Annotated in this window: 45 protein-coding genes and 3 pseudogenes (1 of these 48 running past the window's edge); 22 read left to right on the top strand and 26 right to left on the bottom strand. The window is 73.2% G+C overall.

Annotated elements, in window-relative coordinates; all coding sequences use genetic code 11:
• From IH61_RS0111705 to IH61_RS46915, 3 genes and pseudogenes are all read right to left on the bottom strand, one after another.
• Positions 1-696: pseudogene (locus IH61_RS0111705) on the bottom strand (hypothetical protein); the annotation flags it as partial.
• 147 nt (positions 697-843) lie between these two features.
• A complete protein-coding gene (locus IH61_RS0111700) occupies positions 844-1,164 on the bottom strand; it encodes a hypothetical protein (RefSeq protein ID WP_031068507.1) in 321 nt (106 codons plus the stop codon).
• Positions 1,165-1,169: 5 nt separating this feature from the next.
• A complete protein-coding gene (locus tag IH61_RS46915) occupies positions 1,170-1,319 on the bottom strand; it encodes a hypothetical protein (protein ID WP_158844910.1) in 150 nt (49 codons plus the stop codon).
• Between the two features lie 354 nt (positions 1,320-1,673).
• Between IH61_RS46915 and IH61_RS0111690 the strand changes: the two genes are divergently transcribed.
• Positions 1,674-2,645 carry a LuxR C-terminal-related transcriptional regulator gene (locus tag IH61_RS0111690; RefSeq protein ID WP_031068505.1) on the top strand — a complete coding sequence of 324 codons (972 nt, stop codon included), beginning with the start codon at positions 1,674-1,676 and terminating at the stop codon, positions 2,643-2,645.
• A gap of 269 nt (positions 2,646-2,914) precedes the next feature.
• Here IH61_RS0111690 and IH61_RS0111680 read toward each other — a convergent pair whose 3' ends face one another.
• The 4 genes from IH61_RS0111680 to IH61_RS0111665 all read right to left on the bottom strand — a co-directional run bounded on the left by IH61_RS0111680 (position 2,915) and on the right by IH61_RS0111665 (position 7,104).
• On the bottom strand, positions 2,915-3,805 hold the full coding sequence (locus IH61_RS0111680; RefSeq protein ID WP_031068501.1) for a hypothetical protein: 891 nt from the start codon (positions 3,803-3,805) through the stop codon (positions 2,915-2,917).
• 111 nt (positions 3,806-3,916) lie between these two features.
• The gene (locus IH61_RS0111675; RefSeq protein ID WP_031068499.1) at positions 3,917-4,315 is read right to left on the bottom strand and encodes a hypothetical protein; all 399 of its coding nucleotides are present in this window, start codon (positions 4,313-4,315) and stop codon (positions 3,917-3,919) included.
• Positions 4,316-4,566: 251 nt separating this feature from the next.
• Positions 4,567-5,985 carry a serine/threonine-protein kinase gene (locus IH61_RS42820; RefSeq protein ID WP_051836859.1) on the bottom strand — a complete coding sequence of 473 codons (1,419 nt, stop codon included), beginning with the start codon at positions 5,983-5,985 and terminating at the stop codon, positions 4,567-4,569.
• Positions 5,986-6,006: 21 nt separating this feature from the next.
• Positions 6,007-7,104, bottom strand: a complete 1,098-nt coding sequence (locus IH61_RS0111665; protein WP_234327139.1) for an AI-2E family transporter — start codon at positions 7,102-7,104, stop codon at positions 6,007-6,009.
• Positions 7,105-7,696: 592 nt separating this feature from the next.
• Between IH61_RS0111665 and IH61_RS0111655 the strand changes: the two genes are divergently transcribed.
• From IH61_RS0111655 to IH61_RS48435, 3 genes are all read left to right on the top strand, one after another.
• Positions 7,697-8,143, top strand: coding sequence for an ATP-binding protein (locus tag IH61_RS0111655; RefSeq protein WP_031068496.1), 447 nt, complete (start codon positions 7,697-7,699; stop codon positions 8,141-8,143).
• A 417-nt stretch (positions 8,144-8,560) separates the two neighbouring features.
• On the top strand, positions 8,561-8,755 hold the full coding sequence (locus IH61_RS0111650) for a sigma-70 family RNA polymerase sigma factor (RefSeq protein WP_031068495.1): 195 nt from the start codon (positions 8,561-8,563) through the stop codon (positions 8,753-8,755).
• A 186-nt stretch (positions 8,756-8,941) separates the two neighbouring features.
• Positions 8,942-9,406 carry a hypothetical protein gene (locus IH61_RS48435; protein ID WP_234327138.1) on the top strand — a complete coding sequence of 155 codons (465 nt, stop codon included), beginning with the start codon at positions 8,942-8,944 and terminating at the stop codon, positions 9,404-9,406.
• 149 nt (positions 9,407-9,555) lie between these two features.
• Here the strand turns inward: IH61_RS48435 and IH61_RS0111635 are convergent, their stop codons facing one another.
• From IH61_RS0111635 to IH61_RS0111610, 6 genes are all read right to left on the bottom strand, one after another.
• Complete coding sequence (locus IH61_RS0111635; RefSeq protein ID WP_051836857.1) at positions 9,556-10,224, bottom strand: phosphoribosyltransferase; 669 nt, start codon at positions 10,222-10,224, stop codon at positions 9,556-9,558.
• Positions 10,225-10,454: 230 nt separating this feature from the next.
• Complete coding sequence (locus tag IH61_RS0111630) at positions 10,455-11,345, bottom strand: Rieske 2Fe-2S domain-containing protein (protein ID WP_051836856.1); 891 nt, start codon at positions 11,343-11,345, stop codon at positions 10,455-10,457.
• A gap of 132 nt (positions 11,346-11,477) precedes the next feature.
• On the bottom strand, positions 11,478-11,885 hold the full coding sequence (locus IH61_RS0111625; protein ID WP_031068488.1) for a nuclear transport factor 2 family protein: 408 nt from the start codon (positions 11,883-11,885) through the stop codon (positions 11,478-11,480).
• A 156-nt stretch (positions 11,886-12,041) separates the two neighbouring features.
• Positions 12,042-13,616 carry a sialidase family protein gene (locus IH61_RS0111620; protein WP_063763185.1) on the bottom strand — a complete coding sequence of 525 codons (1,575 nt, stop codon included), beginning with the start codon at positions 13,614-13,616 and terminating at the stop codon, positions 12,042-12,044.
• 39 nt (positions 13,617-13,655) lie between these two features.
• Complete coding sequence (locus IH61_RS0111615; protein ID WP_031068484.1) at positions 13,656-15,485, bottom strand: sialidase family protein; 1,830 nt, start codon at positions 15,483-15,485, stop codon at positions 13,656-13,658.
• 354 nt (positions 15,486-15,839) lie between these two features.
• Complete coding sequence (locus IH61_RS0111610; protein ID WP_031068483.1) at positions 15,840-16,148, bottom strand: hypothetical protein; 309 nt, start codon at positions 16,146-16,148, stop codon at positions 15,840-15,842.
• A 122-nt stretch (positions 16,149-16,270) separates the two neighbouring features.
• On the opposite strand from IH61_RS0111610, the gene IH61_RS0111605 reads away from it, so the two are divergent.
• Together IH61_RS0111605 and IH61_RS0111600 are read left to right on the top strand one after the other, a co-directional pair.
• Positions 16,271-16,858, top strand: a complete 588-nt coding sequence (locus IH61_RS0111605) for a TetR family transcriptional regulator (RefSeq protein ID WP_031068481.1) — start codon at positions 16,271-16,273, stop codon at positions 16,856-16,858.
• Between the two features lie 80 nt (positions 16,859-16,938).
• On the top strand, positions 16,939-17,961 hold the full coding sequence (locus tag IH61_RS0111600) for a hypothetical protein (RefSeq protein ID WP_031068479.1): 1,023 nt from the start codon (positions 16,939-16,941) through the stop codon (positions 17,959-17,961).
• Between the two features lie 37 nt (positions 17,962-17,998).
• On the opposite strand, the gene IH61_RS0111595 is transcribed toward IH61_RS0111600, so the two are convergent.
• The 3 genes and pseudogenes from IH61_RS0111595 to IH61_RS0111585 form a co-directional block, all read right to left on the bottom strand.
• Positions 17,999-18,661, bottom strand: coding sequence for a DUF3626 domain-containing protein (locus tag IH61_RS0111595; protein WP_078911019.1), 663 nt, complete (start codon positions 18,659-18,661; stop codon positions 17,999-18,001).
• A gap of 109 nt (positions 18,662-18,770) precedes the next feature.
• Positions 18,771-19,004, bottom strand: a pseudogene (locus tag IH61_RS45815) (DUF3626 domain-containing protein); the annotation flags it as partial.
• Between the two features lie 23 nt (positions 19,005-19,027).
• A complete protein-coding gene (locus IH61_RS0111585; RefSeq protein ID WP_199823298.1) occupies positions 19,028-19,954 on the bottom strand; it encodes a MerR family transcriptional regulator in 927 nt (308 codons plus the stop codon).
• A gap of 71 nt (positions 19,955-20,025) precedes the next feature.
• Here IH61_RS0111585 and IH61_RS0111580 point away from each other — a divergent pair, with 71 nt between their 5' ends.
• The 4 genes from IH61_RS0111580 to IH61_RS0111565 all read left to right on the top strand — a co-directional run bounded on the left by IH61_RS0111580 (position 20,026) and on the right by IH61_RS0111565 (position 25,697).
• The gene (locus IH61_RS0111580; protein WP_031068471.1) at positions 20,026-20,772 is read left to right on the top strand and encodes a maleylpyruvate isomerase family mycothiol-dependent enzyme; all 747 of its coding nucleotides are present in this window, start codon (positions 20,026-20,028) and stop codon (positions 20,770-20,772) included.
• 624 nt (positions 20,773-21,396) lie between these two features.
• Positions 21,397-23,604 (top strand): MMPL family transporter, encoded by a 2,208-nt coding sequence (locus IH61_RS0111575; RefSeq protein WP_078911018.1) that lies wholly within the window; start codon positions 21,397-21,399, stop codon positions 23,602-23,604.
• Positions 23,605-24,285: a response regulator transcription factor gene (locus tag IH61_RS0111570; RefSeq protein WP_031068467.1), complete on the top strand. Its 681-nt coding sequence runs from the start codon at positions 23,605-23,607 to the stop codon at positions 24,283-24,285.
• Positions 24,282-25,697 carry a sensor histidine kinase gene (locus IH61_RS0111565; protein ID WP_051836853.1) on the top strand — a complete coding sequence of 472 codons (1,416 nt, stop codon included), beginning with the start codon at positions 24,282-24,284 and terminating at the stop codon, positions 25,695-25,697. Before IH61_RS0111570 ends, IH61_RS0111565 begins: the two co-directional genes overlap by 4 nt.
• Before the next feature lie 183 nt (positions 25,698-25,880).
• Here the strand turns inward: IH61_RS0111565 and IH61_RS0111560 are convergent, their stop codons facing one another.
• The gene (locus IH61_RS0111560) at positions 25,881-26,912 is read right to left on the bottom strand and encodes an NAD-dependent epimerase/dehydratase family protein (protein WP_031068463.1); all 1,032 of its coding nucleotides are present in this window, start codon (positions 26,910-26,912) and stop codon (positions 25,881-25,883) included.
• Between the two features lie 56 nt (positions 26,913-26,968).
• Here IH61_RS0111560 and IH61_RS0111555 point away from each other — a divergent pair, with 56 nt between their 5' ends.
• Positions 26,969-27,436 (top strand): MarR family winged helix-turn-helix transcriptional regulator, encoded by a 468-nt coding sequence (locus IH61_RS0111555; protein WP_051836852.1) that lies wholly within the window; start codon positions 26,969-26,971, stop codon positions 27,434-27,436.
• An 84-nt stretch (positions 27,437-27,520) separates the two neighbouring features.
• On the opposite strand, the gene IH61_RS46910 is transcribed toward IH61_RS0111555, so the two are convergent.
• The gene (locus IH61_RS46910) at positions 27,521-27,793 is read right to left on the bottom strand and encodes a hypothetical protein (protein ID WP_158844907.1); all 273 of its coding nucleotides are present in this window, start codon (positions 27,791-27,793) and stop codon (positions 27,521-27,523) included.
• The gene (locus tag IH61_RS0111550) at positions 27,768-28,439 is read right to left on the bottom strand and encodes a hypothetical protein (protein WP_031068458.1); all 672 of its coding nucleotides are present in this window, start codon (positions 28,437-28,439) and stop codon (positions 27,768-27,770) included. Before IH61_RS0111550 ends, IH61_RS46910 begins: the two co-directional genes overlap by 26 nt.
• Before the next feature lie 109 nt (positions 28,440-28,548).
• Here IH61_RS0111550 and IH61_RS0111545 point away from each other — a divergent pair, with 109 nt between their 5' ends.
• The 5 genes and pseudogenes from IH61_RS0111545 to IH61_RS47720 all read left to right on the top strand — a co-directional run bounded on the left by IH61_RS0111545 (position 28,549) and on the right by IH61_RS47720 (position 30,476).
• Positions 28,549-28,983 (top strand): Hsp20/alpha crystallin family protein, encoded by a 435-nt coding sequence (locus tag IH61_RS0111545; RefSeq protein WP_031068456.1) that lies wholly within the window; start codon positions 28,549-28,551, stop codon positions 28,981-28,983.
• Positions 28,984-29,105: 122 nt separating this feature from the next.
• Positions 29,106-29,537, top strand: a complete 432-nt coding sequence (locus IH61_RS42815) for an STAS domain-containing protein (RefSeq protein ID WP_051836851.1) — start codon at positions 29,106-29,108, stop codon at positions 29,535-29,537.
• Positions 29,534-29,934: pseudogene (locus tag IH61_RS43930) on the top strand (DUF2267 domain-containing protein). Before IH61_RS42815 ends, IH61_RS43930 begins: the two are co-directional and overlap by 4 nt.
• 132 nt (positions 29,935-30,066) lie before the next feature.
• The gene (locus tag IH61_RS0111530) at positions 30,067-30,270 is read left to right on the top strand and encodes a CsbD family protein (protein ID WP_031068452.1); all 204 of its coding nucleotides are present in this window, start codon (positions 30,067-30,069) and stop codon (positions 30,268-30,270) included.
• A 41-nt stretch (positions 30,271-30,311) separates the two neighbouring features.
• Positions 30,312-30,476, top strand: a complete 165-nt coding sequence (locus IH61_RS47720; protein ID WP_199823297.1) for a hypothetical protein — start codon at positions 30,312-30,314, stop codon at positions 30,474-30,476.
• A 154-nt stretch (positions 30,477-30,630) separates the two neighbouring features.
• Here the strand turns inward: IH61_RS47720 and IH61_RS0111520 are convergent, their stop codons facing one another.
• Positions 30,631-31,014: a hypothetical protein gene (locus IH61_RS0111520; RefSeq protein WP_031068450.1), complete on the bottom strand. Its 384-nt coding sequence runs from the start codon at positions 31,012-31,014 to the stop codon at positions 30,631-30,633.
• Positions 31,015-31,190: 176 nt separating this feature from the next.
• Here IH61_RS0111520 and IH61_RS0111515 point away from each other — a divergent pair, with 176 nt between their 5' ends.
• The 6 genes from IH61_RS0111515 (at position 31,191) to IH61_RS40755 (ending at position 35,646) form a co-directional block, all read left to right on the top strand.
• On the top strand, positions 31,191-31,388 hold the full coding sequence (locus tag IH61_RS0111515; protein WP_031068449.1) for a hypothetical protein: 198 nt from the start codon (positions 31,191-31,193) through the stop codon (positions 31,386-31,388).
• A 148-nt stretch (positions 31,389-31,536) separates the two neighbouring features.
• On the top strand, positions 31,537-31,752 hold the full coding sequence (locus IH61_RS0111510) for a hypothetical protein (protein WP_031068447.1): 216 nt from the start codon (positions 31,537-31,539) through the stop codon (positions 31,750-31,752).
• A gap of 502 nt (positions 31,753-32,254) precedes the next feature.
• Positions 32,255-32,560 (top strand): MerR family transcriptional regulator, encoded by a 306-nt coding sequence (locus tag IH61_RS0111505; RefSeq protein WP_031068445.1) that lies wholly within the window; start codon positions 32,255-32,257, stop codon positions 32,558-32,560.
• A gap of 426 nt (positions 32,561-32,986) precedes the next feature.
• Complete coding sequence (locus IH61_RS0111500) at positions 32,987-33,190, top strand: cold-shock protein (protein WP_031068443.1); 204 nt, start codon at positions 32,987-32,989, stop codon at positions 33,188-33,190.
• Between the two features lie 367 nt (positions 33,191-33,557).
• Complete coding sequence (locus IH61_RS0111495; protein ID WP_031068441.1) at positions 33,558-35,126, top strand: DEAD/DEAH box helicase; 1,569 nt, start codon at positions 33,558-33,560, stop codon at positions 35,124-35,126.
• Positions 35,127-35,265: 139 nt separating this feature from the next.
• Positions 35,266-35,646 (top strand): CBS domain-containing protein, encoded by a 381-nt coding sequence (locus tag IH61_RS40755; protein ID WP_031068439.1) that lies wholly within the window; start codon positions 35,266-35,268, stop codon positions 35,644-35,646.
• Positions 35,647-35,739: 93 nt separating this feature from the next.
• Here IH61_RS40755 and IH61_RS0111485 read toward each other — a convergent pair whose 3' ends face one another.
• The 6 genes from IH61_RS0111485 to IH61_RS0111460 all read right to left on the bottom strand — a co-directional run.
• The gene (locus tag IH61_RS0111485; protein ID WP_031068437.1) at positions 35,740-36,894 is read right to left on the bottom strand and encodes an acyl-CoA dehydrogenase family protein; all 1,155 of its coding nucleotides are present in this window, start codon (positions 36,892-36,894) and stop codon (positions 35,740-35,742) included.
• A complete protein-coding gene (locus tag IH61_RS0111480; RefSeq protein WP_234327137.1) occupies positions 36,891-37,616 on the bottom strand; it encodes an aspartate/glutamate racemase family protein in 726 nt (241 codons plus the stop codon). Before IH61_RS0111480 ends, IH61_RS0111485 begins: the two co-directional genes overlap by 4 nt.
• 2 nt (positions 37,617-37,618) lie before the next feature.
• Positions 37,619-39,889 (bottom strand): condensation domain-containing protein, encoded by a 2,271-nt coding sequence (locus IH61_RS0111475; RefSeq protein WP_031068433.1) that lies wholly within the window; start codon positions 39,887-39,889, stop codon positions 37,619-37,621.
• Positions 39,886-41,772: a non-ribosomal peptide synthetase gene (locus IH61_RS0111470; protein ID WP_031068431.1), complete on the bottom strand. Its 1,887-nt coding sequence runs from the start codon at positions 41,770-41,772 to the stop codon at positions 39,886-39,888. Before IH61_RS0111470 ends, IH61_RS0111475 begins: the two co-directional genes overlap by 4 nt.
• 110 nt (positions 41,773-41,882) lie before the next feature.
• On the bottom strand, positions 41,883-43,757 hold the full coding sequence (gene asnB / locus IH61_RS0111465) for an asparagine synthase (glutamine-hydrolyzing) (protein WP_031068429.1): 1,875 nt from the start codon (positions 43,755-43,757) through the stop codon (positions 41,883-41,885).
• Positions 43,757-47,029, bottom strand: partial view of a non-ribosomal peptide synthetase gene (locus IH61_RS0111460; protein ID WP_037972348.1) — the 3' portion only. The gene runs 678 nt beyond the window's last position; the window shows 3,273 of its 3,951 coding nt (coding positions 679-3,951); its start codon lies off the right edge, out of view — the gene reads right to left on this strand; its stop codon occupies positions 43,757-43,759. Before IH61_RS0111460 ends, asnB begins: the two co-directional genes overlap by 1 nt.

Genomic DNA, 47,029 nt, shown 5'->3' with positions numbered 1-47,029 from the left:
GCCGGGCTGGCCGAAGGAGACCGAGGTCGTACCGCCGGAGGCGTTGCGCAGCCCCCAGTTCCCGTTGCGGAACACCCCCACCTTCGTCGAATTGGCCGAGGGGACGCTGCCGTCGACGATCTTGTTGTAGCGGTACGCATTGAAGCCGCGGGTGCTCATCTCGGAGCGGCCCATGGTGCGGGCACGGGTCGGGCCGGAGCGGCTCCACTCCTCGATGATGTTGGCATTGTTGTGGGAGCTGTCGGCCCAACCAGTGAACAGCGCGGTGTGGGTGGAGATGTTGTTCAGGGCGTCGCCGGGCTGGAGGCTGTCGATGTCGATGGGGGTGGAGACGCCCGGCAGGTACCCGGTGGTGAGGCTGCTCGGCAGCTGCCAGGCCATCGACACCAGGCCGGAGCAGTCCTGGCGGTAGCGCCCGCCGGTCTCGGCGTCGGCCCACCAACCGTACGGGCTGTTCAGGCCGTTGGGGCTGTACGGGACGGCCTTGTTCACCCAGTCCTGGGCACGGGCCACGGCCTGACCGCGGGTCACCGGGCCGCCAGGGGCGGCGCCGTTGCCCAGGGTGCCCGTCGAGGTGACCTGCGCCGAGTCCGTGACCACGGTGTCGGCGTGGGCGGGAAGGGCGGTCAGGAGGGCGGAGGCGGTAGCGGCGGTCAGGGCGACGGAGAGGCCGCGGGCGACGGTGCGACGGGACATGGTTGGGCTCCTTCTGGGTGTCAGGATGGTGGCTGAGCAGGATGGTTCGACGATTCGGAGCGGGCACGCCGATAGTGCGAGCGGCTGCAGGTCGTGGCTGCGGCAGGTGAAGGCGTCGGCGGAGCGGCGAGGTGACGGGCGCGGCTCTCAGCCGGCGCTGCTGTCCTCGGGTGCCGGGAGCGGCTCCGGCGGCAGGTAGTGCCGGTTGAGCCGGGGAGAGGTCCGATGGCTGCGCACGATCAGGTCGTGGGCGCGCTGGAGCGCGGCGGGCGCATCGGGGGAGTCGGGGGTGCGTAGGTAGAGCAGGAGGTCGACCCGGTCGGGTTCGGGACGGGCGTTGACGTGCTCGAGTCCGTCGCCGGGAAGTGCGTGGGCCCACAGGGCGTCTACGATCTCTGCCCCGGCGGTCGGCTCGTGGACGTGGTGCCCGGGCTGCCGTGGGATCAGGGAGGTGTAGACGATGTCCAAGTCGCTCAGCTGCCCCAGGTGAGGCTGTCCTGGGTCACCGCCGGGGTGGGGGCGCCGACCGGGTCGGCGGCGGTGGCGGCGGAGGGCGCGAGGACGATCCCGGTGAGGGCAACAGTGGCGACCGCGGCGGCCTGGGCGAGGCGGGTGCGAAGCATGGTGGGAGTTCCCTCCGATGGGAGTGATGCGGCTCGTTCAGGACGGGCGGAGCGCCCCGCGGTTGGCGCTTCGTCCGGCTGCCGTCCGGGGTGTTTCCCTGGCGGCGATGAATAGCTTCGTCGGTCGCCGACCCCGCCGGAAGGTGTTCGGGCTGTCGCCTACCGGACTGTCCGGAGTCCGACACGTAAGCCATGTGCATGACAGGTCATTCGCGTGACCTGCGTTGCAGGCCACGCGCAAAAGGCGCAGGTCAGCCCATAGGGGGATAGGTGGTTCTTGCTCGAAGAATCGGAGATCTGTTTGGATGAGGACGTTCAGATGGGTGCCCCACGGGGCCACTTGGGGGGAAACGAATGCTCGAGGTGCTGGGACTGACCACCTCGGCCGCAGCGGTGTACCAGGCCATGCTCGACCACCCCTCCTACGGCGTGGACGAGATTGCCGACCACTGCGGCCTGACCTCCGTAGAGGTACACGACCAGTTCGACGAGTTGAGTCGGCTCACCCTGCTCCGCGTCTCCGTAGACCGCCCCGGGCTGATGAGGGCGGTGAGTCCCGAGATCGGACTGGCCGGGGTCCTCGCCGTGCAGGAGGCCGAACTGGCTGCTCGTCAGGCCAAGTTGGCGGCCTCGCGCGCGGCTGTCACGCAGATGGTGGCCGCCCGCGCCGAGCACCGCGCCGGCCACGGCGAACGGCTGCTCGGGATGGATGCGATCCAGGGCCGCCTCGAGCGGATGGGGCACGAGGCCACCACCGAGGTCCTCAGCAGCCAGCCAGGATGCCAGCGCCCGGAGGACCTCGACGCCGGCCGCCCCGCCGATGCGGAGGCTCTCGGCAGGGGCATCACCATGCGCACGCTCTACCAGGACGCCACCCGCAGCCAGCCCCACGTCGGGGCCTACGCCCACTGGCTCCTCGGCCGGGGCAGCGAGGTCCGCACCGCGCCCACGATCCCCCAGCGCATGGTCGTGGTCGACCGGACCCAGGCGCTCGTGCCGATCGACCCCGCGGACAATCGCAAGGGCGCCCTGTACATCACCGAACCGGGCATCCTCGCTGCCCTGCTCGACTTCTACGAGCAGGCGTGGAACACGGCCGTCCCCCTCGGTGCCGCCCAGCCCGAGGACCCCCGGACGGGCCTTACCGCGACCGAGCGCGAACTCCTGCGCCTGCTGAGCTCCGGCCTGACCGACGACGCCGTCGGCCAGCGCCTGGGCGTCTCCTCGCGTACGGTCGGCCGCCACATGTCCTCGATCATGGAGCGGCTCGGTGCCAGCAGCCGCTTCGAGGCGGGCATCAAGGCCGCCCACCGGGGGTGGCTCTGACGCCGGGGTGGGCCGTTACGGGCGGAGGCGGCCGGTGGTCTCGTGCCAGGCGTAGGAGCTGGCCGTCGCGGTCATGAGGGCCTGGACGTAGGCCCTGGCCTGGGAGACCAGGGGCTCGCCGATGGTGTGCCCTCCCGTGGTTGAGCGTCCGATCGATTCACAACTGCCTTGGCGCGGGCGGGTGATCCGCACGACGACGTGAGCCCCGCCCGGGTGGGCGGGGCTCACGGAGCTGCGGTCGACGCGCTGCGGTCACGGCGTATCGAGGGTCAGGGCGTGGGGAACGCGATCTGGAGGCCGTAGCGCTCCTCGAACTCGTGGATCTTCTTGGGCAGGGAGCTGCTCAGCGCGGCGAGTTCGGCCGCGTGCCCGGCGCGGAAGTCGTCCCGCTGCTTCGCGCGGATCGGCTCCCGGACGGCCTCCACCGGTGCCATGCAGGCGGCGTAGATCTCGCCGAGGTGCGCGGTGGCGGTGGTGTCGCCGTCCTGGGTGAGCTGGTCGACCTGGGCGAAGACGGCGTCCTCGTCCTTGGCCTTCACGCCGTGCTCGGCCAGGCAGGAGTTGAAGCGCTGGTAGGCGGCCTGGACGTCGGGGGTGTGCCGGAGGGAGGCCATCTGGGAGTACCACTGCGACTGCAACGGAGCGTAGAGGCCCTTCAGCTCCTGCGCGGCCTTCTTACCCTCCTGCAGGCACTGCTGCTGCTCGGCGCTCGGAGGCTTCGGGGCCCCGGCCGAACCGGTCGCGGGCTCTCCGGGGGCGAAGCCGCCGCTGAAGCCGTGCGCCTGGATGAAGGGGAGGTCGGGGATGTCCATGGTCCGGAGGAACATGCCGGGCATCGTGTCGGGCTCCGCGGTGCCCCGGGAGTGGGCGCAGGCGCGGGTGGCGGCGTTCCCGGCGAGGGTGGCGAAGGTGTCCAGGCCCTGGGACCAGCGGGTCTCCGCGCCGGTCGACGGCAGCAGCATGGGCGTGATGTCCGACGGCATCGTCCGCGTCACGGGGGTCGGCGGTACAGGCGCGGCCGAGCCCCCCGCCGCCCGTGCGGCGGGGTCGGGGTGGTCGGCCGGGCTGGAGCACGCCGTCGGACCGAGGAGCAGGAGCGTGCCCACGAGGGCCGCGATGGTGCCGGCGGACCGGCGGGGGTGCCGGGTGGGGCGTCGCATGGTGCCGTTTCTCTCGGTGGTCGGTGGTCGACGGTGACCGGGGTGCCGCCGGCAGGCGCACGGGGTGCGGTGCGCCTGCCGGCGGCGTCGGGGCCTTCGCGGCCCCCGGTGTCAGTGCTGGACGTGGACGTTGCCGGCGAGGCTCTTGTACTCGGAGACGCCGAAGGTCCGGCCGGCGGTGAGGTTGGAGATCAGGACGACCGAGCCGAGGCTGTAGTAGCCGTCGTTCAGCCAGTGGTAGCCGGAGGCCGCGGAGTGCCAGTAGCCGTTGCCGTCCTTGTACATGCCCATGTAGCCGTCGTAGCCGACGCCGCCGGCGGCACCGGCCGAGACCAGGTTGACGTCGTGGCAGTCGTCGGCGGCCTTGACGGCGGTGTCCCACACGTTCCCCTGGCCGCCAGTGGTGAGGCTGTTCTCCTGGCAGTTGATGGCGGAGGCCGACGGCGCGAGCGCGATGGTGGACGCGGCGAGCGTGGCGGCGAGGCCGAGAGCGGCCGTGATCTTCTTCATGTGGTTCGTCCCCGTGGGTCGAGTGAGCGGATGGTCCGCCCGGCCGCCGAAGCTCGTCACGACGGTGGCCGGGCCGAGCCGAGGTGCCCTTGACGGGCTTCCCGGCTCGGCCACAACCGTAGGCACGCGGCCGACCCGCTCGACGGCGTCCCACCCGGCCGAGGACCTCGCTGAGGGTGTCTCAGGTCGCTGACCTGGGCTTTGAGACGATGAGCGCGGGCGGAACTGGAGACGTCCCAGATGATGTGGAGTCAGCTGGGACGGCTGCCGGGGACCTTCCACCACAGGAGCCAGGCGCCGGTGGAGACGAACAGCATGTTGACGGCGATCTGCGCCGGGGTGTCCCCGAAGCCCAGGGTCGGGATGCCCAGCAGCTCGACCGCGACGACCTCCCGGGTCACGAAGAACAGCAGCACGTCGGCGACGAACAGCAGCACCCACGCCAGTGCCGGGTTCAGCCGGGGGCGCGGCAGGGCGTGCAGGAGGGCGATCACGACGGTGGTCACGACCGCGTACGGGACGAAGGAGGACGGCATCCGGCCCAGGTAGTTCCACGGCAGCACGGTGCCGACGATCCACAGCAGGGCCAGGCAGCCGACGAAGCGCACCAGGCGCGCCGAGGCCGGGCTCGCCGGGGGCCGGGTGGTGACGGCGGTGAGTGCCGGTACGGGCGCGGGTGTCGGTGCGTAGGAGCCGACGGCCGGTGGCTGCGCGGGCCAGGGCTGGGGCTGGGGTTGCTGCGGCTGGGGCTGCGCCACCTGGTAGTACGACGGCGGAGGCCCGAACCCGGGCGACGGCGCCTGCGCGGGCACGACCGGGGCCGCTACGGGGAGTACAGCCGGGGCCACGCCCGTACGCGCCACCGACTCCAGCGCCGCCAGCGCCTGCTCCGCCGTCAGCCGCTGCGCCGGGTCCTTGGTCAGCAGAGCGGCCAGCACCGCCCCGAGGGCGCCCGCGCGCCGCATCGGTCGCGGCGGCTGGGTGACGACGGCGATGCACAGCGCGCTGAACGTCTCCGCGTGGAAGGGCGCCTCGCCCTCCACCGCCGCGTACAGCGTCGCGCCCAGCGACCACAGGTCGTTGGCGGGCGTCGGGGGCCTGCCCTCCAACTGCTCGGGGGCCATGTACGCGGGGGTGCCGACGACGGCGCCGGTGCGGGTGAGCGCCGTGGTCGCGTCCGCCATGTGCGCGATGCCGAAGTCGGTGAGGACGACGCGCTCGTCCATCAGCAGCACGTTGTCCGGCTTGAGGTCCCGGTGGACGATCCCCGCCGCGTGGGCCTTCTGAAGGGCCTTCACCATGGCGGCGCCGATCTCGGCCACCCGCTGCACCGGCAGCGCGCCGTCGCGCTCGAGCGCGACGGCGAGCGAGGCGCCGGTGACGTACTCCATGACGATCACCGGTGCGCCCTCGTGCTCGACCACGTCGTGCACGGTGATGATGCCCGGGTGGTTGAGCCGCGCGGCGGCGAGCGCCTCGCGCAACGTGCGCTGGAGGAGCTGCTCGCGGTGCTCCTCCGTCACGCCGGAGGGCAGCAGCACCTCCTTCACGGCGACGTCCCGCCCCAGCGTTTCGTCCCGCCCCAGCCATACGCGGCCCATGCCGCCCTGCCCGATGAGGTCGAGAAGGCGGTAGCGCCCCCCGACGAGTGCCCCGTTCGCTGCTGTCACAGGTCCCTACCTTAGGGCCTGTCAGGGTGAACGGTCCCTGACAGGTGCTGACGGGCCGTGATCGCGCAGTTCCCCGAACACCGCCCAGGCCACGGACACCACCGGGACGGCCACCACCGCGCCCAGCACCCCGCCCAGGACGGCGCCGCCGATCACCGACAGCGCGACGGCCACCGGATGGAGGCGCACCGACCAGCCCAGGACCAGCGGGTGCAGCAGATGGCCCTCGACCTGGCCGATCACCACGATCAGGGCGAGCACCAGCAGCGCGACCACCGGCCCCCGCGCGGCCAGCGCCACCAGGGCGGCGACGGCCAGCGCGATCGGGGAGCCGATCAGCGGCACGAGCGCCGCCACGAACTCCAGCACGACCAGCGGGACGACGAGCGGCACCCGCAGCACGGCCAGGGCGATGCCCACCAGCACGGCGTTGGTGGCCGCCACGATCAGCACCCCACGGGTGTAGCCGGCGAAGGTGCGCCAGGCGGTGCGCCCGGCCCGGTCCCACGCGGGGCGGGCCCGGTCCGGCAGCAGGGACTCCGCCCAGCGCCACATCCGGTCGCCGGAGTGCAGGAAGAACACCGAGCAGAACACCGCGAGCGCCAGTCCGGTGAGCAGCTCGACCGCGCGACTCGCGCCGCTGAGCGCCGTGTTCAGCAGCGCCTGGCGGTGGGCGGCGACGAAGGCGGCGATCTTCGCGCGCAGGTCCGTCACCGTGCCGGGGCGCAGGTGGAAGGGGGCGCCGGTGAGCCAGTGGTCGATCCGGGCGAGGCCCCCGCGCAGTTCGGTGCCCAGCCGGCTCCACTCGTCGGCGACGGTGGTGCCGACCAGGGCCAGGACCCCGCCGACGACCACGGCGGCGAGGAGGAAGGCCAGCAATACGGCCAGCGAGCGCGGCAGCACCCGGGCGAACAGGTCGACCAGCGGGCGCAGCACGGAGGTGATCACCAGCGCCATGAACACGGCGACGACCGGCAGCTGAAGCCGCCCCAGCACCTCGACGGCCAGGTACGCGGCCACGCCGAGCAGCAGCAGCCGCCAGGTGTACCCGGCAGCGGTGCGCAGCCCGGGCGGGACCCGGTCGTCGGCCGGCGGGCCTACGGCGCGGCGGGGCCTCACGCGGGCAGGGACCCGGGCATGCACTCGGGCCGGGACCCGGGGCGAGCGGGGGCGACCGGCGCCCTTCCTTCCCACGGGGGACCTCCCTCCGGGATCGGCTCAGTCGTGCGGCTCGTGCGGCTCGTGCGGCTCGGGTTCACGGGCCGGCGGTCAGCTCCTCCCCATCTGCTTGAGCTTCTCCTGCGCGGCCTGCCGCAGATCGTCCTTCAGCTGCCCGCCGCGCTTCCGGACCTCGTCCTTGTGGTCGTCCACGGCCTTCCCGGCGGACTCCTTGGTCTCCTCACCGGCATTGTCGGATTAGTCCGCGCATCCGCTCCTCCATGCCCATGGCGCACTCTCCTATCGTCGTCGACGGGGGCGAACTCCGCCCCGCGCGGCGTGTGCCCGGGTACGGGCGTTCCATGCGGCCCGCCGCCCGGCCGCCTGTGGCCCGTCGGCCGTTCGCGCGGCGGGAGGCGCCGCGCGGCATGATGGTCGGGACGGCGAGTGCTCCGCATCCACCCCGACCGCGCGTCGGCCCTCGGCTCGGTGGACGCGCCCGGTCTGCCCAACTCGCCCAACTCGCCCGGCTCGTCCTGAACGGAGGCGCTCAGTGAACCGCGTCGGGAGCCCGCCTGCGGGCACCGGACAGACCAGGCGGCTCGCGCTGGCGGGCAGCGAGGGCGCCGTGCAGCGGTGCCGCGAGTTCAGTCGGCAGGCCCTTCAGTCCTGGGACTGGCTGCCCGCAGTCGACGAGGAGCAGCAGGCCGTCTCGGAGGACGTCCTGCTGATGGTGTCGGAACTGGTCAGCAACGCCTGCCTGCACGCCCCCGGCGGCCCGCGCGAACTGCGGTTGAACTGGGACGGCGCCCGGCTGCGGGTGGAGGTGACGGACGCCAGCCCGGTGCCGCCCCGGCTGCTCCCGTACGCGGGCCCGGCCCGTCCGGGCGGCCACGGCCTGCGGGTGGTCGACCGGCTCGCCGGGGCCTGGGGGTCGGTGCCGGAGAGGGAGGGGAAGCTGGTCTGGCTGGAGGTGCCGTCGCCGCTGGAGCGGCCCTGAGTGGTCGGCGGCGGCCTGGAACTACATTCGTAGTGCCACTACTTCCGTAGTGCGACTACCGGTGCAGTCGCACGACATCCGCATCGTCACTACTTCCGTAGTGGCACTGCAGATGTAGTGCCACTACGGAAGTAGTGCCGTGGTGCGCTCAGGCTGGTGAAGGCTCCGGCATGGGCGGCGGCGCCGGATCGGGGTCGGGGAACGGCGGTACGGGTGGCGGAATCGGCCGGGGTTCCTCGCCCGGGCGCGGTCCGGGGTTCGGGTGGGGGATCGGATCGGTGTCCGGGTCGAGGGGTGGCGGGATGGTCATGGCCTCGCTCTTCTCGGTCGTCGCGGCTGATGCGAGGTGCGCGTGTACCCCGGAGGGAGGCGTGTGAATCGGGCCCATCGGGTGAAAAGGCGAGTCGGCGCCCGCGGGTGCCGCTGCGCGAGCAGACCGTGCTCAAGCTCCGCTTCTGGGACGGCTGCACCCAGTCCGAGATCGCCGAGCGCGTCGGCGTCTCCCAGATGCACGTCTCCCGGCTGCTCACCGCCGCACTCGGCGGCCTGCGCGAGCGCCTGGAGGACCGGGGCGCCCCGGGCTGGGCCGACCGGCCCGCCGCATCCGCCTGAACTGACATCCACCGCAGGGCGATTCCGTCGCCCGTCGGTGGACACCGAGGACAACGCCCGCCTGATCGCCGTCCAGTGCGAGTAGTCCGCGCCGCGCGAGCAGGAGCCGCGCTGCGCCGCGTTACGACCCGGGCCGTCCGGGTAGGCGCCGCCAGGGGGACCTGAACATGACGGAAGGGGACACCCATGTTGCTGCTAGGACTTCTGCTGCTGGCGGCGTCCGGCGCCTTCACCGGGCTGCTGATCGCCGACAACCTCTCCGGCGGGCCCGACTACCAGGTGACGGTGCTCGGAAACGACCTGGTGACGCTGAACGGCCTCGGCATCTTCCTGGCCGGCATCGCCCTCGCCCTGCTGTTCTGCCTGGGCCTCGCCATGAGCGGCCTCGCCCGCCGCACCTCCACCGGGCGTCTCGGGCGCCACCGTGGCGCGCGGCTGCGCAGGGCCGACCGGCTCGAACGCCTCGCGCCGCCGACCGACCCCGCCGTGCCGCCGATCGAAGCCGTCACACCCCGGGCCGAACCCCTCGGACCCCGGGTGGACGCGGTGCTCCCCACCCCGGAGCAGCGCGCCGCCGAACAGGACGGCCGTGAGGGCGAGGTCCGCCGCACGCCGCGCTGGCGTAGGGGCGGGCACCTGTTCGGCCACTGAGTTCGGTCACTGAGCGAGATGCAGCCGCATGACAGGAGCGCGGACGGTCCCACCGCCGCGCTCCTCGGCGTGGCCCTGGCGGTCTTCGGACTCGTCTGCGACCTGAGGGTGCCGTAGGCGTCCCTCCCGCGTGCGCGGGTGGCCACGCCCTACCCGCTGTGGGCGCCCTCCGGGTGGCGGTTGTGGCGGCGCAGGAGGAGGACGGCCTCGCGGGTGGTGACGGTGTGGAACTCGCCGTAGAAGGGGCCGGCGGCGTGGGCGTAGTCGGGCAGGTGGAGACAGATGAGGGCGTCCACGTCGCGGCGCAGGTCGTCGGCGAGGCGGGCGTCGCAGACGGGGGCGGCGAGGAGGAGGTGGTCGGGGCGGTCGGCGAGGAGGGTGCGGACGGCGGCTTGGGCGGTGAGGGCGTCGGTGAGGCCGTCGGAGACGAGGACGGCGGTGCGGCCCTGGACGCGCAGCGGGGCGCGGTCCTCGCGGTAGAGGGCTTCGTGGCGGTGGACCTCGGCGCGTTCGTGCTTGAGGCTTGCGGCGACCTCGATCGGGGTGACGCCGAGGACCTTGAGGGCGTCGTGGTCGAACAGTGGGGGGTCGCCGTCGGCGACGGCGCCGATCGGGCGGTCGTGGCCGGGCACGCTCAACTTCCGTACCACGGTGGCGTCCAGCGGGGCGCCCAGCTCCGCGGCGACCTCGGCGGCGACGGGCAGTCCGCCGGGGGCCAGGCCGAGGACGACGACCTCGCCGTCGGTCCGGCTGCCGATGAACGGGGCGACCGCCTCGGCGAGTCGGCGTCCGGCGGTCACGCGGTCGAGGAATCTCACGGGTCCGTCCTCCTTCTCCCCGCGCCTACGGGGCGGCTTCCCCGTCCGCGCGGCCTCTAACGTCCGCCGGTGTCCGCGCGGACGGTACGGGGCGGAGGAAGGGGGCAGCGGCGCGGGCCCTGGTGGGCGTGCGGCCGCTCGTCCGGCACCGGCACCGGGAGCGGGAGCGGCGGAGCCTCCCGTGAGCGCGCACCGGACCCGGCGGCCCGAGTCCGCCGCGCCCGGGCGGCTCAGCTGACGGCCGGCAGGCGTGCCTCCAGGTGCCCGGAGAGGACCCGGGTCTCCAGCACCGGCTGCGGCGCCGTCGCCGGGCCCCGCGCCACCTCGCCGTCGCGCAGGCGGAACTCGCTGCCGTGCCAGGGGCAGCGCAGGCAGCCGTCCGCGATCGTGCCCTCGGCGAGCGGCCCGGACAGGTGGCTGCAGCGCTCCGCGAGCACGTGGAGCTGCCCGCCGCGGTTGACCACCACCACGGGCAGCTCGCCCGCCGTGCGGCGGACGGGCTCGTCGGGCGGGAAGTCCTCAACCGGGCCGAGGCCGACCCAGTCCGCCGGGGCCAGCAGCGGGACGGCCGCGGCGCGGTCGGGCCCGGCGGCCTGCCGGTAGACCAGGTGCGCGCCGAGTGTGGCGCCGACGGAGACGGCGGTGAGCCCGGCGAGGCCGAGCAGGCGCCCGCGCACGCGGCGGCCACGGCAGCGGGCCAGCAGCGAACCGCCGTAGAGCAGCACTCCGGTCGTGTTGGAGAGCGCGTGGACGAGCCCGGTGCGGCGGCGCGGCGGGTCGAGCCGGGCCCAGTCGACCCAGCCCGCCAGCGCGGCCGGTGCGGCGGTCAGCAGGCCGGCCGTTACCAGGGTGTCGGCGCTGCGGCGCCCGCCCGGGGTGGCGTCCAGCAGCTCCGCGGAGGTCCAGAAGCCGAGCGGCATCTGGACGAGCAGTGGGTGGAGCGGGTGCCCGAGCCAGACGCCGCGCAGCGCGTCGCGGTACGGCCCGAGCGGCAGGCTCTCCACGGCGGCGGCGAGGTGCGAGGCGGGGGCGTCCAGGAGGTCCCAGTGCGCCGGTGCGTCGACCGCGCGGCGCAGGCGGCGGGACCAGGGGCGGGTGTGCAGGGGGAGTGAGGTGTTCATACCTGGCGGCTTGCCGGGTCTCGGGCCCCCAAACCCGATCGGAGGCCCGGGCCTGTGTCGGCCGTCCCGGCGGGCGTCTGAGGTTCAGGTCGGCTGAGGTTCAGGCCAGCCGAGGTTCGGGCCGGCTGAGGTTCAGGCGAGCAGGGCAGGGGAGAAGTAGTCGCGCAGCTTCGCGATCAGGCCGTCGCGGGTGCGGAAGACCTGCACCAGGGAGACGACGTCCTCCCCGTCCTCGGTGTCGAACGCGGTGTCGATCTCGGCGATGAACACCTCCGGATCGGCGGTGGCGTGCAGCACGTAGGCGGACTTCTCGACGTTCGGCACCCGGCTGTCCATCGGCAGCTGCGCGTAGTGCGCCGCCATCGCCCGGCGGATCGCCTCGCGGCCCACGATCCGCCGGGGGAGCGAGGTGTCCTCCGGGAGCAGCGGCGCCTCGAACACGCCGTCCTCGGTGAAGAGTTCCGCGAAAGCGTCCGCGTCGCGCGTCAGCGGACCGGCGTGGACGTACCTCTGGAAGATCTCCTGCGCGCTCGGGGACACCGACGACCTCCTGGCTGCTGCGGGTGCGACCTTCCCATCCCATCACATCGGCCGCCGGTTCCGGAGCGGCCGACGGCGCTGTGCGCGAACGGCTGCGCACACCGGCTGCGCCGTGCCACCGGACGGGGTGGCACGGCGCAGCCGGTGTGCGGGGCGTCAGCGCCGCAGGGGCTGGGCGGTGCGCGGCCCGGCGGGGTGGCCGGCCTGCGCGGCCGGGTTTCCGGCGGCGGGGCTGCGCAGCGTGCCGGGCTGGAAGCGGCCGCTGTAGACGTCGGTGGAGTTCAGCGGGTCGGTGTTGGCCGTCACCATCACCGGGCGGATCTGGCGGCCGTCGTTGACCAGCGCCTGGTAGTCGCCGAGGAAGTGCCCGCCGGCGTAGGGCGCCTGGAGCCAGTCGAAGACCGGCGAGATCTGCCGCTCGACCGGGCTGTTCTCGCCGCCGCGCGGGAAGCTGAGCAGCCAGGCGGCGGTGGGCAGCGTGGCGGTGTCGCCTGCCGTCAGGTAGCGCAGGTCGTAGTAGCTGACGGCCACCGTTCCGTCCCGGGCCACCGTGATGGACGGGGTGAACGCCGGGGCGTTCGGGGCCTGGTTGAGCCTGGCCGGGTCGCTCCAGGTCCTCCCGCCGTCGGTGGAGTGCACCAGCTGGATCGCGTCGTAGGCGCCGCCGTTGAAGTCCGAGCCCTCGTAGGCGAGGTAGAGCTCGCCCGTCTGCGGGTCGATCGCCACGCTCGGCAGACCGGCCCCGGCGCGCAGGGACTTGGTGGCGTCGGTGGGCGCGTTCGGGTGGACCTCGGGGACGGAGGTGTCGGCGACGACCCGCACCGGCGGGCTCCAGGTGCGGCCCTGGTCGGTGGAACTGACCATGCCGTAGTGCACCTCGCTGACGGTACTGGCCGTCGCGTCGGTGTAGGTGATCCACGAGAAGAAGTCGTACAGCGTGTCCGTGCGCGGGTCGACGACGATCTGGTTGCCGATGGTCTGGGAGTTCGCCACCGTGGACGTGATCACGAACGGCGCGGCCGTGGACCAGGTGCGGCCGTGGTCGCGGGTGATGGAGATGTAGCCCGGCCCGTCGAAGGAGGGCGAGGCGCCGCCGACCTGGTCGAGGCGGTCCCAGACCTGGTAGGCGACGCCCGGGTGCACCGGGTCGGCGGTGACGGCGTTCTTGTCGTCGCCGATCGCCGGGTCGTTGTCGGTGATCAGCTCGGTGACGTGCTGCCAGCTGCGCCCGCCGTCGTACGAGGTGGCGGCGGCGACGGCGTTGCGCGGCGTGGTGGCGTCGAAGATCAGCGCGCTGGCGTAGGCGGTGCCGTCGGGGCCGAAGCTCACCCAGCCGTCCGAGGCCCGCTGGTAGGGCAGCCCGCCGGGCGTGCAGTGGGTGAACGGCAGGGCCGTCTGCGTGAAGTGGACGCCGTCCGTGGTGTAGCTCGAACTCAGGCCCCGAGCACCGCCGTTGGACCAGCGGTCCTGCTGGTAGATGGTGATCGTGTTGGCTGGGTCGAGCGGGTTGGAGGAGGCGTACGGCTCCTCCTCCGCCGACAGGTGGTTGGTGCCGGAGCCGTCGGCACTGATGTCGCAGGCGGCGTACGGGTCGCCGGGCGAGATCAGGGCGAGCGGGGCGCCCGGCTTGGCGTCGCCGGTGGCCGCGCCGGCCGGTGCGCCGGCCGCGAGGGCGGCGAGGAGGAGCGCAGCGGACGCGGTGGCGAGCGGCGCTCTGGTGCGGAACTGCACAGGACCTCCAGGGAGCGGGGATTGGGGGGTACGGGGCCCTCAGCGGCGCGGGACCGCCACGGCCGTCACCTGCTGCTGCTGGAGGTGGCCCGGGTTGGTGCCGTCGTCGTAGGTGGTCACCGAGGTGGTGTACGCGGTGGCGTCGCCGACGGCGTTGCCGAAGTAGTCGCCGATGAAGGTGTTCGAGCCCTCCACCGGGGCGTCGAGCTGGGGGTCGAAGGAGTGGGCGCTGAGGCGGAGGTTGTGGCCGATCGGGTTGAGCGCCGGGTCGTAGAACTGGGCGCTGGTGTCGGCGCAGTAGTTCGCGGCGCCGTAGGGCGCGCCGGGGTGCTTGGGGTTGGCGGTGTCGAGCGCCAGCCCGGCGGCCCGGGCCTCGGCGGTGCCGGCGGCGGGGCAGGCGAGGCGGCGGTCGTAGAAGGCGACGCTGACGGTGCCGTCCGGGCCGGTGGCCAGGTTGGGCTGGAACTCGTCGACGGCGGCGGTGTTGTCGTTGACCCGGACGGGCGTGCTCCAGCTGGCGCCGCCGTCGTAGGAGGCGGTCATCAGCACGTTGACGACGCCGGTGGCGTAGTCCTCGTACGCGACGTACAGCGGGTAGTGGCCGTTCACCGGCCGGCTGCCGAGGGCGAAGGTGTCCTCGATGCCGTCGCGGAAGGTGGTGTTGGCGTACGAGCCCGGCGGCGGGGTGATGGTGCCCGGCAGCGTCGACACCGTGGACCAGGTCCGCCCGCCGTCCCGGGAGGCGTCCAGGAGGACCGTGTCGCAGCAGAACCGGTGCGCGGGATCGGAGTTGGTGAGCGTGGTGTACACCGAGCCGTCCGGCGCGACGTGCGGCAGCAGGTAGGTGGCGCCCTGCGGGGTGCTCGGCGGCTCGGGCAGCGCCTGCGGGGCCGACCAGTCGGTGTGGGTGCCGTCCGGGCGGGCGTCGGCGTAGGAGACGTACGGCACCGCGGTCTTGCTGTGGAAGTCCACCCACATCGCGTAGACGCGGTTCAGGTGGGGGCTGGCGGGGTTGGTGTCGATCGCGATCCACTGCTTGTCGGGGCCGTTGCCGACGCTGTCGTAGGTCGCGACGTAGTCCGGGTGCCCGGCGTGGGTGCTGGTCCACCGGCTGGCGGTGGTCGCGCCGTGCGGGCGCACCGAGAGGGAGATCACCTGGGAGGGGACGGCCGGGTCGGGCTCCTGGGCGGTGCCGGGGTTGAAGTCGTGGGAGCCGTCGGGGTCGTAGGAGAACTGGTAGGGCAGGAGGAGGGAGTAGTAGTTGCCCCAGGTGTCGAAGGCGCCGACCGGGTCGGTGTTGTCCGTCCAGCCCTCGTAGCCGGGGATGTGGCCCTGCACGGGCCAGCTGCGGCCGCCGTCGAAGGACTCGAAGAAGCCCAGCAGGTGGTTGTAACCCTCGGCACTGGCAACCCACTTGGAGGCGCCGATCAGGTGGTTCGGGTCGGTCGGGTCGATCCGCAGGTCCGACTCCGAGTGCCCCTTGACCAGCATCGGCCCGGCCGCCGGATAGCCCGGGTTGCTGCCCGCCTGGCTCGGGTAGGGCCCGGCCGCGCCGGTGTCCTCGCCGGTGGTGGCGCCGGAGGCCGGGCAGGGCGTCATGCCGCTGTAGCCCTCGGCGGGCCCGCTGTTGGCGCCGTACGGCACCTCCGGGCGGTAGCAGCTGACGAGGGCCGAGGTGGCCTGCACGTTGCGGACGGCGTTGGCGGCCGGGCTCGCGGCGTACGCGTCGTCGCTCTGGGTGCCCTGCGGCAGCGCCGGGCCGGGGGCGGCCGAGGAGGAGTCGGGGGCGGCCGAGGAGGGGCCGGGGGAGAGGAGGGAGAGGCCGATCAGGGCGGGGCCGAGCAGCAGGGCGATTCTTCGAAGGCGCAAGGCGGATTCTCCCGGGGGTGTGCGACGGCCTCGGGAACGCCGTTGTTCCCGGGGCTCGATGACGGTCCGTCAGGTGAACGAAGGTGTGCCGCTGCGCGCGGTCGGGTTGGCTCGGACTCGGGGGTGATCGGCCGCGCGGCTCGCCGACCGTAGTGAGGTCGAGGTCACGTCAACAAGGGCGGTGCGCGGAAGTTGACGTGCCGTTTGCCCGGGCGTGGGGAGCGCTTGCCGTGCGGGCGGGAAATTGTCAGCGGCCCCCGGGCCCGGCTGTCTGCCAGGTGGGGGCCGCTGCGGGCGGTCGTACCGCCCGATCGTCCGGTCGGACGGTACGAACCAAGGTCGCGCCGGTCGAACTCAACGGGCCGCGGGCCGACCGCCGAGGCTCGCACGGCGGGCGATCCTCGCGTTCGCCTTGAGCAGCAGCGGCATCACCCCGTAGACGACCACCGGGACGACGACCGCGGTCATCGCCAGGGTGCGCAGTGGCACCGGCAGGCCGCTGAGGTACGGGCCGAGCAGGAGGAAGGCCGCGGTGATGCTCGGGTAGACGGCGAGCCAGGTGAGCAGTGCCCGGCGGTGCACGGAGGGCATGGCCGGGGCGGTCGGAGTGACCGGAGCAGCCGGGGTGGTGGTGGCGGGTGCGGTGATGGTGTCGGTGGACATGGCGCGTTCCTCCCCTGTGGCGGACGGCTGGAGCTCGAATCTCCAACCCGTTGGTTGGAGTTTTGCAGATGCGGCCGCGAATGTCCAACCATCCGGTTGGAAATTCGCGGTAAGCTGGCCCCATGGCCTGGGACACCGCACGCACACAGCAGCTCCTCCTCGACGCGGCCGTCGAGGAGTTCGCCGAGTTCGGCCCCGACGGCGCCCGCATCGCCCGGGTCGCCACCCGCGCCGGGGTGAACAAGGAGCGCATCTACCAGTACTTCGGCAGCAAGGAGCAGCTGTTCTCCGCCGTCCTCACCTGCGAACTCGCGAAACTGGCGGAGGCGGTGCCCCTCGTCGTCGAGGAGGCGGCCGACTTCGGCGACTACGCCGGCCGCGTCTTCGACTACCACTCCGCCCACCCGCACTTCTCCCGCCTCCTGGCCTGGGAAGGGCTCCAGCGGGGCAAGGCGACCGACGAGCTCGCGGCAGAGGCCGAACGCGCCGCGCACCTCGGGGAGAAGGTCGCCGCCGTCGCCGCCGCTCAGCGGGGCGGCGGGATCATCGACGAGGTCGACGCGGGGCGGATGATGTTCGCGATGATCAGCATGGTGAACTCCTGGATCACCCTGCCGCAGATGGCGCGCCTGCTCCTCGGCGGCTCCGCCGACCCGGCGGCCGACCGGGAGGCCCTGGCCACGCTGGTCCGCCGGATGGCGCGGCCGTGACGACAGGACGCCCGATCGACGGGCCCTGCGTCGGACCTCGAACGGCTAGTCTCTGACGATCGCACTTCTTTGGGGGGATCGTGCTGGTCGTCATCGCCTTCCTGCTGGGCTGCCTGCTCACCGCGGTGGTCCTGCGCGGGCCTGCCGGGCGGGCGGTCCGGGCGGCCGAGGCGGCCGAGGCAGCTGCCCGCGCGGCGGAACGGTCGGCGGCCGACGCGGCCTCGGCGGCCGCCTCAACGGCTGCCGACGCGGCCTCAGCCGCCTCAACGGCCGCCGAGCTCCGGTCCGGTGACATGCGGACGGCCAAGCCCGTGTCGCCGTCCCGGACCGCACGAAGCACCGACGTACGGGCGGCCCTGGCCGCCGCCGCACCGCCGCGGCCGAAGCGCTCACGGTCGGCGGCGCGGAGCACGCGCAGCGCCGCCGCCCCGCAGGACGCCGTGCCGATTCCGGAGGGCACGCGCAGCAGCGAGCCCCTCTACGGCGTGCAGGACGGCGCCAAGGAGACCGAGGAGAGTTTCGCCGTCGTCCTGCCCGAGCCCGGCGCCGCCGCCGTCGCCGAGGTCATGGTGCGGGCCTCCGAGCGGGCCTTCCTCTCGATCTCGCCGCTCACCAGCACCGCCGAGCGCACCCGGACCCACGACCGGCTCACCGGCGGGTGGGCCGTGGTCCACCGCTCCCTGGGCCTGGTCACCCGCGACGTGACGCACCTGCGGGTCAACGGCCGTGGCGGGCGCCGCGAGTGGGCCGTGCGGCTGCTGCGCCCGTCGGAGCTCGAGAGCCTCCCGCCGACGTGCACGGGAAAGGGCAGCACCGTGTTCGCCGTCCGGGACGAGGCACCGGCCGAACTGGTCGCGGAGGTCGCGTCCGACGACTGGTCGGTGACCTTCGCCTGCGGCTGCTGGGCCGTCGGGCCGTGCGACTGCCCGGTGCCGTCGCCCTGGTCCGGCTACCCGGCCCGAACGATCACCACCGGCGCCGCCACCGAGTGGCCGACGAACGTGCTCGCCGTCCCGCGCCCCGGCCTGATCGTCGTCCGGGTCGCCGCCGAGACCGACACCTGGCGCCTGCGCCTGCGCGCCGCCGGGCACGCGGACGATTGACGGCTGACGCCTGACGCCTGACGCCTGACGGCCGGCCCTACTGCGGAGGCGCCCCGAAGCGGGCCAGGTAGTGCCAGACCTTCTTGACGTCCTGCGGGTCGTGGTCGCCGCTCCGCGCGGCGTCGCCGACGATGCGCGGGTCGAGGAGCCCGTCGACGGCGATCCGCGCGCCCAGGTCCACGAACTCCTGCCCCCGGTAGTCGGGATGGCGGCGCAGCTCCTCGACGGTGAGGCGGAACCCGTCGTGCCACTCCACGGCGCAGCCGAGGCGCAGGCCGGCAGCCTCGACGGCCGTGCCTCGGTAGGAGGGGTCCAGGACCAGCGCCTCCACGTGGCGGTCGGGGCGCACGGGCCCGTGGACCTGGGCCTCGACGTAGTCGTCCAGGGCGTCCTGGTCGTCGGCGAGGGCCAGGTCGACGAGGCCCATGCGGGCGGCCACGCCGAAGTCCGTGGGCTCGAGGAAGCTGTCCGGGTAGCAGAACGTGGTCCGCTCCAGCGGCTCGGCCGTCAGCCGGAAGTGGGCGGAGCCGAAGCGCGGCGCGCCGCCGGCCGGCTTGCGGCGGTAGTTCAACGCCCCGTAGACGGGCCGCTCGTCGGCGGGCGCCTCGTCGTACGCGCCGTCGAAGATGCGGCTCTCCCAGCGCCAGGTCGTGTCTTTCGGCTCACGTCGGATGAGCGGGCGGCGTTGGGGTGCGTGCATCGGCGGTGCCGAGGAGGGAGTAGATGCGGAGCATCGGTGACCGACGAGAAGCCGTCGAGGTGCGTGCCCCGGCGGCGACCGCCCGGCGTGAGCCGAAAGACACGGCCCAACGGTCCCCGCCGGGGTGGGCGGTCAGGCCGCCGTTGCTGGTGCCCGTCACGAACTGCGAGCGGTAGACGCCGTCCTCGGCCATCGCGTCGAGGAGCGGCCGGCCGTCCGTGAGGCGGTCCGGGTGGAAGTTGAGGGTCACCCGCAGCGTCGGGTCCAGGGCGGGGCCCGAGGCCAGTTCGGCGACGTGGGCGAGTGCGCGTTCCTGCGGTGACCGGGGGGCTGTGGTGCTCATGCGCACAGTATTTCCCGCGGTGATCAGCCTGTGCACACGGATTCCTGGGAGCGTACGAGCGCGTCGGTCAACCACAGGTGGGAGGCGGCCGGTGAGGCCGGGTCGGCGCCGGCCTCGGCGGTGAGCCGCCAGTAGCGGCGCATCCGCGGGTCGCGGTCGGTGGAGACATGGGCGAGCAGGAGGCGTCGGAAGGCCGGGGTGTCGGTGGTGTTGCGGGCGGCGGCGTGGGCGGCGACGAAGCGGTCGAGCACGGGGCCCGGCGCAGGCGGCTCGCCCGCCTGCACGAGTGGGCCGGCCAGCGTGCACGCCTCGCCGATGCCGTGCAGGAGACCGGCCGGGTCGGTGACCAGTTCGGCGTTGGCGCGGGCCATGGCGCGCAGGAGGCGGACCAGTTCCCGGTCATGGGCGAGGGCGAACAGTTCGGCGTAGGCCACCACTTGGCGCGGGGAGGGGTCGGCGGGCGGCTCGGGCACGACGAGGTGGATGAAGCCGGCGAACATCGCCTCCGACGCGGGCACGACCATGGCGCGCCGCCAGAAGGCGGTCAGCGCGTCGCGGGCGACGCCGCCGTCCTGCGCGGCGGCCAGCAGATCCAACCGCGCCGCCCGCTCGCCGGGGCTCGCCTCCTCGACGGCGCGCAGCGAGGCGCGGCGCCAGGCCAGACCCGCCAACTGCACGTCGAGCGCCGCCCGTTCGTCGGCCACCGCGTCGGCCACGGACCGCTCCCCGGTGAGTACCTGCCTGATCGAGGGCAGCCCGAGGCCCAGCCCGCGCAGGCGCCTGACGAGGGCGAGCCGCTCGATCTCCGTACGGTCGAACCTGCGGTGGCCGCCGGTGCTGCGTGTCGCTTCGATGACGCCCTCGTCGCAGTAGAAGCGGACGGTCCGTACCGGCACGCCGGTCAGGCGGGCCAGCTCGCCGATTCCCAACGTCTGCTCATGCAAAGGCACTTGAACCTCCACCCGACTGGAACTCCTACCGTACGGGCGTCGGCCCGATTTTCGTGAAAGGACCTTCCGGCATGTCATCGACACTGGACGTCGCACGGCTCGTGGAGGGCCTGCGGGAGCACACCGCGGCCCTCGCCCGCGCGGTCACCGGACAGCCCCCGGCGACCCGGGTGCCCACCTGCCCGGACTGGCCGCTGCGAACGCTCGTGGGCCACGTCGGCCAGGAACACCGCTGGGCGGCCGAAATCGTGCGCGGGGGAGAGCAGTTGCCCGCCCCCGACCCGCAACTGGCCGATCCCGGCACCCCGGACGCATGGGCCGGCTGGCTCCACAAGGGCGCGGAGCAGCTGATCCACGCGATCGGCGAGGTCGGCGGAGACGCCGAGATCCGGACGTTCCTCGGCCCACGGTCGGCGGCGTTCGTCCTGCGCAGGATGGTGAGCGACACCTGCGTCCACCACTACGACGCGGCGGGCGCGTCCTTCGCGATCGCCGAGGACCTGGCGGCCGACGTGATCAGCGAGACCCTGGACCTGCTGGCCACCCCGGGCCTGGAAGCCGTCAGGCCCGGGCTCGCCGAACTGCCCGGCGCGGGCGAACGGATCGGCTTCCGCCCTGCGGAGGGAGCGGGCTGGCTGGTCACCCGCGCACCCGGGGCGGTGCGATGGGAACGCGGGCCGGTCGAGGCCGACGTGGTGGTGTCGGGCCCGGTGGCGCAGCTCATGCTGGTGCTCACCCGCCGCATCCCACCGGAGGACGCCCAGGTGACGGGCGAACGGGCCCTGCTGGACCACTGGTTGGCCCGCACCGCTCTCTAGAGCTGTGACCGGAACGAGTTCCGCCGGATCGGCCAGTGCGTCGACCTGCCCCGCGAACGGGCAGGCGCTCGGGGTCATCCGGACGATCAAGTCGGGTGGGTACGAGGACAGGGCCGGAGGGGTCCTTCGAGTCGCGGACGTGAGAGACCCGCTTGCCCACCGAGCGCCCTCTCGACGCAGTTGTCGTCTCCGCCGCTGCAGCTGGACTTCTTGAAGATCGGACGTTGGGGAGGTCGGGCAGCTTGTCGAGGACGTCGCTGCCGGCCGGCAGGGCGTTTCCGGAGCCGGTGTCGTGCAGGCACTGGAAGGTGGCGAGGTTGGGGACCCAGCGCCGGGAGTGCACGGCGGCGCCGCTCGACGGTTGCGGCCACTGGATCCAGCAGGAACGCCCCACCGAGGTCAACCGGATCCTGACCGACTCGTCCCGCAGTGGGTCAGCGCAGGTGCCGAGCCGGGTCCGTCGGGGTGCGCCACCTCAGGCGCCACCCCAGCCGCTCGCGCCGGTGGGGATCGCGGGCCGGGCGGACCGGTGGCCGCAGCACGAAAGGGTTCTGAAAGCTGCGCCTTCCTACGGTGACCGTGACCTGGAAGACGCCTACTCGGACCCATCCTCAGGGGGATCTGATGGAACGACTCGGAATGTGGGTGACCCGGCACCGCCTGGCCGTCGGACTGCTGTGGCTCGCCGTCACAGCTGTCGGCTCGGTGCTCACGCCCTCGCTGTCCGGCCGGCTGCAGTCCGGCAGCCACGTCAACGGCCCCGCCTTCACCGCCAACACCGCGATCGCCGCGCAGTACGGTGGTGCTGCCGCCGACCCCGGCGTGCTGATCCTCGACACCCCGGCCGGGCAGACCGTCGACACACCGCGGGTCAAGCAGGACCTCAGCCGGATCGACGCCGCGCTCGCCGAGGCCGCGCCGGATCTGCGCGTCGTCTCCTTCGCGGCCGACGGCGACGCCGCGCTGGTCGGCACGGACCGCACCAGCACCATCGTGCTCGCCTACCCGCCGAAGCCGAGCGACGACATCGGACCGGAGCAGGTCGATCTGCTGACCGCCGCCGCGCGGCAGGCCGCACCGGACCTGACCGTCCACGGCACCGGCTACCACGCCCTGGAAGCCGGGAACACCACGGGCGGCGGCAACTCCTCGGTGCTGAGCGAGCTGCTCATCGGGGCCGCGGGGGCACTGCTGGTCCTGGCGTGGGTGTTCGGCTCGTTCCTGGCGCTGCTGCCCCTGCTCACCGCGTTCATCAGCGTCCTGACGATGCAGGTCCTCATCTACGGCCTCACGTACCTCGTGCCGTCGTCCTCACCGCTCAACCCCTCGGTGCAGTACATCGTCGCGTTGCTGGGGCTGGGCCTGTCGATCGACTACTCGTTGCTGGTGGTCACCCGCTGGCGCGAGGAACGCAGCGCCGGGAGGTCCAACGACGAGGCGGTGCTCGCCGCGATGAAGCGGGCCGGCCACAGCGTGTGGTTCAGCGGTCTCGTCGCCTCGCTCGGGCTGTTCGCGCTGACCGTGGTCCCCAACTCGGTCGTGCGCGGGATCGGGATCTCCGGGCTGTTCATCCCGTCCACCGCGACGCTCGTCGCGCTGACCCTGCTGCCCGCGATCCTGTCCAAGGTCGGGCCGCGGACGGACCGGCCCCGCCGCGCGTCGCGCCGTACGGCGGCGAGCCGGTTCTGGACCGCCTGGTCGATCGGCGTGATCAAGCACCGGGTGCTCGCGGCGGTCGTCGGCCTGGGCCTGCTCGGGGCGCTGGCCGGCATCGCGACCACGATCGACATCGCCCAGCCGACCACCCACGCGATGGCCTCGGCCGGCAGCTACACCGACGGTCTGCACGCGCTGGAGGCCGACGGGTTCCCGTCCGGCACGCTGACCGCCGTCCCGGTCTACGTCCCGCACGCCGCCGATGCCCGGGCCGTCGTCACATCGCTGGACTCGCTGTCCAGCCTGCGCGGCGCCGCCGTGGCGGCCGGGCCGGGCTGGTCGGCGAGCGACGGCTCGGCGCTGGTCGTCGCGATCCCGCGGACCGAGATCGGAAGTTCGCACAGCGGCACCGCGCTGGCCGACGTCCGGGCGGCGGCCGGCTCGGTGGCACCCGGCGCGCTGGCCGGTGGCGACGGCGCGCAGCGGATCGACGCCACGAACGCCACGTACGGCTCGTTCCCGCTGCTGTTCGGGATCGTGGCGCTGGTGACGTTCCTGCTGCTGGCTCGCGGGATGCGGTCGCTCTTCCTGCCTGCGAAGGCGGTGCTGCTGAACATGCTCTCGGTGGCCGCGACCTACGGCATCCTGGTCCTGGTGTTCCAGCAGGGCATCGGCATGCGGGCGCTGTGGGGTACCGGCAGCTACGGCACGATCGACGCCTTCGCGCCGGTCCTGATCTTCGGATTCCTGTTCGGAGTCTCGATGGACTACGAGGTCTTCATCCTGGCCCGGGTCCGCGAGGGCTTCGAACGCACCGGGTCCACCCGCGAAGGCATCGTCGAGGGCGTCTCCCGCACCGGGCGCCTGGTGAGCTCGGCCGCCGTGATCCTGTTCTTCGCACTGGCCTCGCTGTCCACCGCCAATGACGTGACGGTGCGTGAGATCGCCGCCGGGCTGGCGTCCGGAGTGGTGCTGGACGCGATCGTGGTGCGGATGCTGCTGCTGCCCGCGCTGGTCTCGCTGTTCGGGGACCGGAACTGGTGGCTGCCGGACCGGGCCCGCCGTATCCTGCGCCTGAAGCCCGCAGCGGGCCCCGGCGCTCCCGCGGCGCGGCGCGAACCCGCGCATACCGCGCATACCGCGCACGCTGCGCACACCGTAAGGGACGCTGGATAGATGCGAGTGCTGGTGGTCGAGGACGAGCCGGACGTCGCCGAGGCCCTGGCCTGGGGCCTCTCGGCGGAGGGCTACGTCGTGGACGTCGCGGGCAACGGTGTGGACGGGCTGTGGAAGGCCGCGGAGAGCCCGCACGACGTGATCGTCCTGGACGTGATGCTGCCGGGGATGGACGGCTACCAGGTGTGCCGTGCGCTGCGCGGGCGCGGGATCTGGACCCCGATCCTGATGCTCACGGCGCTGGACGAGGACCTCGACCACGCCGAGGGCCTCGACAGCGGCGCCGACGACTACCTGCCCAAGCCGTTCTCCTATCCGGTGCTCCTCGCCCACCTGCGCTCCCTGACCCGGCGCGCACTCGGCGCCAGGCCGGCGGTGCTCACTGCCGCCGGCCTGGCGCTGGACCCCGCCGCGCGGACCGTCGCACGCGACGGCGCGCCGCTGGATCTGACGGTGCGTGAGTTCGCGGTACTGGAGTACCTGCTGCGTGCGGCAGGACGGGTCGTTTCGAAGACCGAACTGCTGGAGCACTGCTGGGACGCCCATTTCGACGGCGACCCGACGGCTGTCGAAGTGCTGGTGCACCGGCTGCGACGCAAGATCGAGACTCCTGGTGCGGCCGGCGGGTCGATCGTCGACACGGTGCGCGGTCAGGGCTACGTGATCCGGGAGCGGTCGTGACCACGGCGCAGGTCGTCGCGAGGCTTCGACCCGCGACGGTGCGCTCGCGGGTGACCGTCGCGGCAGGTCTGGCGCTGACCGCGGCCGTCACGCTCGGCCTCGTCGTCATGTATCTGCTCCAGGAGGACTCGGCACGACGCACGGTGCAGAGCGAGGTGCGCACCTACGCCGCCCAGGTCCAGCAGTCGGCCTCCGCCGACGGCACGTTCCCGAACCCGCTGCCGGCTTCCGTCCTCGACCCGGCCGCCGAGGCCCAGGTGCTGACCGCCGACGGCCGCGTCCTCGCCGCCACCCGGACCCTGGCCGCACTGCCCGCCGTCTACGACCTGCCACCCGGTTCCACGTCCCCGGTCCGTCGGAAGGCGGCCGACGGCGTCGTCCCCGGTGAGGTCACCGTCTACGGCGAGCACGTCACGGTCGGCGGACAACCGCTGTCCGTCGTCACCCTGACGCCCACTTCGCTGCTCTCCCAGGTGAACGAGACCTTCGCGCGACTGCTGGTCATCGGACTGCCGGCACTGCTCCTGCTGGCCTGCGCCACGGTCTGGCTCGTGGCCGGCCGGGCCCTGCGGCCGGTCGAGCGGATCCGCCGTGCGGTCACCGACATCACCGACCTCGCTGCGACGGACCTGACCCGACGGGTCCCGGAACCCGGCACCGACGACGAGATCGGCCACCTCGCGCAGACCATGAACGCGATGCTGGCCCGGCTGGAGGACTCCGCCTCCCGGCAGCGCCGCTTCGTCGCCGATGCCAGCCACGAACTGCGCAGCCCGCTCACCGCGATCCGCACCGGTCTGGAAGTCGGCCTCGCCCACCCGGACCGGGCCCCGTGGCCGGACATCGCCACGCGCGCGGTGAGACAGTCCACCCGCCTGGAGGCGCTGATCAGCGATCTGCTGCTGCTCGCGAGAACCGACGCCGGCAAAGCCGCCGCCCGCCGCGGACGCGTCGAACTGGCGCCGCTGCTGGCCGAGCTGACGGAGACCACCGCATCGGCCGGCGTCGCCGTCTCGCTCGAGGTGCCGCCGGGTCTGGCCGTGACCGGTGACAGCGCGGACCTGTCGCGCCTCTTCCGCAACGTCATCGACAACGCCGTCCGCCACGCGCGTACGACGGTTCGCGTCACCGCCTCCCCGAACGCCGTCGGCACCACCGCGAACGGCCTGGTCCGGATCACCGTGGCGGACGACGGCCCCGGCATCCCCGCCGAGGACCGGGACCGGGTATTCGACCGGTTCGTCCGCCTCGACGCCAGCCGTGAGCTGGTCAGCGGCTCGACCGGGCTCGGCCTGGCGATCGTCAGGGAGATCGCCTTCGCGCACCAGGGGACGGTGTCCATCGGCGCGGCGGTCGAAGGCGGCGCGCTGGTCACGGTGACGCTGCACGCCGCGGACGACGCCGTTTCATGAGCACTTCGGTGGTTGGACCAAGCCCACAAGCACGCATGAGGGCCAGGCACCGCGACAGTGCATGTGGGGCGCGAGGGTCCCGTGCCGGTGAGCGGTGGCCCTGGCCGCGGCGTACACGTCGGCTTCGGATACGCCCGGTGCGGCCGTGGCCACCATGGCATGTGCGCCGCATCGGCGGGAACGTCATGCTGCTCGCCCCTCTCGTGAGGCGGCGATGAGCGCGGTGGCGGTGTCGATGATCGTCTGTTCGGCGGGGCGGGGATGCCAGCCGAGTCGGGTGCGTGCCTTGCTGCTGTCGACGAGCCTGACGCGGCCGAGCTCGGGACGCAGCATCGCCATCTGCGGGTTGCGCCGCGCGAGCAGCTTGATGACGATGTCGGGCATCGCTCGGACGGGCACCTTGGCGGCTTCGTCCGGGAGCTTCTCGCGCAGGATGCGGGCGATGTCCCGGTACCAGAGGAAGGTGCCCGAACCGAGGAAGCGCTGCCCTGCGGCGCCCGGGCTCGTCATGGCGAGAATGTGGAGTTCGGCGACGTCGCGGACGTCGACGACGTTCCAGCCGATGTTCGGCACGGCGGGGATCTCGCGGGTGAGCAGGCGGCGGATGATCTCGACCGTTCCCGGCATGCCGGTGCCGAGCATGGGGCCCTGCATGAACGTCGGGAGGACGGCGGTCAGTTCGAGCCCGGTCGCGGCGGCGAGATCCCAGGCGTCGCGCTCGGCAAGGATCTTGGAATCGGGGTACGCGCGAACCGGAGTGCCGGACGGCGCGGTCCAGGCCGCCTCGGTCGCGGGCGTGTCCGCGTCGCCGGTGTCGGCCGTGACGCCGGACGAGGTGAACACGGCACGCCTGACCCCGGCACGCGCGGCGGCACCCAGGACGCGACGGGTGCCCTCGCGTGCGGTGGTGATGAGATCCACGCCCGAGCCGAAGGGCATGGGCGAGGCGGTGTGGAGCACGTAGTCGGCACCCGCGACCGCCTCGTCCCAGCCCTCGTCGCCCAGGAGATCGGCAGCCGCGAACTCGATGGCCCCGGCTGCCTGCTTGCCCGCCTGCTCACTCACGGCGTCGCGCACCTGCTGTGCTCTGTCGAGGCTGCGCAGGGTGGTGCGCACCAGGTAGCCGCGCCGGAGCAGGCCCGCGACCACCCAGCGGGCCAGGTAGCCGGTTCCACCTGTGACGAGCACCGTCTCGCCGGCATGGTCGTCGCCCATTTGCCTCTACAATATCATTGAGTTTCTCATTGATATTGGGAGCGTATCATGGCGGTATGACCGTGGACAGTGGCGTGGAGGTACCGGTGGCTCAGAGCGCGGACGTCGAGCGGAAGGCCGAGATCGTCCGCGCGCTCATGGAGGTGGCGAACGGCGCGGACGCGGTCGTGGCCGAGGTGCTCGGCGAGTTCGGAGTTCCGGCCTCCGTCGCCGGCACACTGTGGGCGCTCGCCCCGGGAACCGAGCCGCCGACCATGCGGGACGTGGCTGCCCGCCTGCGCTGTGACGCTTCCACGGTGAGTCTCGCCGCCGACAAGCTTCAGAGCATGGGACTCATCGCCCGCCGGCCCCATCCCACCGACGGCCGCAAGCGCACGCTCGTCCTCACCGACCGAGGACACGAACTGTGGGAGACGCTCAGAACGCGGCTGCACGCCTCCAGGCTGTTCGCCGGCCTCGACGCGCAGGAACAGGACGCCTTGCTCGCGCTGCTGACGAAGATGCGGAACCCGCAGCGCCCGTAGCCGGCGCCGTTGTCCGGGTGCCGGTCCGTCCTGGGCGGGCGCGTGGGTCGGTGCCGGGGCCCGTCCCGCCGTGTCGGGAGTTGGTCACGCCGACGGGCGTCGGGCTGCTCGGCGGGGCGCCGGTGATGGTGCGCGGCTTGGGCCAGGTTCGTGGGCCGCCTCGTGGTCGGGCCAGGCGGGGTGGGCCAGTTGGTGGCGCAGGGCGTCGAGTCGGGCCAGGTGCGTGGCCAGGGCGGCGGTGGTCTCGTCGCCCAGGGTGCGGACCCGGGTTTCGAGGTCTGCCAGCTTCTGGAGGATGGGCTGCCACCGGTCTGCGTCGGTGGTGCGGGGGTCAGGCGCGTCGTTGGTCGCTGTCATCGCGGAGTCGGTCGGTCTGGCGGGTGAGGTCGTCGAGTCGGTCGGCGAGATCGGGGTGGGCGGTGGCGAGGTGGGGGCGCATGTCGGCCAGGGGGGCTATGAGGTCGACGGGGTCGGCGGCGCCCAGGGCGGTGGTGAGCGCGGTCAGCGCGGGCTCGGCGGCCGGGGTGTGGCCGGGGGCGGCGGTGATCTGGGCGGCCAGGACGCGCAGGGCGGCGCCGTGGTCGCGGGCCCAGGCGCTGACCGCCCGGTCGGCGGCGCGGCGGTCGCGTACGGCCTTGACGCGTTCGGCTCCGGTCTCCTCGGGCGAGGTGGTGCCGGCGGGGCGCAGGCGCAGGTAGCGGTTCTCGGCGGCCTGGCGGCTGGAGACGCCCATGGGGCGGGCGAGGTCGGCCCAGGTGGCGCCGCCGGCGCGGGCGGCTTCGACCAGCGGAGCCTCCCAGCCCGCGAGCTGGGTGCGCAGCTCGCGCAGCAGGACCAGGGCGGCCAGCGCCTGCTCGGGGCCGTCCTCCACGGTGTCCTGGGTGGCGGTGGGGGGTGTGCGGGCGGTGCGGACGGCATCGTCGATGGAGGCGAGTGCCGTGGCGGCGGCAAGGAATGAGACCGGCCCGGGGCGGGCGTCGGACTTCGGCGGCTTCGTACTCACGACGTCATTCTATCGACGACACACTTCGTTTGTCATCGCATGGACGACGTGCTACAACGGTCTCAGGTGAAGCGCACTGGCACCCATCGATCAGTGGAGGTGTTTCGCAATGCTGATGCGCACTGACCCGTTCCGCGAGCTGGACCGGCTGACCCAGCAGTTCCTGAACACGACCGGCACCTGGTCGCGCCCGACGCCGATGCCGCTGGACGCCTACCGCGTCGACGACGAGTACGTGATCTGCTTCGATCTGCCCGGGGTCGACCCGGAGGCGATCGACATCGACGTCGAACGGAACATGCTGACCGTGAAGGCCGAGCGCCGCCCCCGCCACGACGGCGAGGGCGTGAAGTGGGAGCTCTCGGAGCGCCCGCTCGGCGTGTTCTCCCGGCAGGTCATGCTCTCCGACACGCTCGACCCGGAGGGGATCACCGCCGACTACCAGGCCGGCGTGCTGACCCTGAAGATCCCGGTCGCCGAGAAGGCCAAGCCCCGCAAGATCGCGATCAGCCACAGCGGCGACCGCAAGCAGATCCGGGCCTGACCGGCCGCGCCCAGAGCGTCCCGCGCCGCCCCTGCATCCCCCCGAGGGGCGGCGCCGGACACTCCCACCCCTTCCGCTGTCCCGCCCGCCGAGGCGGACGGGAGGAACTGCGAGCTCCTGCGATGACCGCCCTGGTGAGCCCGTTCACGGTCCGGGCGCGCGGCGAGATCGACCTCGACACCGCCCCGCGCCTGCGCCGCGAACTGGAACGCGCGCTCTCCGAGCACCACGTGGTGGTGCTCGACCTGTCGCAGGTCACCTTCATGGACTGCGCGGGCCTCGGCGCCCTGGTCCAGGCCCGCAACCGGGCCGACCACAGCGGCCGCCGTCTCGTGGTGCACGGCATCAGCCGCCCCGTGGCCCGCCTCCTCACGCTCGCGGGCCTCACCCGCCGCCTGGCCCCCGCCCCCGGCGCTGCCGCCGGGGGCGGGGCCGCCGGGAGAGCCCCGTCCACCCCCTACGACACCCTCCTCGGCCACCCCGCCACCCCCGGCCGACACCCTCGGCCGCAGCACCCGCGCGGCGGCCCGCCCCCGGAAGGCCATCTGCCATGACCCGCCACCGCCGCCTGATCCAGCAGCTGCGCTCTCTCGGCCGCTACCCCAGTGACGAGCAGGCCGAACAGGTCCTCGACACCGTCCTGGGGATACTCGGCTCCCAGCTGGCCGGCGACGAACGCTGCGACCTCGCCGCCGCACTGCCCGACCACGCTCGCGCGGCCCTCGTCGCCCCATCCCCCTCACCTGCCCCGCCACGGCCCCCGCCTTCGTCGAAGCCGTGGCCCGCAACCTCAACACCACCCTCGCCACCGCCCGCTGGGACGCCTCCTGCGTCCTCACCGCGCTCGCGGACCTCGTCGGCGAGGACCTCACCGCCCGACTGCTCGACTACCTGCCGCGCGGCTACGCCCTCCTGTTCGGCCGCGCCGACCTCACCCCCGCCGCCGCCTGACCCCGTACGGCGTGGGCGGCGGCCCGTACCGAAGGAGGAGCGAAAGGGTCAATACCGGGCAAGATGTGATGAACGGGCGGTGTCACCGCACCGCCGACGGACCAACGGACCAACGGACCACTGGAGGAACCGATGGGTGACCTGTCGAACAAGGCGCAGGAACTGGCCGGCAAGGCGAAGGAGAAGGCCGGCGACCTGACCGGGGACCAGGAACTCAAGGGCGAGGGCCAGGCCGACCAGGTGGAGTCGAAGGCCAAGCAGGCCGTGGACGACGCCAAGGACGCCGTGCAGGGCGCCGCCGACCGGGTGAAGGGCGCACTCAAGCGCAACGACTGACGTTCGGGCCGAAGAAGGAGCCGAAGAAGGAGGAGAACGGCATGGCACTGTTCCTGTTCATCCTGCTGATCGCGGTGGTGTTCGGCTTCGTCGGCGCCCTGGTGAAGGGCCTGCTGTGGCTGCTCGTCATCGGCGCCGTGCTGTTCGTCGCCGCCCTGGTGCTCGGCGGTGTGCGCCTGGGCCGGGGGAGGGGCGCAGGCAGGTAGGAGGGGCGCAGGCAGGTAGGAGCGGCGCTGCGCCGTCGGCCCGGTCCTGTGGGGCGGGGAAAGCCTTCCCGGCTTTTCCCGCCCCACGGGCGTCCCTGGACGGCCGGCTACCCCGACCGGAGGCGTGCCGGGCACGCCCGTGCCGGCCGGGGCATCACTGGTCGGAGTAGCTGAGGTCCCCCACCGTCCAGCTGCTGATGTCGGCGATGGCGATCCGGTACATGCCCCCGGTGTGGGGCAGGCCGTAGCTGCCCTGCAGGATGCGGGCGACATGCAGATGCAGGTGCGTCGGCCGCGCGGCGGACAGTGCCGCGTCGTCGCCGTCGCCGGTGGCGGGCGCCGAGAACAGCGCGGCGAAGGACTTCAAGTGCTCGGAGGCGGCGAGGACTTCGGCCACCCGTTCGTTCCACAGACTCTCCGGCGCCAGGCGGCCGGTGATGACCGCCCCCGGGACGACCACGGTCAAAGGCATTTGGTTGCTGCGCTCGGACTCCACCATCGCGGCGATGTCGACGAGCAGCCCATCAGGGTTCGACATGTACCCGAGGATAGTGCCCGCCGCAAGCCGCCCGCACGGACACCCCGGCCCTCGGCGCCGCCGGACGCGACGCGGCACGGCAATTCCACTAGCTGTGATCACCGCATGGAAAAATGTGGGACGGCTGGGAGAGATACCGGGCGCGGTTCGGCCGTAGCCCGGCGGATCGCAGAGGGGTGGCCGTGGTCCTGGAGGTGTCGGCGGTGGTGTTCTTCGGTGTGGCTCTCGCCGTTCAGGTGCGTCGGCGCAGGGCGAGCGGGTTCACGGTCTGCGTCGCCGTGGTCTTCGGCTTCCTGCTCGCCTCCAGCTCGGCCGCGCCCGCCGTCCACGACATCCTGGCCGCCGCGCTCACCGCGCTCGCACCCACCCGCTGAACGAACCGCCGCAGCGGCGTCCTTGCAGCGGTACCCCCGCAGCTCCGGGCTGCCGCTCAGCCGGTAGTCTCCCGCCCCGACCAGGGCGCCGCAGGGCGCAGACCCGGCACATGCAGCGCCCCCGCAGGGGGCGCGAAGGAGAGTGGAGATGCAGCAGCAGTCCGCCCCGAGCACTGACACCTCCGTGCTCATCGGAATCGTGGAGGCGGTCCGCGACGGCGACGACAGAGTCCTGCGTCGGCTCCTGGCGCGCCTGGCCGAGCAGGCGACCGTGGCCGACCTCTACGCCCTGCGCGACGCCCTCACCGCGCACCCCGGCGCAGGCGGTCCCACCGGTGCCGGCCGACCGGTGCCTCCTCGATAAAGCTCCTCGCCCAGAGGTGGAAACCTGTGCTGGCCAAAGTAGACATTGCGCGGCGGTCTGTGTAGTGTTCCTCGTGTTGGAAGAGCAGGACCGCAGGACAGGCAGACATGAACTGCCTGGGCAGTGCCGCAGTTGGCAGTACCTGAAGTTCGCAAGATGCACACCAGAGGAGAAGGGAAGGGTTCACCCCGTCGGATCGCCCGCCACGGCACGCAGTACCAGCCGGGCGGTCACCGCAGCAGCCATCGTCATGGAACGTCATGGAAGAGGTGGTCCTCGGTCACGCATACGCGATCCCCGCATCCTGTTCCTCCCCGGGGCAGTGCGGACACCGCAGGTCGGCCGGTCGGCCGACAGTAGTAGTGCAGTTGATGGTGCAGTGAATCCACATATCCCTGGGCCCCGGCGTACAACAGCGCCGGGGCCCTCGACCCGTTTCCCGAGAAAGAAGGTGTTGGTGGAACAGGCCACCCTCGCCACCGACCACGACACGGCGGAGCGCATGAGCGCAGAGACAAAGTTCGACGACGACGACTACCCCGCCTACACCATGGGCCGGGCCGCAGAGATCCTGGGCACCACGCCGGGCTTCCTGCGCAGCCTCGACGAGGCCAAGCTCATCACCCCCCAGCGATCAGCCGGCGGCCACCGCCGCTACTCCCGCTACCAACTGCGCATCGCCGCCCGCGCCCGCGAAATCGTCGACCAGGGCACCCCGCTCGACGCCGCGTGCCGCATCATCATCCTCGAGGACCAGCTCGAAGAGGCCCTGCGCATCAACGAACAACTCCGCCGCGACCACACCTGAGGAGAACCGGACCGCCGGCCCGCGACTTCGCGGAGTAACGGGTGGGACCTCCGCTGTGAGACCTCCACTGTGACGGCGGACACGCCGCACCTGCGGCCGTCGTGCCGCGGGGCGGTCGGCCGGGCGGAGTGATCCACACGGTCAACCGGCCCGCTTTCCAGGCCCGTTGACGGTCTCCTCCGCCCCGGCCCGGCGGCTCCGGGAAGGGGCCCCGAAAATCTGGGGCGGAAATATCCCACCGCCGTGGGCCGGGGCCTGCTACTGTCGTCTTAGTTGCAGTAGTGGTTCCCATGAACTTTGTGTGCGCCTGCTGATGTTTCGCAGGTGCATTTTTGTTTCCCGGCTCTTCCCCGGGTGGGTGCTCATCGCGGCGACTCGAAGTGCGCGCTGTGTGTGCTTCGGACAGCCCCTTGAAGGAGATTTTTTATGGCTAATGGCACTGTGAAGTGGTTCAACGCGGAAAAGGGCTTCGGCTTCATCGAGCAGGATGGCGGCGGCCCCGACGTCTTCGCCCACTACTCGAACATCAACGCCAACGGCTTCCGCGAGCTGCTCGAGGGCCAGAAGGTCGAGTTCGACGTCACGCAGGGTCAGAAGGGCCCGCAGGCCGAGAACATTCGTCCGCTGTAGTTTCTGCCACGGCACCCGCCTAGCAGCGAGGGGCCCGCACCGCGCACACACGCCTGGTGCGGGCCTCTCGGCATTGCGGCACGCGCATTTCCCCGGGCCGTTCAGGCCCCGTGGCCCCGCCACCGCCGCCCGTTCCCACGCGAGACGCACAGCGCCGCGTCCGGACCGGCGCCCTGCCGTGCCATCGCACGGCTTTGAGGTTCCTCGCTCCCGCTCCGCGCGGTGAGCGCCGACCGTAGGTGACGTGCCGCACGGTTCCACCGTCCACGCCCCACCCGCCACACGTTCGGCCCGTTCCCTTGTGGTCTCCGCGCTGCCATGTGCCGCAGAGCCTTCCTCGTGACGTGCCGCCCCGGGAAGGTTTCACATGAACCGCTCCAGCCGCTCCTCGTACCAGAACGCCAACTCCCGATCCTCCTCGGGTTCCCGCTCCTCTGCGGGCTCCCGATCGTCTTCGGGTTCCCGCTCCGGTGGCAGCTCCTTCTACGGCGACCGCCCCGTCGGCGACCGGCACTCCTCCGCCCGTGGCCCCCGCCAGCGTTCCTCCCAGCAGGGCGAGTTCGCGATGCCGGTCAGCACCACCCCGGCACTGCCGGCCGTCGAAGCGTTCGACGAACTCGGCCTGCCCAATGCCCTGCTCTCCACCCTGACCCGCCAGGGCGTCACCACACCCTTCCCCATCCAGGCCGCCACGCTGCCCAACTCGCTCGCCGGGCGCGACGTCCTGGGTCGGGGCCGCACCGGCTCCGGCAAGACCATCGCCTTCGGCCTCGCCCTGCTGGCCCGCACCGCCGGACGCAGGGCCGAGCCGCGCCGCCCGCTGGCCCTGGTGCTGGTCCCCACCCGCGAGCTCGCACAGCAGGTCACCGAGGCCCTCACCCCCTTCGCCCACGCGGTGCGCCTGCGCCTGGCGACCGTGGTGGGCGGAATGTCGATCGGCCGCCAGGCACACGCGCTGAACCGCGGGGCGGAGGTCGTGGTCGCCACCCCCGGCAGGCTCAAGGACCTGATCCAGCGCGGTGACTGCCAGCTGGACGAGGTCACCGTCACGGTGCTCGACGAGGCCGACCAGATGGCCGACATGGGCTTCCTGCCGCAGGTCACCGAACTCCTCGAACAGGTCGCCGACGGCGGCCAGACGATGCTGTTCTCCGCCACCCTCGACCGCAACGTCGACCGCCTGGTGCGCCGCTTCCTCAAGGACCCCGTCACCCATTCGGTGGATCCGTCCGCCGGGGCGGTCAGCACCATGGAGCACCACGTCCTGCACGTGCAGAACTTCGACAAGAACGCCACCATCGCCCACATCGCGTCCCGCGACGGCGGGGTGATCATGTTCACCGACACCAAGCACGGTGCGGACCGCCTGGTTCAGGACCTGCTCGCGAACGGGGTCAAGGCCGCCGCCCTGCACGGCGGCAAGTCCCAGCCCCAGCGCACCCGCACCCTGGAGCAGTTCCGCACCGGCCAGGTCACCGCGCTGATCGCCACCAACGTCGCCGCCCGGGGCATCCACGTCGACGGGCTCGACCTCGTCGTCAACCTGGACCCGCCGGCCGACCACAAGGACTACCTCCACCGCGGCGGGCGCACCGCCCGCGCGGGAGAGTCCGGCACCGTCGTCACCCTGGTGCTGCCCAACCAGCGCCGCGCGATGACCCGCCTGATGGCCACGGCCGCCGTCACCCCCGTCATCACCAAGGTCAGCGCCGGGGACGAGGAACTGGCCCGGATCACCGGCGCCCGCGTGCCCACCGGCATCCCCACCGTGATCGCCGACCCCGTCGTCGAACGGCCGCGCCGCAGCCCCGCCGCCAACCGCGGCCGCCGCGGCCGTCCCGCCCGCACCGCCGGTGACAGCCGGGCCGTCGCCGGCCGGGAGAACCAGGGCTCCGCCCGCCGCCGGGCCCCCAAGCGTGTCGTCCTCGCTGCCTAGGGCTGATCCGAAGGACAGGCCGTAGCCGCCCGGCCCGACTCCCGGTGAGGGGTCCGGCCGGCACGGCCTGTCGACCCGCCCGTCAGAGTCCCGATCATCACCGCCGGCCCCGGCGGGGAAGCCACGAAGGAGTCAGCCCGTGACCACTACGGTCCACAATCCGCCGACCACCGCCACGGTCGGCGACCTCATGACCCACCCCGAGCTGCAGATCAGCGACGACATCATGGTCGACGCGGCGATGGACATCCTCCAGAGCTCCGGCGCGGACCACCTCCTGGTCCGCGACGAGGACGGCCGCTGCGCCGGACTCCTGACCCGCCTGCACCTGGCGCCGTTCCAGGCCCGGTCCTGGTACACCGAGCGCACCCCGGTACGCGACGTGACCCTCGACCGCGCCCCCTTCGCCACCACCGGCATGCCCGCCGCCACCGCCGTCGCCGCCATGCGCTCGCGCGGCCTGAGCACGTGGCCGGTGGTGGACCCGGACGGGCACGCCATCGGCCTGCTCAGCCTGTAGAGGTACGGTCGCCACCGCCCGCGTGGCGAGCTCGGTCCGGTCGCGTGGGCGTCGGCTCGGCGACGGGCTCGCTCGGCCACGCGACGTCGCCGCCTAGGAGAGGCCCAGGTGGCGGGCGATGATCATTTGTTGGACTTCGGTGGTGCCTTCGCCGATTTCGAGGATCTTGGCGTCGCGGTAGAAGCGGGCGACGGGGGTGTCGTTCATGACGCCGTAGCCGCCGAAGATCTGGGTGGCGTCGCGGGCGTTGGCCATGGCGGCTTCGGCGGAGACGAGCTTGGCCATGGCGGCTTCCTTCATGAAGGAGTCGCCGCGGAGCATGGCTTCGGCGGCCGCGTGGTAGGCGAGGCGGGCGGTGTGGGCGCGGGTCTCCATGGTGGCGAGCTTGAACTGGATGGCCTGGTAGTGGGCGATGGGGTGGCCGAAGGCGGTGCGGTCGGTGGCCCAGCGGAGGGATTCGTCGACGCAGCCCTGGGCGAGGCCCGTGGCGAGGGCGGAGATGGCGATGCGGCTTTCGTCGAGGACGGACATGAACTGGGCGAGGCCGAGGCCGCGTTCGCCGAGGAGGTGGTCGGCGGGGACGCGGCAGTCGGTGAAGGAGAGGTCGTGGGTGTCGGAGGCGCACCAGCCGACCTTGGAGTAGGCGGGGGCCACGGAGAAGCCGGGGGTGCCGGCCGGGACGACGACGGTGGAGATCTCGGGGCCGTGGCCGCTGCCGGGGCCGGTGACGGCGGTGACGGTGACCAGGCTGGTGATCTCGGTGCCGGAGTTGGTGATGAAGGACTTGCTGCCGTCGATGACCCAGGAGCCGTCGTCGAGGCGGGCCGTGGTGCGGGCGGCGGCCGCGTCGGTGCCGCCGCCGGGTTCGGTGAGGCCGAAGCCGGCGAGGGCTTCTCCGGCGCAGAGCGGGGGGAGCCAGCGCTGTTTCTGTTCGGGGGTGCCGAAGCGGTGGATGGGGAGGGCGCCGAGGGTGACGGCGGCGGAGAGGGTGGCGGCGACGGAGGAGTCGACCTTGGCGAGTTCCTCGACGGCCAGGCAGAGGGTGAGGAAGTCGCCGCCCATGCCGCCGAACTCCTCGCCGAAGGGCAGCCCGAACAGGCCCATCCGGCCCATGTCGGCGACCAGTTTCCGGGGGAACTCCTGGCGTTCGTAGTAGCCGCCGATGACCGGCGCCACTTCCGTCCGGGCGAACCTGGCGACGGTCCGCCGCAGTTGCTCGTGCTCTCGGGACAGGCGCAAACCACTCATCTCCGTCCGGTGGGGGAGGCGGCGTACAGGCGGTCGACGCAGGCTTCCGCGAGGGCGTCGAGGCTGGAGACGACCAGATCGTCGGGGAGTCCGGACCGGGCGGCGGCCAGGGGGAGTTCCGTGCAGGCGGCGACCAGGGGGACCGGTTCGCGGCGCAGGAGTTCGCGGGCGACGGCGCCGAAGGTCTCGCCCGCTGCCGGGACCTGATTGGCCTTCACCAGGGTGGTGGCCGCATGGACGCGCTCCTGGAGGGCGTCGTCGGGGAGCAGCAGGCGGTAGTCGGTGCGGCGGGCGTGGCGCTGGTAGATCCCGCTGATCACCGTGCCGGTGGTGGCGGTGAGCCAGGCGCCGTCGGGGCTGGCGGCCCGGGCGGTGTCGAGGGTGGCCTCGACGATGTGGACCAGGGGTACGGGCAGCCAGTCGCGCAGGCGGTCGAGGTAGACGTGCGCGGTGTTGCAGGGGACGGCCAGCAGGTCCGCGCCCCACCCGACCAGGGTCCGCAGTGACTGTTCCAGCAGTGGCATCGGGGCGTCGCTGCCGCTGATCAGCGCCTCGGTGCGGTCGGGTACGGCCGGCTCGGACAGCATCACGATCCGCGGGTGCTCCTGGTCGGTGGCGGCCGGGACGGTGCGGGCCAGTACGCGCAGGAACTCCGCCGTGGCCGCGGGGCCCATGCCGCCGAGCACGCCGAGGGTCGGGAGGCCGGGCGGGGTGCCGGCCACGGCTAGGACGCCTCGAGGTCGCGCAGCCTCGCGTCCAGGCGCTGCGCCGCCCGCTCCTCGGCGAGGCGGGCGCGCAGCGGGGGCTCGGCCCACCAGGTGAGGGCGAGTTCGCCGTCGTGGATGCGGCCGGTGACCGTGAGGCCCTGGCCGTGGCCTCCGGACGGGCGGGCGAACTCCTCGACGGACCGGTCGGTGGGCTTCCAGGGGGCGCCGGCCGGGGTGAGGGTGGCGGCGACGTCGCCGAAGTGCTCGTAGCGCACGGTTGGTCGGGCGTTGTCGGGGGTCGGCGGGAGTGGGGCGACCAGGCGGTCCGTACGGCTGCGGGCGGTGTGGTCGACGACCTCCACCGGTTGCGACAGCACCTCCGCGAGGCAGGCCCCGATCCGATGAGCGGTCGAACGGTCTCCGGCATCGGAGAGCCGCGGCGTGCCGAGGGCGGGCGGGAACGACCCGGCGGGCGGCAGCTCCACGACACCGCCTGCCCGCAACTGCCCGAGCCCGAGGGCGAGGTCCTCCAGCAGCACCCGCCAGGACTCGACGTCCGCGACCAGCTCGTGCACGACGAGCAGCAGCCCGGCGGGCCGCGGCGCCCGGTCGAGGACGGCGGCGCGCAGGAGCCGCCCGCCGGCCGGGTCGAGGGCGCCGAGGAGCCGCGCGCGGGCCCGGTCGATGAGCTCGGTCTCCTCGGCCTCGCCCCGGTCCCGCAGGTTGAGCGTGGCCACGGGCAGCCTGCCCCCGACGCCCTCGTGGTACTGGCTCAGGCCCGCGTCGCTCTCCTCGAAGCGCAGCCGCAACGCGTCGTGGTGCAGCAGGAGTTGCAGGATCACGGCCTTCAGCTCGGCGGGCCCGCAGGAGGTGTCGTCCAGCGTCAGGACGAGAGCCCGGGCGCCCCCGCCGCCGCCGAGGAGGGCCCGCTGCCCGGCCGTGAGCGGGTACCGGCGCGGCGACTCCTCGGGCTCGGCCGTGGACCCGGTGCGCGAGCCGCTGATCCCGGCCCGCTGGCGGCTGCGCAGCGCCCAGCGGTCCACGATGCCGCCGCTGCGCGGGATCTCGTCGACGGGGATCCACTGGGCGGGCCGCAGGGAGGCGGGCAGGGTCGGGGCGACGGCGGCCGCGAGCCGGGCGGGGGCGGTGCCGTCCCGGGGGACGTAGTAGACGCTCAGCCGGGCGCCGATCCGGTCGCGGTCGGCCGGGTCGGGGTAGCCGATGGTGGCGAGCATGCGGTGGACCTGGGCGGTGTCGACGGGGCCGCTCAGCTCCTCGTCGGCCTCCGCGACGTCGAGGTGGCCCAGCCGTACCTCCCAGCGGGTGGGGGCCTCGTAGTTGTGGTAGCCGCGCTCGGCGGAGTGCACGTACACGCCGACGTCGTTGATCATGCAGTTGGAGCTGCAGAAGCCGGTGTCGACGGGCTGCGACCAGAGGTCGGAGCGTTCGCGCAGGAAGGCGCGGATGTCGGTCTTGGTGACCTCGGAGTAGCGGAAGTAGTCGACGATGCGGACGGTGTCGAGGCTCGCCCGGTCGACCTCGGCCCCCGAGGCGGAGTGGTACGCGCGGCGGCCCAGGCGCAGCTTCTCCTCGATCTCGGCGACGTCGAAGATGCCCCGCTCGTGGAACCAGGACAGCCGCTCGTCCATGATCTGCCCCCGGGAGAGCCCGGTGACGATGCTGGGGATGCCGCGGGTGTGGGCGACCTCGGTGCTGAGGTCGAGCAGCGAGCGGAAGCAGCCGTTGCAGACGCTCTTGTGGTCGCGCAGGGAGTCCAGGAAGACGGCCTTCTGGTCGGCCCGGGTGGCGGTGATGTGCTCGACGCCCAACTCCTCGGTGATGGCGAGGCAGTTGCGCAGTGCGGTGCGGGAGATGAAGCCGTTGTCGAAGGTGAAGGTCATCACCCGCAGGCCGAGGTCGACCAGCCGGTACAGGACGTAGCTGCTGTCCTTGCCGCCGCTGAACAGCAGCAGGCAGTCGTACGCGGAGCCGCGCGCCTCGGCGGCGGCCCGCAGGGTGGGCGCGAGGTCCTCGGGCGGGCGGAAGTAGTCGTGGATGGCCTGCCGGTGGGCGGCGTAGTGGGTGCACAGGGAGCAGACGCCGTCCGTGTCGAAGGTGAGGCCGGGGTAGGCGGCGGTGATCCCGCAGCGGACGCAGTGCCGGGCGCCCGTGGCGGGCCCGTTGAGGACGACCGCGCAGTCCTCGACGGAGCCGTGGCGCAGGACGGCCTCGCGCACCTGCGCCTCGACGGCGGCGCTCCGGTCCGGGTCGAGCGGGGTGACGGTCACAGCGGGCTCCCGAAGAGGTCGTCGTCGGCGTCGGTTTCCACGAGGGTCTTCTCGACGAGGCGCGCGATGCCTTCGACGGTCTGGTGGGCGAGGAAGTCGGCCAGGGTGAGGGAGACGCCGAAGGAGTCCTTGATCCTGCTCAGGACGGTGATGACGGCCAGGGAGCCGCCGACGGTGAAGAACCGGGTGCGCACGTCCTCGATGGGTACGGCCAGGACGGCCGTCCAGATGGCGGCGACGGTGCGTTCGGTGGCGTTGCGCGGGGCGACGGCGTCGTCGGCGGGTGTCTGGGCGGCGGGGGCCGGCGGGCGCAGGGCCTTGCGGTCGATCTTGCCGGTGACGGTCCTCGGGATGCGGGCGGGCACGATCACGGAGGGGACGGCGGCGGGGTGCAGCCGTTCGGCGAGGTGTTCGCGCAGGAGGTCGGTGTCGGGCACACCGGAAGCACCGGAAGCACCGGAAGCACCGGAAGTACCGGAGGATTCGACGAACGCGCACAGCAGGGGCGGGGCGCCGTCCGGTTCGGTGAGGATCACGGCGGCCTCGGCCACGGAGGGGTGCTCGCGCAGGAGCGCCTCCACCTCCTCCAGCTCGACCCGGACCCCGCCGATCTTGACCTGGTGGTCCTTGCGGCCGAGGAACTCGAGCGTCCCCGCGGGCGACGCCTCGGACGCCCCGGGCAGCAGCCGGCCGAAGTCCCCGGTGCGGTAGACGGTGAGCGCGGGCCCGGAGCCGCTGCCCGGGGTGGTGGTGAAGGCCGCGGCGGTGGCCTCCGGGTCGCGGTGGTAGCCGAGCGCGGCGTACGGGGTGCGCAGGTGGATCTCGCCCACCCGGCCCTCGGGCACGGGCTCGCCGCGCTCGTCGAGGAGCAGCACCTCGGTGTCGGGCATGGGACGCCCGATCGGGATCGAACGGAGCGCGGTGTCGGCGGGGGTGACGAAGTGGTAGAGCTTCGTCATCGTGGTCTCGGAGGGTCCGTAGAGGTTCAGCAGCCGGACCCGCTCGCCGTACCGGTCGAACCACCGCGCCGCGTCGGCCGGTACGAGCCGCTCGCCGGAGAGCGCGACGCACCGCAGCGCGGGGAAGCCGAGGTCGTCGCCGAGGGCGGTGGGCAGCAGCGAGCGGAAGACCGAGGGGACGCAGTGGACGAGGTCGACGCGGGCGCCGTCGATCCAGTGGGCGAGCGCCGCCGGGTCCAGCCGCAGCTCCGGGGCCGGGGCCACGGCGGTGGCGCCCACCGACAGGGGCAGGAGGAGGTCGCGCAGGACGGCGTCGAAGGCGGGCGAGATGAGCTGGCCGACGCGCCACCCGGAGTCGACGCCCAGCAGCTCGGCCTCCCAGCGGAGGTAGTGGTCGACGGCGCCGAGCCGTCCGAGGATGGCCTTGCTGCGGCCGGTGGAGCCGGAGGTGAAGAACAGGTAGCAGGGGTCGTCCGGGCCGGGGACGTGGCGCGGGTAGTCGGCCCCCCTGTCATCGGTCAACCCGTCCTGAACGGCGCCCAGTTCGAGGAGGGGCAGCCCCGCCGGCGCGATCTCGGCCGCGGTCTTCTCCTGTCCGGCGCCCACGAGCAGCACTTCCGGCGGCGCGTCGGAGAGGAGCCGGGAGAGCCGGTGCGTCTGGGCGGCGCCGTCCAGCGGGGCCGCGACGGCGCCCAGGCGCAGCACGGCCAGCAGGGCCGTGGCCAGGTCGGCGCGGTCGGGTGCGAGGACCGAGACCAGCGATCCGGCCCGGGCCCCGGCCCGGTGGAGCTGCGCCGCGACCCGGTCGGCCCGTTCGTCCAGGGCCCGGTAGCTGAGCGCGGCGTCGGCGGTCTCCACGGCGGTGCGGTCGGGGAACCGGGCGACGGAGCGTGCGACGAGCGAGTGGATCGCCTCAAAGGCCATGGCTGCTTCCTTCGTGTTCCTTCGTCAGGGCGGCGGTTGCGGCGGGGCGGCGGTGCGCGGGTGGGGCCGGGTTCAGGGATCGGGGCCGGGTGCACAGGCCGGGGCCGGGTTCACAGGTGGCCGGGGAGCCGGAAGACGTCGAGGAGGATGCCGAAGGTCAGGACGACCAGGAGCACGTCGTCGTCGAGGTGGGGGTGCAGGTCGGCGCCCTCGCGCAGGTGCTCCGCGCGCAGCCGCTCGACCACGGCCGGGTCGAAGTAGCCCTGCCGGGCGATCCGGGCGGGCGACAGCAGGTCGTTGACCCAGTCGAGGTCGAGCTGCAACAGGCCCGGGCTGCCGGGGGCCCGGAAGCCGTACTTCTCCCGGTGGACGATCTCCGGGGGGACGAGGCCGCGCGCGGCCTGCTTCACCACGGCCTTCTCGCCCAGGGCGTTGACCTTGAGGCGGTTGGGCGTGGTGCGGGCGAACTCGAGGACGTCCCGGTCGAGGAACGGGTAGCGGGCCTCCACGGAGTTGGCGAGCGCCATCCGGTCCCCGTGGTCGGTGAGCAGGTGGTCGGAGAGGCGCAGGGTGAAGTCCAGGTAGGAGCGCTGGCTCAGGCGCGGCCGCCCGGCGAGGCGGCGGTGGTCGACGACGGGGTGGGCGAGGCAGTCGAACTCGTCGAGGGACTTCCTGAGCGCGTCGGAGTACAGGCCCGACTTGGCCTCGCGCCAGGCGTGGTAGCGGCGTTCGTAGAAGAGCGACGGGTCGCCCCAGAGCCGCGCGCGCACGTCCTCCTCGAGGGCGTCCTCCAGCGGGTCGCCGGTGTCGGAGGCGGTGCGGCCTCCGGCGTCGAAGCGGTAGCCGAGGTAGCCGCCGAACAGTTCGTCGGAACCCTCGCCGCTGAGGACGGCCTTGACGCCGTGGGAGCGGGCGAGCGAGGACAGCACCAGCGAGCAGGTGTTGTAGGTCTCGCGGACGGGGCACTCGCTGTGCAGCACCATCCGGTGCAGCCGGTCGGCGATGTCGTCCCCGGTGAACTCGGCCTCGTGGTGCAGGGATCCGATCCGGGAGGCCATCAGGCGCTGGTAGCGGGACTCGTCGATGTCCGCGCCGGGGAAGGCGATGGAGAAGGAGTGGACGGGCGGTCCGGCCTGGGCGGTGAGGGCGCCGATGAGGGCCGAGTCCAGGCCGCCGCTCAGGTAGAACCCGACGGGCGCGTCGGCGCGCAGGCGCGAGCGGACGGCCCGGTCGAGGAGTTCGCGCAGCTGCTCCCCGTACGACTCGTCGGTGCGCGGCGGCCCCTCCGCCTGTTCCTGGTCGGCGGTCGGGTAGTCGAGGTCCCAGTACGCGGTCTCCTCCACCCGGCCGTCGGAGACGATCAGCTGGTGGCCGTTCTTGAGGCTCCTGATGCCGCGGAACATCGTGCGGGGGCTGACGAGCCCGGGGAAGGTCAGCACCTGGTCGAGGCCCGTCGGGTCGACCTCGCGCGGGACCCCGGGGTGTTCGAGGAGCGCCTTGATCTCGGAGCCGAAGACGAAGTGCCCGCCGGTGGCGGTGTAGTAGAGCGGCGCGATGCCGGCGTGGTCGCGGGCGAGGAAGAGCCGCCCGCGGCGGCGGTCGTGGACGGCGAAGGCGAACTGCCCGTTGAGGCGCTCGAGCAGGGCCGGGCCCTCGTCCTCGTAGAGGTGCAGCACCACCTCGACGTCGCAGTCGGTGCGGAAGCGGTGGCCGCGTGCCTCCAGGAGCGCCCGCAGTTCGCGGTGGTTGAAGATCTCGCCGTTGCAGACCATGGTCACGGTGCCGTCCTCGCCGGTCATCGGCTGCGCGCCGCCCTCGAGGTCGACCAGGCTCAGGCGGCGGAAGCCCAGGGCGACGCCGTCCTGGAGGAGGTGCCCGGCGGCGTCGGGGCCGCGGTGGGCCAGGACGGCCGTCATACGCTCCAGGACCTCGGGCGGTGTGGGGCGGGCTGACCCGAAGGCCATCGAGCCGGCGATTCCGCACATCAGCGGGCCTCCTCGTCCGGGGAGAGGTTCTCCAGCGACGTCAGCGACGTCAGCGACGTCAGCGCCTCGGCCAGGGCCGGGCCGATGGTCCGCAGGGCGGCGGGCCTGAGCATCCTGAGGTGCTCGCCGTCCACCGGCACGGTGGTGACGGGCCCCGCGACGACGGGCTCCCACCGCCGGGCGAGGTCCCGGGAGCCGCCGGTCGCCTCGAAGAGCAGGAGGGAGCCGTCGAAGACCCCCGGATGCGGGCCGGGGTCGCGCGCCAGGGCGATGGTGTTGCGGGTGACGCGCAGCAGCGCCGCGACCGTCTCCTCGTCGAGGGCCTCCATGGCCTCGCCGCCGTCGAACGCGACGGCCTCGATGCCCTCGATGCCGGTGTCCGCATCCGTAGGCTCGTCCCCGCCGACGGCCGGTACGGCGTCGATGACGGCGAGCAGGTCGACGCGGTGGCCGAGGGCGCGCAGCCGTACGGCGAGGGCGTGGGCCGCCGCGCCGCCGAAGGACCAGCCGGCCAGCAGGTACGGCCCCTCGGGCTGCGCGGCGGTGATCCGCGCGCAGTAGTCCTCGACCAGCTCGGCGAAGCTCCCGGCCAGGGCGCCGCGCCCGTCGAGGCCGCGCGCCTGGAGGGCGTACACCGGCCGCCCGGCCGGGACGTACGGGAGCAGCCCCAGGTAGCTCCAGCCGAGCCCGCTGCCGGGGTGGACGCACCAGAGCGGGCGTCCCTCGCCCGGGCGGAGGGTGACCACCGGCCGGAGGAGGTCGGCGCCCGGCGGCTGCTCCCGCAGCAGGCGCTCCACCGTCCCGCCGAGGAGCACCTGCTTCATGGTCAGGGCGAGGCCCGTGGTCTCCTCGATGCGGGCGATCAGCCGGGGCAGGAGGAGGGAGTGGCCGCCCAGTTCGAAGAAGTTGTCGTCGATGCCGACGGGGCCGGAGCCGAGGAGTTCCTCGAACACCCGGCACAGCGCGGCCTCGGCGGGGGTGCGCGGGCCACGGCTGCCGCTCCGGGCGTCCGGGCCCGCGCCGGGCAGGGCCGCGCGGTCGACCTTGCCGTTGGCGGTGAGCGGCAGTCGGGGCAGGACGAGGACGGAGGAGGGCACCATCGGCGCGGGGAGGGTCTCGGCCAGGGCCGCGCGCAGCGCCGCGCCCTGCGGCGGGCGGCCCGGGTCGGCGGGGACGACGTGGGCGACCAGGCGGCGGTCGCCCGCCGAGCGCTCCTCGACGCCCACCGCGCACCGGGCGACCCCCGGCAGGGCGAGCAGCGCGGCCCTGACCTCGCCCGGCTCGATCCGGTGGCCCCGGACCTTGACCTGGTCGTCGCCGCGGCCGACGTACTCCAGGAGGCCGTCCGACCGCAGCCGTACGAGGTCGCCGGTGCGGTACATCAGCTCGCCGGGCCCGTCGAAGGGGTTGGCGACGAACCGGGTGGCGGTCGGCCCGGGCCGGCCCAGGTAGCCCCGGGCGAGGCAGGGCCCGGCGACGTACAGCTCGCCGACGACGCCCGGCGGGACGGGGTGCAGGCGCTCGTCCAGGACGTACATCCGGACGCCCTCGAAGGGCAGGCCGATCGGGACGGCGCCCGCCGGGGTGGGCGCGCCCGGCGCCAGGCGGTGCTCGGCGCAGTTGACGGTGGCCTCGGTGGGGCCGTAGCAGTTGCGGACCTCGACGCCCGGGTGCTGCTCCCGCCAGGGCCGTAAGGCTTCGCCGTGCAGGGCCTCGCCGCCGATCAGCAGCAGCTCGGACGGGGCGGCCTCCGGGGGCAGTGCGTCCATCAGCTCGAGGTGGCTCGGCGTCACCTTCATGAACGTGTGGCGCGGTGCGCCCGCGGGCTCGGACAGCTCGCCGAGGTGGACGCGGCCGCCGCTCACCAGCGGGGTGAAGAGGGCGGTGACGGTCAGGTCGAAGGAGAGCGGCGAGTGCAGCAGGCTCGCCCCGGCGGCGCTCGGGTAGGCGGTGCGGCCGCGCAGGAGGTAGGTGCTCAGGGAGCGGTGTTCGACGACCACGCCCTTGGGCCGGCCGGTGGACCCGGAGGTGTGGATGACGTAGGCCGCGTCGCGCGGGTGGAGGTTCGCGGTGCGGTCCCGGTCCGTCAGGTCGGCGGCCGGGAAGGCGTCGGACTCCTTCCACCAGGTCTGCGCGTCGAGGCGGGGGACGCCGGCCGCCGGACCCGGACCGCCCTCCGCACCGGCGGTGACGAGCAGCCGAGGGGCCGCGTCGGCGAGCACGAGGGCGAGGCGCTGCGCGGGGTGGGAGGGGTCCATCGGCAGGTAGGCGGCGCCGGCCTTGAGGACGGCGAGCACGGCGGTGACGGCGGCGGCGCCCCGGGGCAGCGACAGGGCGACCAGGTCTCCGGGGCCGATGCCCTCGGCGGCCAGGTGCCGGGCCAGCCGGTTCGCCCGGGCGTTCAGCTCCCGGTAGGTCGACCGCTCCTGGCGGTCGGTCAGGGCGAGGGCCTCCGGCGTCCGTCGGACCTGGGCCTCGAAGAGCTCGGGGAGGGGCGGCGGGGCTTCGGGGTGGAGGAGGGTGCCCAGCCCCGGCCGCTCGTCCGGGAGGAGGAGGGGGACGTCGCCGATGCGCTGCGAGGGGTCCGCCGTCAGGGCGTCCAGCAGGAGGGCGAACCGGTCCGCGAGGCGGGCGGCGGTGGCGGGGTCGAACAGGTCGCGGGCGTACTCCAGCAGGCCCTCCAGCCCGCCCGGCTCGCTGCCCTGTTTACCGCCCGGCTCACCGCTCTGCTCGTTGCCCGGCTCGCCGCTCTGCGCATGGCCCGGCTCACCGTCCTGCCGTCGCTCCCGGAGGTGGAAGGTGAGGTCGAACTTGGCCGTGGTCAGGGCGGTGCCCTCCTCGGTGGCCGTCAGGCCGGGGAGCCGGGGGACGGCCGCCGTGCCGTCCTCCAGCACCAGCATCACCTGGAACAGGGGGTTCCAGGAGGCCGAGCGCACCGGGCTCAGCTCGTCGACCAGGAGCTCGAACGGCAGGTCCTGGTGCGCGTAGGCCCCGAGGTCACTCGCGCGCACCCGGGCCAGCAGCTCTTCGAAGGTCGGGTTCCCGCCGGTGTCGCAGCGCAGCACGAGCGTGTTGACGTACATGCCGACGAGGTTGTCCATGGCTTCGTCGGTGCGCCCGGCGACGGCCGTCCCGATCGGCAGGTCGGTTCCGGCGCCGAGCCGGGTGAGCAGCGCCGCGACGGCGGCGTGCAGGGCCATGAACACGCTGGCGCCGCTGCGCCGGGCCAGGGCCGAGAGCCGGGCGTGGGCGGCCGCGCCGATCCGGAAGGG

Source organism: Streptomyces sp. NRRL WC-3742 (genome assembly GCF_000720635.1).
In the GTDB taxonomy this organism is placed as follows: Bacteria; Actinomycetota; Actinomycetes; order Streptomycetales; family Streptomycetaceae; genus Kitasatospora.
The sequence above is the reverse complement of the archived record's forward strand: the minus strand, read 5'-3'. Positions and strand labels throughout refer to the sequence as shown.

Bases quoted from the DNA above. Each gene is read 5' to 3' on its own strand.
- IH61_RS46915 (WP_158844910.1), bottom strand. From the start codon at position 1,319: ATGCTTCGCACCCGCCTCGCCCAGGCCGCCGCGGTCGCCACTGTTGCC.
- IH61_RS0111690 (WP_031068505.1), top strand. From the start codon at position 1,674: ATGCTCGAGGTGCTGGGACTGACCACCTCGGCCGCAGCGGTGTACCAG.
- IH61_RS0111680 (WP_031068501.1), bottom strand. From the start codon at position 3,805: ATGCGACGCCCCACCCGGCACCCCCGCCGGTCCGCCGGCACCATCGCG.
- IH61_RS0111675 (WP_031068499.1), bottom strand. From the start codon at position 4,315: ATGAAGAAGATCACGGCCGCTCTCGGCCTCGCCGCCACGCTCGCCGCG.
- IH61_RS48435 (WP_234327138.1), top strand. From the start codon at position 8,942: ATGTTGCTGCTAGGACTTCTGCTGCTGGCGGCGTCCGGCGCCTTCACC.
- IH61_RS0111630 (WP_051836856.1), bottom strand. From the start codon at position 11,345: ATGAACACCTCACTCCCCCTGCACACCCGCCCCTGGTCCCGCCGCCTG.
- IH61_RS0111610 (WP_031068483.1), bottom strand. From the start codon at position 16,148: ATGTCCACCGACACCATCACCGCACCCGCCACCACCACCCCGGCTGCT.
- IH61_RS0111605 (WP_031068481.1), top strand. From the start codon at position 16,271: ATGGCCTGGGACACCGCACGCACACAGCAGCTCCTCCTCGACGCGGCC.
- IH61_RS0111595 (WP_078911019.1), bottom strand. From the start codon at position 18,661: ATGCACGCACCCCAACGCCGCCCGCTCATCCGACGTGAGCCGAAAGAC.
- IH61_RS0111580 (WP_031068471.1), top strand. From the start codon at position 20,026: ATGTCATCGACACTGGACGTCGCACGGCTCGTGGAGGGCCTGCGGGAG.
- IH61_RS0111575 (WP_078911018.1), top strand. From the start codon at position 21,397: ATGGAACGACTCGGAATGTGGGTGACCCGGCACCGCCTGGCCGTCGGA.
- IH61_RS0111570 (WP_031068467.1), top strand. From the start codon at position 23,605: ATGCGAGTGCTGGTGGTCGAGGACGAGCCGGACGTCGCCGAGGCCCTG.
- IH61_RS0111560 (WP_031068463.1), bottom strand. From the start codon at position 26,912: ATGGGCGACGACCATGCCGGCGAGACGGTGCTCGTCACAGGTGGAACC.
- IH61_RS0111555 (WP_051836852.1), top strand. From the start codon at position 26,969: ATGACCGTGGACAGTGGCGTGGAGGTACCGGTGGCTCAGAGCGCGGAC.
- IH61_RS46910 (WP_158844907.1), bottom strand. From the start codon at position 27,793: ATGACAGCGACCAACGACGCGCCTGACCCCCGCACCACCGACGCAGAC.
- IH61_RS0111545 (WP_031068456.1), top strand. From the start codon at position 28,549: ATGCTGATGCGCACTGACCCGTTCCGCGAGCTGGACCGGCTGACCCAG.
- IH61_RS42815 (WP_051836851.1), top strand. From the start codon at position 29,106: ATGACCGCCCTGGTGAGCCCGTTCACGGTCCGGGCGCGCGGCGAGATC.
- IH61_RS0111530 (WP_031068452.1), top strand. From the start codon at position 30,067: ATGGGTGACCTGTCGAACAAGGCGCAGGAACTGGCCGGCAAGGCGAAG.
- IH61_RS47720 (WP_199823297.1), top strand. From the start codon at position 30,312: ATGGCACTGTTCCTGTTCATCCTGCTGATCGCGGTGGTGTTCGGCTTC.
- IH61_RS0111520 (WP_031068450.1), bottom strand. From the start codon at position 31,014: ATGTCGAACCCTGATGGGCTGCTCGTCGACATCGCCGCGATGGTGGAG.
- IH61_RS0111510 (WP_031068447.1), top strand. From the start codon at position 31,537: ATGCAGCAGCAGTCCGCCCCGAGCACTGACACCTCCGTGCTCATCGGA.
- IH61_RS0111505 (WP_031068445.1), top strand. From the start codon at position 32,255: ATGAGCGCAGAGACAAAGTTCGACGACGACGACTACCCCGCCTACACC.
- IH61_RS0111500 (WP_031068443.1), top strand. From the start codon at position 32,987: ATGGCTAATGGCACTGTGAAGTGGTTCAACGCGGAAAAGGGCTTCGGC.
- IH61_RS0111495 (WP_031068441.1), top strand. From the start codon at position 33,558: ATGAACCGCTCCAGCCGCTCCTCGTACCAGAACGCCAACTCCCGATCC.
- IH61_RS0111485 (WP_031068437.1), bottom strand. From the start codon at position 36,894: ATGAGTGGTTTGCGCCTGTCCCGAGAGCACGAGCAACTGCGGCGGACC.
- IH61_RS0111470 (WP_031068431.1), bottom strand. From the start codon at position 41,772: ATGGCCTTTGAGGCGATCCACTCGCTCGTCGCACGCTCCGTCGCCCGG.
- asnB (WP_031068429.1), bottom strand. From the start codon at position 43,757: ATGTGCGGAATCGCCGGCTCGATGGCCTTCGGGTCAGCCCGCCCCACA.